The 57,671-nt window shown below is 74.7% G+C and carries 39 protein-coding genes (2 of these 39 running past the window's edge); 19 read left to right on the forward strand and 20 right to left on the reverse strand.

Annotation, left to right across the window (positions count from 1 at the left end):
- The 6 genes from CG736_RS11880 to CG736_RS11905 all read left to right on the forward strand — a co-directional run.
- Positions 1-3,333, forward strand: the 3' end of a protein-coding gene (locus CG736_RS11880) for a type I polyketide synthase (protein WP_100586146.1). It extends 5,406 nt beyond the left edge of the window; the window shows 3,333 of its 8,739 coding nt (coding positions 5,407-8,739); its start codon lies beyond the left edge, outside the window; its stop codon occupies positions 3,331-3,333.
- A 2-nt stretch (positions 3,334-3,335) separates the two neighbouring features.
- Positions 3,336-8,105 carry a type I polyketide synthase gene (locus CG736_RS11885; RefSeq protein ID WP_100586147.1) on the forward strand — a complete coding sequence of 1,590 codons (4,770 nt, stop codon included), beginning with the start codon at positions 3,336-3,338 and terminating at the stop codon, positions 8,103-8,105.
- A complete protein-coding gene (locus CG736_RS11890) occupies positions 8,102-11,440 on the forward strand; it encodes a non-ribosomal peptide synthetase (protein WP_100586148.1) in 3,339 nt (1,112 codons plus the stop codon). Before CG736_RS11885 ends, CG736_RS11890 begins: the two co-directional genes overlap by 4 nt.
- Positions 11,441-11,445: 5 nt before the next feature.
- Positions 11,446-16,980, forward strand: a complete 5,535-nt coding sequence (locus CG736_RS11895; protein ID WP_232733946.1) for a type I polyketide synthase — start codon at positions 11,446-11,448, stop codon at positions 16,978-16,980.
- Positions 16,977-24,791, forward strand: a complete 7,815-nt coding sequence (locus CG736_RS11900; protein ID WP_100586150.1) for a non-ribosomal peptide synthetase — start codon at positions 16,977-16,979, stop codon at positions 24,789-24,791. Before CG736_RS11895 ends, CG736_RS11900 begins: the two co-directional genes overlap by 4 nt.
- Before the next feature lie 81 nt (positions 24,792-24,872).
- On the forward strand, positions 24,873-25,643 hold the full coding sequence (locus CG736_RS11905; protein ID WP_100586151.1) for a thioesterase II family protein: 771 nt from the start codon (positions 24,873-24,875) through the stop codon (positions 25,641-25,643).
- A 78-nt stretch (positions 25,644-25,721) separates the two neighbouring features.
- Here CG736_RS11905 and CG736_RS11910 read toward each other — a convergent pair whose 3' ends face one another.
- Positions 25,722-26,327 carry a response regulator transcription factor gene (locus CG736_RS11910; protein ID WP_157815533.1) on the reverse strand — a complete coding sequence of 202 codons (606 nt, stop codon included), beginning with the start codon at positions 26,325-26,327 and terminating at the stop codon, positions 25,722-25,724.
- 604 nt (positions 26,328-26,931) lie between these two features.
- Here CG736_RS11910 and CG736_RS11915 point away from each other — a divergent pair.
- The 8 genes from CG736_RS11915 (at position 26,932) to CG736_RS11950 (ending at position 36,083) form a co-directional block, all read left to right on the forward strand.
- Complete coding sequence (locus CG736_RS11915) at positions 26,932-27,375, forward strand: Rieske (2Fe-2S) protein (protein WP_043910501.1); 444 nt, start codon at positions 26,932-26,934, stop codon at positions 27,373-27,375.
- An 847-nt stretch (positions 27,376-28,222) separates the two neighbouring features.
- On the forward strand, positions 28,223-29,422 hold the full coding sequence (locus CG736_RS11920) for an FAD/NAD(P)-binding oxidoreductase (protein ID WP_100586153.1): 1,200 nt from the start codon (positions 28,223-28,225) through the stop codon (positions 29,420-29,422).
- Between the two features lie 108 nt (positions 29,423-29,530).
- Positions 29,531-30,976 (forward strand): rhodanese-like domain-containing protein, encoded by a 1,446-nt coding sequence (locus tag CG736_RS11925; protein ID WP_100586154.1) that lies wholly within the window; start codon positions 29,531-29,533, stop codon positions 30,974-30,976.
- Entirely contained in the window at positions 30,973-31,740 is a 768-nt protein-coding gene (locus CG736_RS11930) for a sulfite exporter TauE/SafE family protein (RefSeq protein ID WP_100586155.1), read from the forward strand. The genes CG736_RS11925 and CG736_RS11930 overlap by 4 nt, the downstream gene beginning before the upstream one ends.
- Positions 31,741-31,912: 172 nt before the next feature.
- Positions 31,913-32,692 carry a GntR family transcriptional regulator gene (locus CG736_RS11935; RefSeq protein WP_198520456.1) on the forward strand — a complete coding sequence of 260 codons (780 nt, stop codon included), beginning with the start codon at positions 31,913-31,915 and terminating at the stop codon, positions 32,690-32,692.
- Between the two features lie 148 nt (positions 32,693-32,840).
- Positions 32,841-33,713: a universal stress protein gene (locus CG736_RS11940; protein WP_100586156.1), complete on the forward strand. Its 873-nt coding sequence runs from the start codon at positions 32,841-32,843 to the stop codon at positions 33,711-33,713.
- Positions 33,714-33,796: 83 nt separating this feature from the next.
- On the forward strand, positions 33,797-34,708 hold the full coding sequence (locus CG736_RS11945; protein WP_100586157.1) for a 2-hydroxyacid dehydrogenase: 912 nt from the start codon (positions 33,797-33,799) through the stop codon (positions 34,706-34,708).
- A 109-nt stretch (positions 34,709-34,817) separates the two neighbouring features.
- Positions 34,818-36,083, forward strand: coding sequence for a lytic transglycosylase domain-containing protein (locus CG736_RS11950; RefSeq protein ID WP_157815534.1), 1,266 nt, complete (start codon positions 34,818-34,820; stop codon positions 36,081-36,083).
- A gap of 53 nt (positions 36,084-36,136) precedes the next feature.
- On the opposite strand, the gene CG736_RS37025 is transcribed toward CG736_RS11950, so the two are convergent.
- Positions 36,137-36,331, reverse strand: a complete 195-nt coding sequence (locus tag CG736_RS37025) for a multicopper oxidase domain-containing protein (RefSeq protein WP_198520457.1) — start codon at positions 36,329-36,331, stop codon at positions 36,137-36,139.
- Here CG736_RS37025 and CG736_RS37030 point away from each other — a divergent pair.
- Positions 36,293-36,466: a hypothetical protein gene (locus CG736_RS37030; protein ID WP_198520482.1), complete on the forward strand. Its 174-nt coding sequence runs from the start codon at positions 36,293-36,295 to the stop codon at positions 36,464-36,466. The genes CG736_RS37025 and CG736_RS37030 overlap by 39 nt on opposite strands.
- A 332-nt stretch (positions 36,467-36,798) precedes the next feature.
- On the forward strand, positions 36,799-37,218 hold the full coding sequence (locus CG736_RS11960; RefSeq protein ID WP_232733947.1) for a hypothetical protein: 420 nt from the start codon (positions 36,799-36,801) through the stop codon (positions 37,216-37,218).
- A 236-nt stretch (positions 37,219-37,454) separates the two neighbouring features.
- Here the strand turns inward: CG736_RS11960 and CG736_RS11965 are convergent, their stop codons facing one another.
- From CG736_RS11965 to CG736_RS11980, 4 genes are all read right to left on the reverse strand, one after another.
- Positions 37,455-38,147 (reverse strand): ribonuclease H, encoded by a 693-nt coding sequence (locus CG736_RS11965; protein WP_100586159.1) that lies wholly within the window; start codon positions 38,145-38,147, stop codon positions 37,455-37,457.
- 326 nt (positions 38,148-38,473) lie between these two features.
- Positions 38,474-38,875 carry a roadblock/LC7 domain-containing protein gene (locus CG736_RS11970; RefSeq protein ID WP_100586160.1) on the reverse strand — a complete coding sequence of 134 codons (402 nt, stop codon included), beginning with the start codon at positions 38,873-38,875 and terminating at the stop codon, positions 38,474-38,476.
- Entirely contained in the window at positions 38,872-39,816 is a 945-nt protein-coding gene (locus CG736_RS11975) for a hypothetical protein (protein WP_198520458.1), read from the reverse strand. The genes CG736_RS11970 and CG736_RS11975 overlap by 4 nt, the downstream gene beginning before the upstream one ends.
- Positions 39,813-40,172 (reverse strand): hypothetical protein, encoded by a 360-nt coding sequence (locus CG736_RS11980; RefSeq protein ID WP_232733948.1) that lies wholly within the window; start codon positions 40,170-40,172, stop codon positions 39,813-39,815. The genes CG736_RS11975 and CG736_RS11980 overlap by 4 nt, the downstream gene beginning before the upstream one ends.
- Positions 40,173-40,314: 142 nt before the next feature.
- Between CG736_RS11980 and CG736_RS11985 the strand changes: the two genes are divergently transcribed.
- Positions 40,315-40,683: a hypothetical protein gene (locus tag CG736_RS11985; protein WP_100586162.1), complete on the forward strand. Its 369-nt coding sequence runs from the start codon at positions 40,315-40,317 to the stop codon at positions 40,681-40,683.
- A 235-nt stretch (positions 40,684-40,918) separates the two neighbouring features.
- Here CG736_RS11985 and CG736_RS11990 read toward each other — a convergent pair whose 3' ends face one another.
- From CG736_RS11990 to CG736_RS12000, 3 genes are all read right to left on the reverse strand, one after another.
- A complete protein-coding gene (locus CG736_RS11990) occupies positions 40,919-41,959 on the reverse strand; it encodes an NAD(P)-dependent alcohol dehydrogenase (RefSeq protein WP_100586163.1) in 1,041 nt (346 codons plus the stop codon).
- Between the two features lie 163 nt (positions 41,960-42,122).
- Entirely contained in the window at positions 42,123-42,368 is a 246-nt protein-coding gene (locus CG736_RS11995) for a hypothetical protein (RefSeq protein WP_100586164.1), read from the reverse strand.
- The gene (locus tag CG736_RS12000) at positions 42,365-43,522 is read right to left on the reverse strand and encodes an inorganic phosphate transporter (RefSeq protein ID WP_232733949.1); all 1,158 of its coding nucleotides are present in this window, start codon (positions 43,520-43,522) and stop codon (positions 42,365-42,367) included. The genes CG736_RS11995 and CG736_RS12000 overlap by 4 nt, the downstream gene beginning before the upstream one ends.
- 212 nt (positions 43,523-43,734) lie before the next feature.
- Here CG736_RS12000 and CG736_RS12005 point away from each other — a divergent pair, with 212 nt between their 5' ends.
- Positions 43,735-44,799 (forward strand): NAD(+)/NADH kinase, encoded by a 1,065-nt coding sequence (locus CG736_RS12005; RefSeq protein ID WP_100586165.1) that lies wholly within the window; start codon positions 43,735-43,737, stop codon positions 44,797-44,799.
- Between the two features lie 7 nt (positions 44,800-44,806).
- Here the strand turns inward: CG736_RS12005 and CG736_RS12010 are convergent, their stop codons facing one another.
- Positions 44,807-45,352, reverse strand: coding sequence for a PadR family transcriptional regulator (locus tag CG736_RS12010; RefSeq protein ID WP_100586166.1), 546 nt, complete (start codon positions 45,350-45,352; stop codon positions 44,807-44,809).
- A 110-nt stretch (positions 45,353-45,462) separates the two neighbouring features.
- On the opposite strand from CG736_RS12010, the gene CG736_RS12015 reads away from it, so the two are divergent.
- Positions 45,463-46,227 carry an alpha/beta fold hydrolase gene (locus CG736_RS12015; protein WP_100586167.1) on the forward strand — a complete coding sequence of 255 codons (765 nt, stop codon included), beginning with the start codon at positions 45,463-45,465 and terminating at the stop codon, positions 46,225-46,227.
- Positions 46,228-46,513: 286 nt separating this feature from the next.
- On the opposite strand, the gene CG736_RS12020 is transcribed toward CG736_RS12015, so the two are convergent.
- From CG736_RS12020 to CG736_RS12055, 10 genes are all read right to left on the reverse strand, one after another.
- Positions 46,514-47,176, reverse strand: coding sequence for a response regulator (locus tag CG736_RS12020; protein ID WP_100586400.1), 663 nt, complete (start codon positions 47,174-47,176; stop codon positions 46,514-46,516).
- A complete protein-coding gene (locus CG736_RS12025) occupies positions 47,173-48,255 on the reverse strand; it encodes a sensor histidine kinase (RefSeq protein WP_100586168.1) in 1,083 nt (360 codons plus the stop codon). Before CG736_RS12025 ends, CG736_RS12020 begins: the two co-directional genes overlap by 4 nt.
- Positions 48,256-48,358: 103 nt before the next feature.
- Positions 48,359-50,218, reverse strand: coding sequence for an ABC transporter ATP-binding protein (locus CG736_RS12030; RefSeq protein ID WP_100586169.1), 1,860 nt, complete (start codon positions 50,216-50,218; stop codon positions 48,359-48,361).
- Between the two features lie 110 nt (positions 50,219-50,328).
- Entirely contained in the window at positions 50,329-50,457 is a 129-nt protein-coding gene (locus tag CG736_RS38360) for a hypothetical protein (protein WP_255418997.1), read from the reverse strand.
- Positions 50,458-50,489: 32 nt separating this feature from the next.
- Positions 50,490-50,618: a class III lanthipeptide gene (locus CG736_RS37035; protein WP_198520459.1), complete on the reverse strand. Its 129-nt coding sequence runs from the start codon at positions 50,616-50,618 to the stop codon at positions 50,490-50,492.
- A 92-nt stretch (positions 50,619-50,710) separates the two neighbouring features.
- A complete protein-coding gene (gene lanKC, locus CG736_RS12035; protein WP_100586170.1) occupies positions 50,711-53,278 on the reverse strand; it encodes a class III lanthionine synthetase LanKC in 2,568 nt (855 codons plus the stop codon).
- A 138-nt stretch (positions 53,279-53,416) separates the two neighbouring features.
- A complete protein-coding gene (locus tag CG736_RS12040) occupies positions 53,417-54,601 on the reverse strand; it encodes a ferritin-like protein (protein WP_100586171.1) in 1,185 nt (394 codons plus the stop codon).
- A complete protein-coding gene (locus CG736_RS12045) occupies positions 54,598-56,556 on the reverse strand; it encodes a GMC family oxidoreductase (protein WP_100586172.1) in 1,959 nt (652 codons plus the stop codon). The genes CG736_RS12040 and CG736_RS12045 overlap by 4 nt, the downstream gene beginning before the upstream one ends.
- On the reverse strand, positions 56,553-57,173 hold the full coding sequence (locus CG736_RS12050; protein WP_232733950.1) for a hypothetical protein: 621 nt from the start codon (positions 57,171-57,173) through the stop codon (positions 56,553-56,555). The genes CG736_RS12045 and CG736_RS12050 overlap by 4 nt, the downstream gene beginning before the upstream one ends.
- A 288-nt stretch (positions 57,174-57,461) precedes the next feature.
- On the reverse strand, positions 57,462-57,671 hold the final stretch of the coding sequence (locus tag CG736_RS12055; RefSeq protein ID WP_100586174.1) for a carbohydrate ABC transporter permease. The gene runs 615 nt beyond the window's last position; the window shows 210 of its 825 coding nt (coding positions 616-825); the start codon falls outside the window, past its right edge; the stop codon is at positions 57,462-57,464.

The following is a 57,671-nucleotide window of genomic DNA, read 5'->3' on the forward strand; positions in this document are numbered from 1 at the left end:
GCCGAGCTGCGCGACGCGGTGGAGCTCACCGGCGAGAGCGCCGCCCACCTGGTCCACCCCGCCGTCCTGGACAGCTGCCTGCAGGCGCTGGCCGCCGCGCTGGACGGCGCCCTGGGTGACGGCACCGCCACCCATCTCCCGGTCGGCGTCGGCTCGTTCACCCTGCACACCGCCCGCGCCGTGCCGGCCTGGGCGCACGCGGTGCGCGGCACCGCCGAGCCGGACGGCTTCGCCGGCTGCCGGGTGGAGCTGCTGGCCGCCGACGGCACCGTCCTCGGCACCCTGGACGGCATCACCCTGCAGCGCCTCGGCGGCGCCGCGGACACCGAGCCGGGAGCGGAGGCCCTGCTCGACCTCGCCTGGCAGCCGGCCGACGCCCCCGCGCCCGCCGAGGGCGTCGAGCCGGGCGGCTGGTGGCTGCTGCTCGCCGACCGGAGCGGCACCGCCGACGCGCTCGCCGCCGAACTGCGCTCCCGCGGCGCCCAGGTGGTCACCGCCACCGCCGGCGAGCGGGCCGAACAGCTCGGCCCGGACGCCCACCGGCTGCCGCCGCTGGCCCCCGGCGCCCTGTCCGGGCTGCTCGCCGAGCTGCGCGACTCCCGCCCCGGCAGCTGCCTCGGCGTGCTGAGCGCCTGGGCGCTGGACGCGCCCGAGCCGGAGGCGGACGGCGGCGAGCACCTGCTGTGGACCGGGCAGGACGCGGCCACCGCCGCCGCCCTGCACACCGTGCAGGCGCTGGCCGGCGCCGGCTTCGCGGCCCCGCCCCGGCTGGCGCTGCTCACCCGCGGCGCCCAGCACGTCCCGGGCGACGGGCCGGCCGTCGCGCTCGCCCAGGCCCCGCTGTGGGGACTGGCCCGGGTGGCCGTCCTGGAGCACGCCGAGCTGCGGCCGCTCGTCGTGGACCTGGACCCGGCGACCGCCCCGGGCTCGGCCGTCGAGGCGGCGCTGCTGGCCGACCGGCTGCTCGCCGAGTCCGGCCCCGCCCAGCTGGCGGTGCGCGGCGGGGCCTGCCTGACGCCCCGTCTGGAGCCGCGCCGCGCGGTGGACGGCGGCGCCTGGCACCGCCGTCGCTACGACCGGGCCCGGGACACCAACCTGCGGGTGCTGGCCGAGCGGCCGGGCATCCTGGAGAGCCTGGTGCCGACCGTGTGGCGGCGCACCGCGCCGGGCCCCGGCCAGGTGGAGATCGAGGTGGCCGCCGCCGGCCTGAACTTCAACGACCTGCTGAAGGCGATGGGCGACTGCCCGGGCGTGCCGAGCGGCGTGGTGCCGCTGGGCGGCGAGTGCGCCGGCCGGGTGGCAGCGGTCGGCGAGGGCGTGGACGACCTGCGGGTCGGCGACCCGGTGATGGCGGTGGCCGGCTCCACCATGGCCGAGTTCACCACCACCGGCCGCCACCTGGTGGTGCCCCGCCCCGAGGGACTGACCGACGAGCAGGCGGCCGGGGTGCCGATCGCCTTCCTCACCGCCGTGTACGGCCTGGAGTACCTGGGCCGGCTGGCCCCGGGCGAGAAGGTGCTGATCCACTCCGCCGCGGGCGGCGTCGGGCTGGCCGCGATCCAGGTGGCCAAGCGCTGCGGCGCCGAGGTGTTCGCCACCGCCGGCACCGAGGAGAAGCGCGAACTGCTGCGCTCGCTCGGCGTGGCGCACGTGCTGGACTCCCGTTCGCTGGAGTTCGCCGACCGGATCGCGGCCGTCACCGGCGGGCGCGGCGTCGACGTGGTGCTCAACTCGCTGGCCGGCGAGGCGCTCGCCCGCAGCATGGAACTGCTCGCCCCGGGCGGACGGTTCGTGGAGATCGGCAAGCGCGACGTGTACGGCGACACCCCGCTCAGGATGCGTCTGCTCAGGGACAACCGGTCGTTCTTCGCCGTCGACCTGGAGTACTCGTTCGCCGAACAGCCCGCCCTGGTGCGGCACTTGTTCGCCGAGGTGGCCGAGGGCTTCGCCCGCGGCGAGTTCGGCGCGCTGCCGGTGACCGCCTTCGGCTACGGCGAGGCGGCCAGGGCCTTCTCCTTCATGGCCAAGGCCAGGCACACCGGCAAGATCGTGCTGCGGCCCGAGGCGCAGACGCAGGTCGCGGTCCGCGCGGACCTGCCGCCGGTCGGCCCCGGCGCCGGCTACCTGGTCACCGGCGGTCTCGGCGGCCTGGGTCTGGCCACCGCGCGCTACCTGGCCGACCAGGGCGCCCGCCACCTGGTGCTGGTCGGCCGCTCCGCCCCGTCCGCCGAGGCCGAGGCCGCGATCGCGGAGCTGCGGGAGCGCGGGGTGTCCGTCCTGGTGCGCCCGGTGGACGTCTCGCAGCGCGCCGAGGTGGACGCGCTGCTCGCCGAGATGGACGCCGAACTGCCGCCGCTGGGCGGTGTGGTGCACACCGCCGGTGTGCTGGACGACGGCCTGCTGCTCCAGCTGGACCAGCAGCGCTTCCAGGCGGTCGCCCGGCCGAAGGCGGCCGGCGCCTGGCACCTGCACGAGGCCACCCGGGAGCGGGAGCTGGACTTCTTCGTCCTCTACTCCTCGGCCGCCGCGCTGCTCGGCTCCGCCAGCCAGGCCAACTACGCCGCCGCCAACGCGTTCCTGGACGGACTGGCGCTGCACCGCCGCTCCCAGGGCCTGCCCGCGCTGAGCATCGCCTGGGGCCCGTGGTCCGAGGTGGGCCTGGCCGCCCGGCCCGACCGCGGGGGCGCGCTGTCCACCCGCGGTGTGCTCAGCCTGAGCCCGGCCGACGGCATCGCCGCGTTCGACCGGCTGATGCGCACCACCGACCCGCTGGCCTGTGTGCTGCCGCTGGACCGGGAGCGCCTCGCCGAGGCCGCGGCCGGCGGCCTGCTGCCCGCGCTGCTGCTCGACCTGGTCGCCGACCGGACGGGCGCGGCCGCCGGGGCCGGCTCCCGGCAGGCGTCCGGCGAACTGCGCGGCCGGCTGCTGGCCGTGGAGCCGGGCCGGCGCCGCCGGACCCTGCTGGTGCGGCACTGTGTCGACCAGGCCGCCAAGGTGCTGGGCCTGGAGCCGTCGCTGGTCGACCCGGCGGCGCCGCTGGTCGGCCTCGGATTCGACTCGCTGATGTCCCTGGAGCTGCGCAAGCGCCTGGAGGCATCCACCGGCACCAACCTGCCGGCCACTCTCACCTGGCGCTTCCCCTCGATCGAGGTGATGGTGCCGTTCCTCGCGGAGCAGATGGAGATCGCGTTGGAGGCCGCCGTCGAGCAACCGGTGCAGGCCGCCGCCGAGTCGGTCGCCGAGGCCGAGCTCGACGAGCTGTCCATCGAGGACCTCGAAGCCCTCCTCGCCGCCAAGTCCGCACAGTTCGAGCAGATTCACGAAGGGCGTTGACCATGACCGCGACGAACGACACCCTCAAGCGCGCCTATCTGACCATGGAGAAGATGCAGCGCCGCATCGACGAGCTCTCCGGCGCCCGCACCGAACCCATCGCCGTGGTCGGCCTGGGCCTGCGCCTCCCCGGCGGCGCCGTGGACGCGGACAGCTACTGGGAGATCCTCCGGGAGGGCATCGACGCGGTCAGCGAGATCCCCGCGGACCGCTGGGACGCCGACGCCTTCCACCACGAGGGCGAGCCGCGCCCGGGCCGGATGGCCACCCGCTGGGGCGGCTTCCTCGACCAGGTCGACCGCTTCGACCACGACTTCTTCGGCATCTCCCGCCGCGAGGCCCTGCTCATGGACCCGCAGCAGCGGATGAGCCTGGAGGTGACCTGGGAGGCGCTGGAGAACGCGGGCATCGCGCCCAGCGCGCTGGCGGGCACCCGGACCGGCGTCTTCATGGGCGTCTCCAGCTGGGACTTCGCCACCGAACACCTGCGCGGCCCGCTGGACTTCAGCGCCTACGCCAGCACCGGCTCGGCGCACAGCGTGCTCACCGGCCGGCTCTCCTACGTGCTCGACCTGCGCGGCCCGAGCGTCGCGGTGGACACCGCCTGCTCCTCCTCGCTGGTCGCCGTCCACCAGGCCTGCCAGAGCCTGCGCAACCGCGAGTGCGACACCGCCCTCAGCGGCGGCGTCAACGCGGTGCTGTCGCCGCTGCCCAGCGTCTCGTTCACCCAGTTCGGCCGGATGGTCTCGCCGGACGGCCGCTGCAAGGCCTTCGACGCCGACGCCAACGGCTACGTCCGCAGCGAGGGTTGCGGCGTGGTGGTGCTCAAGCGGCTGTCCGACGCCGAGCGCGACGGCGACACCGTGCTGGCCGTGATCCGCGGCGGCGCCGTCAACCAGGACGGGCGCAGCGCCGGCCTCACCGCCCCCAACGGCTCCGCCCAGCGCGACGTGGTGCGGGCGGCGCTGGCCGCCGCGGACGTCCGGCCGGAGCAGGTCTCGCTGATCGAGGCGCACGGCACCGGCACCCTGCTCGGCGATCCGATCGAGGTGGAGGCGCTGGCCGACGTCTACGGCCGCCCCGAGGGCAACCCGGTCTACCTGGGCTCGTGCAAGACCAACATCGGCCACCCGGAGGCGGCGGCCGGCATCGCGGGCCTGATCAAGGTGATCCTGGCGCTGCGCAACGACGAGATCCCCGGCACCGTCCACTTCAAGAAGCTCAACCCGAACGTCTCGTTCGACGGCACCACCTTCGAGGTGCCCACCGGCCGCACCGCCTGGCCCGCCACCGGCGGCCCCCGGACCGCGGGCATCAGCGCCTTCGGCTTCAGCGGCACCAACGCGCACCTGATCGTCGAGCAGGCCCCGGTCCGTCCGCAGACCCCGGAGGCCGGGCAGGACGGGGCGGACCGCCCGCTGTCCGTGCTGCCGCTGTCCGCCAAGAGCGACGCCGCGCTGCTGCGCCTGGCCGAGCGCTACCGGGAGCGGCTCACCGCGCCCGACGCCACGCCGCTGGCCGACCTGTGCCACTCGGCCGCCACCGGCCGCTCGCACTTCCGCCACCGGCTCGCCGTGGTCGGCGCCGACCGCGCCCAGGCCGCCGACCGGCTGGCCGAGCTGGTGCAGGAGGGGCTGCCGGCGACCGGTGCGACCGAGCCCTCCGAGGTGGTCTTCCTCTTCACCGGCCAGGGCCCGCAGCGCCCCGGGATGGCCCGGGCGCTCTACCAGCAGCAGCCGACCTTCCGCAGGGCCGTCGACCGCTGCGACGAGATCCTGCGCCCGCTGCTGGACCGCCCGCTGCTCTCCTACCTCTACCCCGAGGAGCAGGACCGCGAGCTGATCCAGCGCACCGGATACGCCCAACCCGCGCTGTTCGCCGTCGAGTTCGCCATGTCCGAGATGTGGCGCTCGTGGGGCGTGGAGCCGGGCGCGGTGCTCGGGCACAGCCTCGGCGAGTACGTCGCCGCCTGCGTGGCCGGCGTGATGAGCCTGGAGGACGGCCTGATGCTGGCCGTCGAGCGCTCCAAGCGGATGGAGTCGCTGTCCGGCACCGGCGCGATGGCCACCGTCTTCGCCTCCGAGATGGAGGTCGCCGAGGCGCTGATGGAGATCGCCGACGACCCCGACCGGATCGCCGTCGGCGCCGTCAACGGCCCCGCCAACACCACGATCTCCGGCGACGCCGGGCTGGTCGACCTGGTCTGCGCGCACTTCACCGCGCTCGGCGTGCAGGCCAAGCGGCTGCACATCACCACCGCCTCGCACTCCCCGCTGATGGAGCCGATCCTGGAGCCGCTGCGGCAGGCCGCGCTGCGGGTCGACTTCCAGCCGCCGCAGATCCCGCTGATCTCCAACGTCACCGGGGAGCTGTGGGACTGGGCGGAGGCCCCGGACGCCGAGTACTGGGTGCGGCACGCCCGCCGCGCGGTGCGCTTCGCCGCCGGCGTCGGCACCCTGCGCAAGCTCGGCTACCGCACCTTCATCGAGATGGGCCCGGCGCCGACCCTGCTCGGCCTGATCAGCGACAGCCTGCCGGCCGGCGACGACACCCTGCTGCTGCCCAGCCTGCGGCCCAAGCACGACGACTGGGAGGTGCTGCTGGCCGGCGTCGCCGAGCTGTACACCCGCGGCACCGACCTGGACTGGCAGGGCTTCGACCGCGACTACCGGCGCGCCCGGGTGGCGCTGCCCGGCTACCCGTTCGAGCCCACGCCGTGCTGGCGGGAGCGCCGCCCCGCGGACGCGGCGGACGCCGACGCCCTGGAAGGCGCCGAGGAGCCGGCCGCCGAGCAGGACGAGGCCGACGACGACAGCCTGCTGTACCGGCTGGCCTGGCGACCCGTCGCCGACGCCCCCGCCGACGCCCCGGCCGCCGGGGCCCGCGGCTGGGTGCTGCTGGCCGACGGCTCCGGCTTCGGCGAGCAGCTCGCCGAAGCCGCCGCCCGGCGCGGCGAGCCGTGCGTGCTGGTCCGCTCCGGCGCCGACTACCGGCACGTCGCCGGGTCCGGCAGCGCCGAGGTCCGCGCCGACCGGCCGGCCGACCTGGCCCGGCTGCTGGACGAGCTGACGGTGCCGCAGGGCGGCCGCGTCGAGGTGGTCCAGCTGGCCGGCCTCGACGCGCAGGACCCGGCCGACGGCCGGTGGACCGGCGTGCTGGACGCCGTCCGCACCGCGCAGGCGCTGGACGGCCGGGCCGCCCGCCTCTGGCTGGTCACCCGCGGCGGCGTCCGGGTCGGCGGCGAGCCGACCGGCCCCGCCCCGCTGGCCGCCGCCCTGTGGGGCCTGGGCCGCTCGCTCCAGGCCGAGCAGACCGCCGGCTGGGGCGGCCTGGTCGACCTCGACCCGCGGCAGCAGCCGGCCGACGGCGCCGAGCAGCTGCTGGACGCCGTCACCCGCCGCGACGCCGACGGCGAGGACCAGGTCGCGCTGCGCGACGGGGTGCGGCACGCGGCCCGCCTGGTCCGGGAGCCGGCCGAGTCCGGCCCGGCCCGCCCGGTCCGCTGGCGCCGGGACGCCTCCTACCTGATCACCGGCGGTCTGGGCGGCGTCGGCCTGGCCACCGCGCGCTCGCTGGCCCGGGCCGGCGCCCGGCACCTGGTGCTGGTCGGCCGCTCCGCCGTGCCGCCGCGCGCCGAGTGGTCCGAGCTGCCGGCCGGGCACCCGTTCGCCGACCGGGCGGCCGCGGTGCGCGAGCTGGAGGCGCTCGGCGCGGGCGTCCGGCTGGTCTCGCTGGACATCGCCGACGAGGCGGCCGTGCAGGCCTTCCTGACCCAGGAGGAGCGCGAGGGCCGCCCGCCGATCCGCGGCGTGCTGCACGCCGCCGGCATCGGCGCGATGGTGCCGCTGGCCGAGCTGGACGCCGCCGAGCTGGACCGCCAGCTGCGCCCCAAGGCGCTCGGCGCCTGGGTGCTGCACCAGGCCTTCGCCGAGCGGGAGTTGGACTTCTTCGTGCTCTGCTCCTCGACCAGCGCGGTGCTCAGCTCCCCGTACGTGGCCGCCTACGCCGCCGCGAACGCCTTCCTCGGCGCGCTCGCCGAGCTGCGCCGGGCCGCCGGCCGACCCGCCCTGACGATCGACTGGGGCATCTGGGAGAACACCGGCATGGCGGCCCGCAAGGCCGAGGAGACCCCGGGCGTGAGCCGCGGCATGGGCACCCTGCGCCCGGCCCAGGCACTGCGGGTGCTGCACCGGCTGCTCGGCCGCGACGCCGCCCAGCTGGCCGTCGTCCCGGTGGACTGGGACGAGTGGGGCCGCGGCTACCGGGCGCTCTCCGGCTCGCACCTGCTGACCGAGCTGGTCGGCGCCGGCGACGGCTCGACGGGCTCCCGGCCCGCCCGCCGCGGCGGCCCGGTGCTGCCCGGCCGCGAGGAGCTGGCCGCGCTGCCCGCGGCGGAGCGGTCCGGCGCGCTGGCCGCGCAACTGCTGACCGCGGTGGCCGCGGTGCTCGGCGCCAGCCCCGAGGCGCTGGAGCCGCAGGCCCCGCTGATCAGCCTCGGCCTCGACTCGCTGATGGCCGTGGAACTGCGCAACGCCATCGACCAGGCGCTCGGCGTCAACGTGCCGATCTCCGACTTCCTCAAGGGCGCCACCGTCCGCTCGCTGGCGGAGCGCCTGGTCGCCGAGGTGTCGGCCGACGACGAGCCGGCCCCCGCCGCCCCGGCGATCGGCCGCGCCGCCCGACTGGAGGACCTGGCCGACCAGTTGCTCGCCGAGATCGACAGCCTGCCCGAGCTCCCCGTCGAGGCGCCGGGCCGAGGAGAGTCCCGATGACCGACACCCTGGACACCAAACTCGCCGCGCTGGAACGCAAGTTGGCGGCGCTGCCGCCCGAGCAGCGGGCCAAGTACGAGCGGCTGCTGAAGGAGCAGGCCGAGGCGGGCACCGTCTTCCCGCTCTCCGTGACGCAGCAGGGCATCTGGTTCTTCGAGCAGCTGCGCCCGAGCAACCCGGCCTACACCATCCTGGGCGCGGTGCGGCTGCGCGGCGCCCTGGACACCGCGGTGCTGCGGAAGGCGGCGGCCGAGGTGGTGCGCCGGCACGAGTCGCTGCGCACCGTCTTCGAGCTGCGCGACGGCCGCCCGGTGCAGGTCGTCCGCCCCGAACTGCCGCTGGACTTCGCCGAGTCGCCCGCCGCCGACGGGCAGCCGCTGGAGGCCGCGATCGCCGCGGCCGTCGCCGGCCCGTTCGACCTGGCGGCCGGCCCGCTGCTGCGGCTGCGGCTGCTGCACCTGGGCCCGCAGGACCAGGTGCTGGCCGTGGCCATGCACCACCTGGTCTCGGACGGCTGGTCGATGGGCCTGCTGATCACCGAACTGGGCACCCTCTACGAGGCGTTCGGCGCCGACCGGCCGTCCCCGCTGCCGGGCCTGCCGATCCAGTACGGCGACTTCGCGGCCTGGCAGCAGAAGCAGGCCGAGACCGCCGACCAGGCCGTGCACCTGGCCTACTGGCGCGAGCACCTGGCGGGCGCCCCGGCGCAGTTGACGCTGCCCACCGACCGGCCGCGCCCGTCGGTGCAGGGCTTCAACGGCGCCTCCTGCCCGGTGGAGCTGGAGCAGCCGCTGATGGCCGAACTCGCCGCGCTCGGCCGGGCGAACGGCGCCACCGCCTACATGGTGCTGCTGGCGCTCTTCCACGTGCTGCTGCACCGCTGGAGCGGCCAGCAGGACGTGGTCGTGGGAGTGCCCACGGCCGGCCGGGAGCGGGCCGAACTGGAGCCGCTGATCGGCTTCTTCGTCAACACCCTGCCGGTGCGGGTCGGCCTGGACGGCGACCCGTCGTTCGCCACCGTGCTGGGCCGGGTGCGGGAGGCCTGCCTCGGGCTGTACGCGCACCAGGACGTGCCGTTCGAGCGGCTGGTGGAGGAGCTGCGCCCGGAGCGCGACCTCAGCCGCCCGCCGATCTTCCAGAGCTGCTTCTCCTACCAGGACGACCCGGTGGCGGCCCGCCCGATCGGCGGGCTGCGGCTGGAGCGCCTGGAACTGCCCGCCCAGGGCGCCCGGTTCGACCTGGAGTTCCAGTCGTTCACCCGGGACGGCGCGCTGAGCGGCTGGTTCGAGTACGACCGCGACCTGTTCGAGCCGGACACCATGGCCCGGATGGCCGGGCACTTCCGGCGGCTGGCCGAACTGGTGGTCGCCGCCCCCGACACCCCGGTGGCCGAGCTGGAGCTGCTGGACGCCGACGAGCGCCGGCAGGCGCTGGCGGCGGGCGAGGGCGCGGCCCGCGAGTGGCCGGGCGCCGGCTGGATCCACGAGGTCTTCCAGCAGCAGGCGCACCGCACCCCGGACGCCGAGGCGCTCCGCTTCGAGGGCGAGAGCCTGAGTTACGCCGAGCTCAACCGGCGCGCCAACCGGCTGGCGCACACCCTGATCCGGCTCGGCACCGGCCCCGACTCGCTGGTCGGGGTGGCCATGGAACGCTCGGTCGAGCTGGTGGTCGCGCTGCTGGCGGTGCTCAAGGCGGGCGGCGCCTACGTCGCGCTGGACCCGGGCCTGCCCGCCCAGCGGCTGGCCGGCATGCTGGAGGACGCCCCGGCGCCGGTGCTGCTCACCCAGCGCCACGTCCGCGACCGGCTGCCGGACACCGGCTCGGCGACCGTGCTGCTGGTCGAGGAGCACGCCGCCGGCGGCGCCGACACCGACCCGAACGTCGAGCTGTCCGGCGAGCACGCCGCCTACGTCATCTTCACCTCCGGCTCCACCGGCCGCCCCAAGGGCGTGGTCAACGTGCACGCCGGGATCCGCAACCGCCTGCTGTGGATGCAGGACGCCTACCGGCTGGACGGCACCGACCGGGTGCTGCAGAAGACGCCGTTCTCCTTCGACGTCTCGGTCTGGGAGTTCTTCTGGCCGCTGATGGCCGGCGCCACCCTGGTGGTGGCCCGCCCGGACGGGCACCGCGACCCGGCGTACCTGGTGCGGACCCTGCGCGAGGAGTCCGTCACCACGGCGCACTTCGTGCCGTCCATGCTGCAGGCGTTCGTCCAGGAGCCGGGCGTCGAGGAGTGCACCGCGCTGCGCCGGGTGGTGTGCAGCGGCGAGGCGCTGCCGCGCAGCCTGCAGGACCGGTTCTTCGCCCGCTCCGGGGCCGAACTGCACAACCTGTACGGGCCGACCGAGGCCGCCGTGGACGTCACCGCCTGGGCCTGCCGCCGGGACGACGACCCGCGGGCGGTGCCGATCGGCCGGCCGATCGCCAACACCCGGATGTACGTGCTGGACCGGGCGCTGCGGCCGGTCCCGCCGGGCGTCGCCGGGGAGCTGCACATCGCGGGCGCCAACCTGTCCCGCGGCTACCTCGGCGACCCGGAGCGCACCGCCGAGCGGTTCGTCGCCGACCCGTTCGACCCCGCGCCGGGCGCCCGGCTCTACCGGACCGGCGACCTGGCCCGGTTCCGCTCCGACGGCGCCATCGAGTACCTGGGCCGGCTCGACCACCAGGTCAAGCTGCGCGGGCTGCGGATCGAGCTCGGCGAGATCGAGTCCGCGCTGACCGGCCACCCGCGGGTCCGCGAGGCCGTGGTGACGGCCCGTCAGCAGCCGGCCGGGGACGTCCGGCTGGTCGCGCACCTGACCGCCGAGGGCGACGCCCCGGCGACCGGCGAGCTGATCCCCTTCCTCAAGGAGCGGCTGCCCGAGTACATGGTGCCGTCCGCCTTCATGGTGCTGGACGCCTTCCCGCTGACCAGCAGCGGCAAGACCGACCGCAGGGCGCTGCCCGAACCGCCCGCCGACCGCCCGGAGCTGGCGAGCAGCTACACCGCTCCCGGGGCCGGACTGGAGGAGAGTCTGGCCGAGCTGTGGCGCGAGCTGCTCGGCGCCCGGCGGGTCGGCCGGGACGACAACTTCTTCGAGCTCGGCGGCCACTCGCTGCTGATGGTCGAACTGCGCGCCCGACTGGCCGCCCGGCTGGGCCACGAGCTGTCCATGGTGGAGCTGTTCCAGCACCCCACCGTCGGCTCGCTGGCCGGCCACCTGGAGCGGTCCGGCCGACCGGACGACGCCCTGCTGAACGCGGCCCGGGACCGCGCCGCGAACCGCCGCAGGCGCGCCGCCGTGCGCCGCGGCCGCAGCACCCCCGCAACTGACGCAAGTGACAGGTGATGGACGTGTACGAGACCGACTTCACGCACGACGAGCAGGACGAGCACGTCGCCGTCATCGGCATGGCCGGACGGTTCCCCGGCGCCCCCGACGTCGAGTCGCTGTGGCAGCAGCTCGCCGCGGGCCGGGAGACCGTCTCCGCGCTCACCGACGAGGAGCTGCTGGCCTCCGGCGTCGACCCGGAGCTGCTGCGGCACCCCGACTACGTCAAGGCCAAGGGGGTGCTGGCCGACGCCGACCGCTTCGACGCCGGCTTCTTCGGCTTCAGCCCCCGCGAGGCGGAGCTGCTCGACCCGCAGCAGCGGGTCTTCCTGGAGTGCGCCTTCGAGGCGCTGGAGGCGGCCGGCTGCGACCCGCGCACCTTCGAGGGCCGGATCGGCGTCTTCGCCGGCGCCAGCCTCAACTCCTACCTGCTGCGCAACCTGCCGGGCGACCCGGAGGCGCTGGAGGAGAGCGGCATCTACCGCACCCTGCTCGCCTCCGACAAGGACTTCCTGGCCACCCGGGTCTCCTACAAGCTGGGCCTGCGCGGCCCCGGCATCACCGTGCAGACCGCCTGCTCGACCTCGCTGACGGCCGTTCACCTGGCCTGCCAGAGCCTGCTGTCGGGGGAGTGCGACATCGCGCTGGCCGGCGGCGTCTCGGTGAGCAGCCCGCCGGCCGGCGGCCACCTGTACGAGCAGGGCGGCATCCTCTCCGCCGACGGCCACTGCCGGCCGTTCGACGCGGCGGCCGGCGGCACGGTGGCGGGCAACGGCGCCGGTGTGGTGGTGCTGCGCCGGCTGGCCGACGCCCGTGACGCACGGGACGCCGTCCAGGCCGTGGTGCTGGGCAGCGCGATCAACAACGACGGTGCGCTGAAGGCCGGTTACACCGCGCCCAGCGTCGACGGGCAGGCCGAGGTGATCGCCGAGGCACTGGCCGTCGCCGGGGTCGCGCCGCGCACCATCGGCTACGTCGAGGCGCACGGCACCGGCACCGCGCTCGGCGACCCGATCGAGGTCGCCGCGCTGACCCAGGCGTACCAGCTGCACCCCGAGGCCACCGACGAGACCGGCTACTGCGCGCTCGGCGCGGTGAAGGGCAACGTCGGCCACCTGGACGCCGCCGCCGGCGTCACCGCGTTCATCAAGGCGGTGCTGGCGCTGCGTCACCGGGCGATCCCGCCGATCGTCAACTTCAGCGAGCCCAACCCGGGCCTGAAGCTGGAGACCAGCCCGTTCTACGTCCCCACCGAGCTGCGGGACTGGCCGGGCGCCGAGCACCCGCGCCGGGCCGGGGTGAGCGCCTTCGGCATCGGCGGCACCAACGTGCACGTGGTGCTCCAGGAGGCGGCCGAGCCGCGCGCCGCCGCTCCCGCGACGGCCGGGCGCGCCGAGCTGCTGACGCTCTCCGGCCGCACCCCCGAGGCGCTCGCCGCCAACGCCGAGCGGCTCGCCGAACGGCTGGACGCCGACCCGGAGCTGCCGCTTCGCGACGCGGCCCACACGCTGGCCCGCCGGCGCGGCTTCGAGCACCGGGCGGCCGTGGCCGCCCCGGCCGGCCCGGAAGGCCGTTCGGCGGCCGTCGCCGCGCTGCGCCGGCTCACCGGCACGGCCGCCGCCGAGGACGCCCCGGTCGCCTTCCTGTTCCCCGGCCAGGGCGCCCAGTACGTCGCGATGGCCCACGGCCTGTACCGCGAGGAGCCCGCCTTCGCGGCCGAACTCGACGCCTGCGCCGAGCTGTTCACCGCCGAGCTGGGCGCCGACCCGCGCACCCTGCTGTTCCCCGGCCCCGACGCCGACCCGCAGCAGGCCGCCGCCGCGCTGGCCCGCACCGAGATCACCCAGCCGGTGCTGTTCCTCGTCGAGTACGCGCTCGCCAAGTTCTGGATGGCCCAGGGCGTGCACCCGCGGGCGATGGCCGGCCACAGCATCGGCGAGTACGTCGCGGCCTGCCTGGCCGGCGTGTTCTCGCTGCCCGACGCGGTCCGGCTGGTCGCCGCCCGCGGCCGGCTGGTGCAGTCGATGCCGGCCGGCGAGATGCTCGCCGTCTTCCTGCCCGAAGCCGAACTCGCGCCGCTGCTGGACGAGTCGCCCGAGCTCGACCTGGCCGCCGTCAACTCCACCACGCTGTGCGTGGCGGCCGGTCCGGCCGAGGCGGTGGAGCGGCTGCGCAAGCGGCTGGTGGCCGACGGCACCGCCTGCCGCCGGCTGCACACCTCGCACGCCTTCCACTCGGCGAGCATGGATGCCGCCGTGCAGCCGTTCACCGACGTGGTGCGCGGCGTCGAACTGCGGGCGCCGCGGATCCCGTTCTGCTCCGGCCTCACCGGACAGTGGATCACCGACGAGCAGGCCACCAGCCCCGCCTACTGGGGTGAGCACCTGCGCGGCGCGGTCCGGTTCCGCGACGTGCTGGGCCTGCTGCTCGACGACCCGGAGCTGCTCCTGCTGGAGGTCGGCCCGGGCCGCTCGCTCACCAACTTCGCCCAGCAGCACGACTCCTGGAGCCCGGAGCGGACCGCGGTCGACTCGCTGCCGCACCCCAAGGACAGCACCGACGACCGCACCCACCTGCTGGCCGGCCTGGGCGCGCTGTGGAGCGCGGGCGCCCCGGTGGACCGCGCGGCAGTGTGCGGCGGCGGCGCGCTGACCGCGCTGCCCGGCTACGCCTTCCAGCGCCGGCGGTACTGGATCGAGGCGGGCCCGCGCACCGCGCCGAAGCCGCGGAGCGCGGCCCTGCCGCTCGACGACTGGTTCACCACCCCCGGCTGGCGCCGCCTGCCCGCCGGCCCCCGCGCCGGCGACGCCCGCGACGCGGTCTGGGCGGTGCTCGGCACCGAGCAGCCGCTCGGCGCCGAACTGGCCCGGCAGCTGGAGGCCCGGGGCGCCACGGTGCGGCGGATCGGCCGGGCCGACGGCCTGGACCGGGACGCCTGCGCCACCTTGATCCGCTCGCTGGACACCACCGGCGAGGCCGCCTCGATCCGGCTGGTCCACCTGGGCGCGCTCACCGACCCCGCCGCCGGGGACGGACTCGACGCCGACCGGCTGGCCGCCGCACAGCGGACCGGCTTCGACACCCTGGCCACCCTGGCCCAGGGCCTGCTGGACGCGGCCCCCGCCCGTCCGGTGCTGCTCGACGTGCTGGCGAGCGGCGTCTTCGAGGTCACCGGCGACGAGCCGCTGCACCCGGAGGGCGCCCTGCTGCTCGGCCCGTGCACCGTCATCCCGCAGGAGGTCGCCGGGGTCGAGTGCCGGCTGCTGGACGTCGGCGCGGGCGAACCCGCCGCGGTCGCGGCCGGCCTGCTGGACGCCGCCGCCCGCCGGGAGCCGCAGCTGGCGCTGCGCGGCCGGCACTGGTGGAGCCGCACCTTCGACGCCGTCGAGCTGCCCGCCCCCGAAGCCGGCCCCGGCGGTCTGCGCGACGGCGGCGGCTACCTGATCACCGGCGGGTTCGGCGGCGTCGGCCTGGCGATCGCCGAGCAGATCGCCCGGACCGTGCGGCGACCGGTGCTCGGCCTGCTCGGCCGGTCGCCGCTGGCCGCCGACGACCCGGCGCTGCACCGGCTGACCGAGCTGGGCGCCGAGGTGCTGCCGCTGCGCGCGGACGTCACCGACGCCGCGCGGACCGCCGAGGCGGTGGCCCTGCTGCGGGCCCGCGCCGGGGCGGTGCACGGCGTGGTGCACGCGGCCGGCCTGCCGTCCCGCGGCCTGCTGATGGGCAAGACCCCCGAGGACGCCGCCGCCGTCCTGGCCGCCAAGACCCTCGGCACCCTGGTGCTCGACCGGGTGTGCGCGGACGACGACCTGGACTTCCTGCTGCTCTGCTCCTCGCTGACCGGCCTGCTCGGCGGCCCCGGCCAGAGCGACTATGCGGCGGCCAACGCCTTCCTGGACGCCTACGCGCAGTGGCGGCGCCGCTCCGGCGCCCCGGTGACGGCGGTGGCCTGGGACACCTGGCGCGGCGTCGGCATGGCGGCCGGACTCGACGATTCGGCCGCCGCCCCCGGCACCCCGACCGCGCACCCGCTGCTGCGCCGGCTGCCCGGCGGAGACGGGAACAGCCGCGGCTACACCGGCTCGATCAGCACCGCCGACAGCTGGATCATCGCCGACCACCGGATCATGGGCCACGGCCTGGTGCCGGGCACCGCCTACCTGGAGCTGGTCCGGGCGGCCGTCGCCGACCTGACCGGGGCGGCCGGCGTGGAGCTGCGCGACGTGCTCTTCGCCCAGCCGGTGATCGTGCCGGACGGCCAGTCCCGCTCGCTGTGGACGGCGCTCGCCGCGGACGGCGAGGAGCTGCGGTTCACCGTGCGCAGCAACCACCCCGCCACCGGGCCGATCCACGCCATGGGCACCGCCGTCGCCCTCGACGAGGCGCCGCCGGTGCGCGACCTGGCCGCGCTGCGCGCCGAGTTCGCCGAGGTGGCGCCGGTCGACGACGAGGACGAGCTGAAGCGGCGCTTCAAGCTCGACCTGCTGGTGCAGGGCAACGGCATCGAGTTCACCCTCGGCCCGCGCTGGCACTGCCTGCGCGGCGCCCGGGTCACCCCCGAGCGGCTGCTGGTCTCGCTCCGGCTGCCCGAGGAGCACGCCGGCGACCTGGACGCCTACCTGCTGCACCCGGCGCTGCTGGACGTGGCCGGCGTGTCGGCCCGGATCCAGATGCCGGACAAGGGCTACTACCTGCCGTTCACCTACCGCTCGCTGAAGGCGCTGGCCCCGCTCACCGCCGAGATCACCTGCGACGTCGCGCTCAAGGGCTCGCCCGACGGCGGCGAGAGCCTGACCTGCGACATCGACATGCTGGCCGAGGACGGCCGGGTGCTGGTCCGGATCACCGACTTCACCCTGAAGCGGATCAACGACCTGGACGGCATGCGCGACCAGGTCGCCGAGGCCGTGGCCGCCGGCACCGCCCCCGCCCCGGCCGCGCCGCAACTCCCCGAGGCGCTGCGGCTGCTGGCCGAGGGCATCACCGAGCAGGAGGGGCAGGAGGCGCTCGCCCGGGTGCTGGCCAACCCCGAAGCCCCGGCCCAACTGGTGCTCTCCCACCGCGAGTTGTCGCAGATGCGGGCCGTGGCCCGGAGCATCACCCCGGCCCTGCTGGCCGGCGCGGACGACCAGGCCGCCCCGGCGCTCGGCCGCCACCCGCGCCCCGACCTGCCGACCCCCTACCAGGAGCCGGCGACCGACGAGGAACGCGCCGTCGCGGAGATCTGGCAGGAGGTGCTGGGCGTCGAACAGGTGGGCACCGCCGACGACTTCTTCGCCCTCGGCGGGCACTCGCTGGCCGCCGTGCAGATCGGCACCAAGATCCGCAGCCGGCTGGGCGTCCCGCTCGACCTGCGCGGCTTCTTCGAGGACCCCACCGTGGCGCACACCGTCGCCCTGCTGGCCGCCGGCGGGTCCGAGGAGGACCCCGAGGACGCCATCACGGCCCGCTCCGGCGACGAGTCGGCCGACCTGGACGAACTGTCCGACGAACAAGTGGAAGCGATGCTCGCCGAGATGCTCGCCGCCGAGACCGATGACCTGGAGAACCTGGCATGACCGACAACGTCGACCTGAGCCGGCTCACGGCGGAGCAGAAGCGCGCGCTGCTCGCCCGCAAGCTGCGCCGCAAGGCCGGCCCCAAGCGGGTCCCGGCGTCCTTCGCCCAGAAGCGCCTCTGGTTCATGGAGCAGCTCGCCCCGGGCAGCGCGGCGTACAACATCCCGGGCGCGCTGCGCGTCCACGGCGCCCTCGACACCGAGGCCTGGCGGCGCAGTTGCGCGGCGCTGGTGCAGCGGCACGAGGCGCTGCGCACCGTCTTCGAGGAGGTGGACGGCGAGCCGGTGCAGGTGGTCGCGGAGTCCGGCGAGCCGGAGTTCACCGTCGTCGCCTGCGAGCACCTGCACGGGCCGGACGGTGAGGAGGGCATCAAGGAGCTGGCCCGCGCCGAGTTCGCCCGCCCGTTCGACCTGCGGCACGGCCCGCTGCTGCGGATCACCCTGCTGCGCCTGGCCGCCGAGGAGCACGTGCTGCTCCTGACCATGCACCACATCGCCGGCGACCTCTGGTCCACCTCGGTGGCGTTCCGCGAACTGGTGGCGTTCTACCGCGAGTTCAGCACCGGCGAGGACGCCGGACTGCCGCCGCTGAAGATCCAGTACCCGGACTACGCGCTCTGGCAGCGCGACCGGCTGGCCGGGGACGCCCTCGGCCCGCAGCTGGAGTACTGGCGCACCACCCTGCACGGCGCGCCGCCGATGCTCGAACTGCCCACCGACCGCCCGCGCCCGGCGGTGCTGGGCAGCCGGGGCGGCTCCCGCCCGTTCCGGTTGTCGGCCGAAACCGCCGACGCCATGCGGGAGTTCAGCCGCGGCGAGGGCGCCACCCCGTTCATGACCATGCTCGCGGCCTACCTGGTGCTGCTGCACCGGTACAGCCGGGAGGACGACATCGTCGTCGGCGTGCCGGTCGCCAACCGCGGCCGGCGCGAGGTCGAGCCGCTGATCGGCCTGTTCGTCAACATGCTGGCGCTGCGCACCGACCTCTCCGGGGCGCCGACCTTCCGCGAACTGGTCGCCCGGGTGCGGGAGACGGCGCTCGGCGCCTTCGCCCACCAGGAGCTGCCGTTCGAACGGCTGGTGGAGGAGCTCCAGCCGGAGCGCGACCTCTCCCGCTCGCCCGTCTTCCAGGTCTCCTTCATCTACCAGAACATCGAGCTGCCCCGGTTCGACGGCGTCGGCCTGCGGATGGAGACGATGGAGGTGGAGAGCGCCACCTCCCGCTTCGACCTGGTGCTGGAGGTCTTCGAGCGGCCCGACGGGCTGGGCGGCAGCCTGGAGTACAACCGCGACCTGTTCGAGCCGCAGACCGTGGACGGCTTCGCCCGCCACCTGGAGCGGCTGGTCGGGACGCTGCTGGCGGAGCCGGACCGCCCGGTCGGCCGGCTGCCGATGCTGTCCGACGACGAGAGCCGGCAGCTGCGCGAGCGCTGGAACGACACCGCGCGCGACTGGCCGCTGCCGCTCGCCGCGCACCGGCGGTTCGAGGACCTGGCCGCCCGCACCCCGGACCGCGAGGCGCTCCGCCTGGAGTCCGACGGCGCCCCGCTGAGCTACCGCGAACTGAACGAGCGGGCCAACCGGCTGGCGCACCGCCTGATCGGCCTCGGGGTGGGCCGCGACGTGCTGGTCGGGATCTGCCTGGAGCGCTCGCCGGAGCTGCTGGTGGCGATGCTCGCGGTGCTCAAGGCGGGCGGCGCCTACGTGCCGCTGGACCCGGGCTTCCCCGCCGACCGGATCGCCTACACCCTGGAGGACTCCGGCCTGCGGGTGCTGCTCACCCAGCGGAGCGTCCACGACGAGCTGTTCGGCGGCCGCGGCCCGGAGACCGGCGTCGAGGTGCTCTGCCTGGACGAGCTCACCGCCGAGCTCACCACCGGGGCCGCGCACGACCCCGGCGTCGGGACCGACCCGGACGACCTGGCCTACGTCATCTACACCTCCGGCTCCACCGGCCGCCCCAAGGGCGTGCAGATCCCGCACCGGGCGCTCGGCAACTTCCTCCACTCGATGGGCGAGCGCCCGGGCCTGGCCGCCGACGACGTGCTGCTCGCGGTGACCACTGCCGCCTTCGACATCGCCATGCTGGAGCTGCTGCTGCCGCTGGTCACCGGCGCCCGGGTGGTGCTGGCCCGCCGCGGGAGCGCGGCCGACGGCGGCCGGCTGGCCGCCGAACTGGCCGACTGCGGCGCCACCGTGATGCAGGCGACCCCGGCGACCTGGCGGATGCTGCTGGACGCCGGATGGACCGCCGGGCCCGGCCTGACCGCCCTGGTCGGCGGCGAGGCGCTGCCCGCCGAGCTGGCCGCCCGGCTGCTGGCCACCGGCGCCACCGTGTGGAACATGTACGGCCCCACCGAGACCACCATCTGGTCCTCGGTCTCCCACGTCGACGGCGGCCCGATCTCGATCGGCGAGCCGATCGCCAACACCACGCTCCAGGTGCTGGACGCGGCCGGCGGCCCGGTCCCGGTGGGCGTGCCCGGCGAGCTGTGCATCGGCGGCGACGGCCTGGCCCGCGGCTACCTGGGCCGCCCGGAGCTGACCGCCGAGAAGTTCGCCGACAGCGCCGAGGGCGAGCGCCTGTACCGCACCGGCGACCTGGTGCGCCGCCGCCCCGACGGCCGGATCGACTTCCTCGGCCGGCTCGACCACCAGGTCAAGCTGCGCGGCTACCGGATCGAGCTCGGCGAGATCGAGTCGGTGCTGGCCGAGCAGCCGGTCGTCGCCCAGGCCGTGGCGCTGGTCCGCGAGGACACCCCCGGCGACCAGCGCCTGGTCGCCTACCTGGTGCTGGAGGACGCGGACCCGGCCCCGGACGGGCCGACCCTGGCCCGCGAGCTGCGTGCGGCGCTGGCCGGCACCCTGCCGGACTACATGCTGCCGTCCGCCTTCCTCGTCCTGGACGCCCTGCCGCTGACCCCGAACGGCAAGATCGACCGCCGGGCGCTGCCCGCCCCCGAGGGCGGCCGCGGCGAGCTGCGGGCCCCGTACGCCGCCCCGCGCAACCCGGACGAGGAGCTGCTGTGCCGGCTCTTCGCCCGGGTGCTGGACCGCGACGAGGAGGCCACCGAGGTCGGCATCGACGACAGCTTCTTCGAGCTCGGCGGCCACTCGCTGCTGGCCACCCGGCTGATGTCGCAGATCCGCTCCGCCTTCGAGGTCGAACTGCCGGTCCGCGCGCTCTTCCAGGCGCCCACCCCGGCCAAGCTGGCCGAGCAGCTGCGCGCCGCCGCGGGCCCGGTCCGCCCGGCGCTGCTGCCCGCCGACCGCCCCGAGGTGCTGCCGCTCTCCTTCGCCCAGCAGCGGCTCTGGTTCCTGCACCGCCTGGAGGGCCCGTCGCCCACCTACAACATCCCGGTGGTGCTGCGCCTGCGCGGCGAACTGCACCCGCAGGCGCTGCACGCGGCGCTGGGCGACCTGGTGGCCCGGCACGAGGCGCTGCGCACCGTCTTCCCCGACACCGACGGCGTGCCCCGCCAGCTGGTGCTGCCCGCCGCCGAGGCGGCGCCCGAGCTGCACATCACCGAGCTGACCGAGCAGGCGCTGCCCGGGGCGATGTCCCGGGCCGCACGGCACGCCTTCGAGCTCACCACCGAACGGCCGCTCCGCGCGGAGCTGCTGGTCCTCGGCGAGCGCGACCGGGTGCTGGTGCTGACGATCCATCACATCGCCGCCGACGGCTGGTCGCTGGCCCTGCTCGGCCGCGACCTCGCGAACGCCTACACGGCCCGCTGCGACGGCGCCGCCCCGCAGTGGAGCCCGCTGCCCGTCCAGTACGCCGACTTCGCGCTGTGGCAGCGCCGGCTGCTGGGCGACGCCGAGGACCCGGAGAGCCTGCTGGCCCAGCAGTGCGCCTACTGGAGCCGGGCCCTGGACGGTCTGCCGGAGCGGATCGCCCTGCCCACCGACCGCCCCCACCCGACCCGCACGTCCCGCCGCGGCAGCACGCTGGAGTTCTCCTGGGACGCCGACCTGCACGCCGAAGTCGCCCGGGTGGCACGGGAGAACGGGTCCAGCGCCTTCATGGTGGTGCACGCGGCGCTGGCCACGCTGCTGCACCGGATGGGCGCCGGCACCGACATCCCGCTCGGCATCGCGGTGGCCGGGCGCCTCGACGAGGCGGCCGCCGAGCTGATCGGCTTCTTCGTCAACACCCTGGTGCTCCGCACCGATCTGGGCGGCCGCCCGAGCTTCCGCGAGCTGCTGGCCCAGGTGCGCGAGCGCAGCCTGGACGCCCTGGCCCACCAGGACATCCCGTTCGAGTACCTGGTGGACCTGCTCAAGCCGTCCCGCTCGCTGGCCCACCACCCGCTCTACCAGACCGCGCTGGCCTGGCAGAACACCCCCGACGCGGACGCCACGATGCCGGGCGTGGCGGTGCAGCGCCTCACCGTGGACACCGACTCCACCCGGGTGGACCTCCACTTCGCGCTCACCGAGCGCCGCCCGGCCGCCGACGGTTCCCCCGCCGGCGTGGACGGTGTGGTGGAGTTCAACACCGACATCTTCGACCGGAGCACGGTCGAGGCGCTCGCCGAGCGGCTGGGCCTGGTGCTGCGGGCCGTCCTCGCCGACCCGGACGCCCCGGTGGACGACGTGGAGGTGCTCACCGACGCGGAGCGCCGCGCCCTGCCCGGCTGGAACGACACCGCCCGCCCGGTGCCGCAGGGCACCCTGGCGGAGCTGTTCGAGGCCCAGGCGGCCCGCACCCCCGACGCCGTCGCCGTCGTCTCCGCCGACCCGGAACAGCCCGGCGAGCTGACCTACCGGGAGCTGGACGCCGAGGCCGACCGACTGGCCCGGCTGCTGCTCGCCCGCGGCGCCGGCCCCGGCCGGATCGTGGCGGTGTCGCTGCGCCGCTCCACCCGGCTGGTGACCGCGCTGCTGGCGGTCGCCAAGACCGGCGCGGCCTACCTTCCCGTCGACCCGGGCTACCCGGTCGAGCGGATCGACTACATGCTGCGGGACGCCGCCCCGGCGCTGCTGGTGACCCTCGGCGCGGACGCCGACGACCTGCCCGACGGCCCGGTTCCGTGCCTGCTGCTGGACGCGCCGGCGACCGTGGCGCAGCTGGCCGCGGCGGACCCGGGCGCCCCGGGCGCCGAGCGGCCGACCGCGCAGCACCCGGCGTACGTGATCTACACCTCCGGTTCCACCGGGCGTCCCAAGGGCGTGCTGGTGCCGCACACCGGCATCGGCAGCCTGGTCGCCGGGCAGCGCGAGCGGTTCGCGGTCGCCCCGGACAGCCGGATGCTGCAGTTCGCCTCGCCGAGCTTCGACGCCGCGGTGGCGGAGATGCTGGTCACGCTGCTCTCCGGGGCCGCGCTGGTGGTGGCGCCCGCCGACCGGATGCTGCCCGGCGACCCGCTGGTGCGCACCTGCGCCGACCACCGGGTCAGCCATGTCACGCTGCCGCCGAGCGTGCTGGCCGTGCTCGACCCGGCGAGCCTGCCGACCGTCACCACGCTGGTCACGGCCGGCGAGGCCTGCCCGCCGGAGACGGTCGCCGCCTGGTCGGCCGGCCGCCGGATGATCAACGCCTACGGCCCGACCGAGACCACCGTCTGCGCCACCATGAGCGACCCGCTCACCGGCGGCGCGGCCAGGCCCCCGATCGGCCGTCCGATCGTCAACGCCCGCGCCCACGTGCTGGACGAGCGCCGCCGGCCGGTGCCGGTCGGCGTGCCGGGCGAGCTCCTGGTGGGCGGCAGCGGCGTGGCCCTCGGCTACCTGGGCCGCCCGGAGCTGACCGCCGAGCGCTTCGTCGACGGCCCCGACGGGGAGCGGCTGTACCGCACCGGCGACCTGGTGCGCCGGCTGCCCGACGGGCAGCTGGACTTCCTCGGCCGGATCGACGACCAGGTGAAGCTGCGCGGCTTCCGGATCGAGCCCGGCGAGATCGCCTCGGCGCTGCTGGCCCACCCGGAGATCGCACAGGCCGTGGTGGTGGTCCGCGAGGACCGGCCCGGCGTGCAGCAGCTGGTCGGGTACGTGGTGCCCGTCGCCGGCACCGCCCCGGACCCGGCGGCCCTGCGCGGCCACCTGGCCGGACAGCTGCCCGGCCACCTGGTCCCGGCCGCCTGCGTGCTGCTGACCGAGCTGCCGCTGACCCCCAACGGCAAGGTGGACCGGGCGGCCCTGCCCGCCCCCGAGGCCGGCGCGGCGGCCTGGGCCGAGCGGATCGCCCCCCGCACCGCTCTGGAGCGCACGGTCGCCGCCGCCTGGTCGGCGGTGCTGGGCGTGTCCGAGGTGGGGGTGCACGACGACTTCTTCGACCTCGGCGGGCACTCCCTGCTGGCCACCCAGCTGGCCGCCCGGCTCGGCGCCGAGCACGGGGTTCCGGTGCCGATCCGGATGCTCTTCGACCGGCCCACGGTGGCCGGCCAGGCGGGCTGGCTCGACGACCACCGGGACGACGCGGAGCGGGAGCGGATCCCGCTCGCCGACCGCACCGCGGGCATCCCGCTCTCCTTCTCCCAGGAGGACCTGGTCAGCTACCACCCGGTGCCGGTCGAGCACCACTTCCACAACGTGCTCACCGCCCTGGTGCTGCGCGGCGCGCTGGACGCGGCGGCGCTGCGCGACAGCCTGGACGCCATCGCCCAGCGCCACGAGGCGCTGCGCACCCGGATCGGCAGCGTCGACGGCGTGCCGTGCCAGCTGGTGGACGAGGTCGGCAGCTGGCCGCTGGACGTCGTCGACCTGACCGACCTGGACGACGAGACCCGCGAGAAGGAGCTGCGGCGGCTGCTCACCGAGCAGGAGCTCGGCTCGTTCCGGGTGGCCGACGAGCCGCTGGTGCGCGGCGCGTTGATCGCGCTGCGCCCCGACGAGCACGTGCTGGCCCTGGTGATGCACCACCTGGTCACCGACAACTGGTCGTACGGCGTGCTGTTCCAGGAGCTGCGCGCGCAGTACGCGGCCCGGCTGGACGGCGCCGAGCCGCCCGCGCTGCCCGAACTGCCGGTCCAGTACCCGGACTTCGCCGACTGGCAGCAGCGCCGCCGGGCGGCCGGGGCGCTGCGCGAGCGGTCCGGGCACTGGGAGCGGCGGCTGGCCGCGCTGCCCCCGTCACCGGTCTTCCGGGCCCCGGAGCACCAGCGGTTGGAACCGGCCACCGGCGCCACCCGCGGGTTCGCGGTGCCGGCCGCGGAGGGCACGGCGCTGGCCGAACTGGCCCGCGAGGAGGGCGCGACCCTCTTCATGGTGGTGATGGCGGCCTTCCAGCTGCTGCTGTCCGGCTACGCCGGTCGGGAGGACATCACCGTCTCCTTCCCCGTGGCCGGCCGGGAGCAGCCGGAGACCGAGAACATGATCGGATTCTTCGTCAGCCACCTGCTGGTCCGAACAGATCTGGCCAAATCGCTGACTTTCCGCCAACTTGTCGGCCGGGTCCGGGAGGAGACCCTCGACGCCTACGCCAACCAGGGGGTGCCGCTCTGGCACCAGGAGGGCATCCGGGAGCGTGGCCGCGACCCCTTCGCGATCTCGTTCAACCTGCTCAACGCCACTGTCCCGGCACTGGAGTTGACCGGTTTGACCGCCGCTCCACTGGACCTCCGGATCGGTGACGACTATGTGTTCCCGGAGGTCATCATCGACATGGAGGCGTCGGCCGTCGACCTGGCGCTGATCCTCCGCCGCTTCGACGACGGGTCGCTGCGCGGCATGTGGCTGTACGGCCTGGACGTGGTCGACCCGCGGACGATGGCGGCCATGATGCGCCAATGGCATGTTCTGCTCAGTGAATTGACGGTCGATCCGGACCGGCGGCTGGCCGAGCTGGTCGAGGTAATTCGCCAGGACTGATCCACGATCGATGATTCGTTTACTATTCTTTTACCATTCGTCCCGGCGGGTCCGCCCGCCGGGACGGACCGGAGGTGATTGATGTACCCCGCCCCCGCCCCTGCCCGATCCGCGGCCCTCGCCGACGCCCCGCGGCGGCTGCCGCCCGGCCGGGTCCGGCTGCTCTGCCTGCCGTACGCGGGCGGAGCCGCCTCGCTCTACCGGGGATGGGGCGCGCTGGCCGACGATCGGGTCGAGGTCTGCCCGGTGGAGCTGCCGGGCCACGGGCGCCGGCTGGCGGAGAGTCCGGTCTCCCGGCTGCGGCCGCTGGTCGCCCTGCTGGCGACCGAGCTGGAGCCGGTGCTGGACCAGCCGTTCGCGTTCTTCGGCCACAGCATGGGCGCGCTGCTGGCGTTCGAGCTCTGCCGGGAGCTGCGGCGGCGCGGTGCGGCCGAGCCCGAGCACCTGTTCGTCTCCGGGGCCTCGGCGCCGGACGCGCCGCGCACCCGTCCGGTGCTCCACGCGGCCACCGACGAGGAGGTCAAGCAGGAGCTGCGCTTCCTCGGCGGCACCCCGCCGGAGCTGCTGGACAACCGGGAGCTGATGGAGCTGATGCTGCCCACCCTGCGGGCCGACTTCTCGGTGCTGGAGACCTACCACTACCGTCCGGAGCCCCCGCTGGCGGTGCCGATGACCGTCTTCGGGGGTACCGCGGATCCGTCCGTGCGACCCCAGGCGCTGCACGGCTGGCGGGCCCAGACCAGTGCCAGGGCCCGGCTGGAGATGCTGCCCGGGGACCACTTCTTCCTGCACGCCTCGGTGGTCGAGATCCTCGGCGCCGTCGCCGGGGCCCTCGACGCCGGCGAGGTCTAGTGGGGCACCGGGTCGGCGGGCCGCCCACTGCGGGCCCCGCCGACCCGGCGGGCTGCCCGGTGCGGACCCGTCGATCCGTCAGGCAGTCTGCCGCAGTCCCTGTTCGACCGCTCTGATCAGTCCGGACTCGTAGGCGAGCGCCACCGCGTGGGCCCGGCTGCGGACGCTGAGCTTGGTCAGCAGGTGGTGGACGTGTGAGCGGATGGTGGCCGAGGAGACCGAGAGCTTGTTGGCGATCTCCTGGTTGGCGTAGCCCTGCGCCAGCAGGAGCAGCACCTCGGCCTCCCGGTTGGTCAGCGCGTCCGGCGCCAGCGGCAGGTCGCGTTCCTCGGAAGCCCTCGTCGCCGTCGGGATCCGGGTCATCTTCAGCGGACCGCAGGTCGGCATGATCAGCGTGTCGTTCGCGGCGGCCACCCGGATGATGTCCGGCAGCGCCTGGGGCCGCCCGCGTGGGTCGAAGACCGCGGCAGCCCCGCAGGTGATCACCTGGTGGGCGACGTCGGGCTGGCAGGCGCCGACGTAGACCAGCCGACTGACCGCGGAGAGCCGCTCGACCACCGCGCCCCGGAACGGCGTCTCCGCGGAGGCGCTGAGCACCGTGATGTCCGGCGCCAGTTCCAGGGCGAGGGTGTGCGCTATTTCCTCGTCCTGCGTTTCGGCGACGAGCGACAGGTCGTCGGCCATTTGGAGAAGTGCAGTAATTCCGACACGAATCAGTGAGTCTTCGGCAAGGAGGAGAATTCTTATTTCTCCGCCGAATTCTCTTGTACGCCGACTTGAACGCTCCATGTGAACCCCCGTACGGATATGCCACGTAGCCTTTGCCCGCAATGGAATCATCCCGTCACGGGGGTCTGCAAGTATCTGCAAGTCTCTGCATGACCAGGTTGGTTGCGGTCCGGCGGGGCGCGTCGGCGGCCGGTGAGCGGCGGTCGGACCGGAGTGTGATCGGGGCGCCGGCCCGGGTGTTTCGGCCGGGTCCGGCCGGTCGACCGATCACCGAAACCGGGGGTGGCGAGAAGCCGGACCGCCTCCTGCCTGCGCGCGTGGCGGCGTATTTCGTCCTGGCAGTGCGCCGGTTCTTCGGCGCGGCCCCGAGCCGGTCCTGCGCTCGAAGTGCCCGCGGGACTCCTGGTGGGCGCGCCCCGCGTGCGGGCCCGCGGGCCGGCCGGCCCCGCCGGGTGCGTCCGGCGTTGCAGGCCACCGCCGTCGGGCTCGTCCGACGAGGCGTCGCCGGCGTCGCCGGGGGCTCCAGTGCCGCTCAAGTCGCCTTTCCCAACATGGTCATGTGACTGACAACGCCTCGGAATCGAAGTCTCCCTCCCGCCGCACTGTGCTGCAGGGCGCCACCGCGACGGGCGTCACCGCGATCGTCGGTGTCACCGCCACGTCCTGCGCGCCCACCACGCACTACACCCCCGGCGCCGTGCCCACGGCGCCGGTCTCGCTCGGCAAGCCCAGTGACGTGCCGGTCGGCGGCGGCAAGATCTACGCCGACCAGAAGGTCGTCGTCACCCAGCCCACGCAGGGTGAGTACCGCGCCTTCACCGCCGTCTGCACGCACCACGGCTGCCTGGTGACCAAGGTGAAGAGCGGGACGATCCAATGCCCGTGCCACGGTGCCAAGTTCGACATCAAGGACGGTTCGGTGACGCACGGACCGGCCAAGGATCCGCTGCCCGAACTCAAGATCACCATCAACGGCGAGTCGATGACGGCCGAGCCCAAGTAGCCGAACTCCTCGCATCCCGACCGACGTCGGCCCGGACCTCACCCCCGTGGTCCGGGCCGACGTCCTGCTTTCCCCGGGCCGCTGCCGGCCGAGCCGCCGTGCCGCCGCGAAGCAGCGCCGGCGTGGGCGAAAAACCCCGGGCGGAACCGCCCGTCCGAAAACCGGTCGGTCGTGCCTGCGGCGGGCGGGGCAACCCTGCTGCCGGGCAAGGGCGTTGATACCGGCGAGTATCACGCCGTCCGCCTGCCGGGAACCCTGGAAAGCCCCGCGCAATCCCCCCTCGCGGGGCCGGAAACGGCGCCCCCGCGCACCGGACTGTTTTCGCTGCAGATCGACTGCGAACGGTCGCTGCCGAAACGCGACTCGGCCGCCCCGCGCGATCCGCTCCCGCGTGCGCGACAAGCGCGCCCCGGCCGACGCCCGTGCGGACTCCCTCGTCGGTCGAGTGGCATCGCCGATCGCGCCGCGAGGTGATTTCCCGACCGCCGGTGTCCACCCCACGGCAAGTCTCTCTTCACGTCCGGTTGTCGATGCCGAACGCGCGGCGGCGCCGATCGGACGCCGTGCGGTGAGCGCCGCGGTCCCGCGTCGCGCCGCGCCGATGATCCGCGACGGCGGGCGCCGTCGGGACGGCTCCACGTCTGTGACCAGCGCCTCTGCGCCGCTGCGCCCGGTGCTGCCGATCGCCGGTGGTCGTAGGGGGCTTGCGCGTGCGGGTGTCGGAGGGTTCGATGGTCCCAACACTTAAATGTACGGACAAGTCGGGTCGAATCGACGCAGGTGGCTTGCGTGCTTGGGCGGTGCGGTCCTAACTTAATGTCCGTACATTCGGATGAGGGGGGTCTTCATGGCCACGCAGCATCACCGGATCGTGATCATCGGCGGCGGAACCGCCGGGATCACGGTCGCGGCCCGGCTCCGCCGGGCGGGCGAACGGGACGTCGCGGTGCTCGATCCGAGCGAGCGGCACTACTACCAGCCGCTGTGGACGCTGGTCGGCGGTGGGCGGGCGCCGCTGGCGCAGAGTGTCCGCTCGCAGGCGTCCGTCATGCCGAAGGGCGTCCGATGGATCCGCCGCGCGGCGCTCGCCGTCGACCCCGAGGCGCAGGAGGTGGCGCTGGACGGCGGCGGCACCGTCTCGTACGACCAGCTGGTGGTCTGCCCCGGCATCCAGCTGGACTGGGACCGCATACCGGGCCTGGAGGCCGGGCTCGGCAAGAACGGCCTGTCCAGCAACTACTCGTTCCAGCACGCCCCCGCGACCTGGCGCTTCATCCGCGAAACCCGTTCCGGCAGCGCGGTGTTCAGCATGCCGACGGGCGCCATCAAGTGCGGCGGCGCGCCGCAGAAGATCGCCTACCTGGCCGCCGACTACTGGCGCGAGCAGGGCGTCCTCGACAAGATCGACGTCCACCTGGTGATCCCCGGCGCCGCCATCTTCGGCGTGCCGGAGTTCGCCCGGGTGCTGGACGGCGTGGTGCGCCGCTACGGCATCAAGGTCCACTACGGCAGCGAGGTCACCGAAGTGCGGCCCGACGCCCGCGAGTTGGTCGTCACCGCGGTGGACGGCAGCGGCACCACGACGCTGCCGTACGACATGGCCCACCTGGTGCCGCCGCAGAGCGCCCCGGACTGGATCAAGCGCAGTCCGCTCGCCGGCGCCGACGACCCGGCCGGCTACGTCGAGATCGACAAGCACACCATGCGGCACGTCCGGTACCCGAACGTCTGGGCCCTCGGCGACGCCGGATCGTCCCCGAACTCCAAGACCGGCGCCGCGGTGCGCAAGCAGGCGCCCGTGGTGGTGGAGAACCTGCTCGCCGTGCTCGACGGCCGGGAACCCACGGCCGGTTACCAGGGCTACTCGTCCTGCCCGCTGACCACCGCCCGCAACCGGATGCTGCTCGCCGAGTTCGACTACAGCGGGCGGCCCACCCCGTCGATCCCGGTGATCGACACCGTCCGCGAGCGCGCCGACATGTGGTACCTCAAGCGCCACGGACTGCCGTTCCTCTACTGGAACCTGATGCTCCGCGGCCTCGCCTGAGCCGTCCGACCTCGACCCGGACGCCGAACCCCCCGAGTCCACCAGTGCCGCGGCGCCGTCCCCGTGCGCCGCGGCCCAGCTCTCCCTGCCCACCCTCAGGAGCTCGACATGCCCGAGAACGCCGGACCCCTGGTCCTCGTGCAGTTCTACCTCGACTGCCTCTCCCACGCCTCCTACCTGGTCGGCGACCGCACCACCGGCCGGGCCGTCGTGGTCGACCCCCAGCGCGACGTCAACGACTACCTCGAAACCGCCGAGCGCCACGGTCTGACGATCGAGCGGGTCATCGAGACCCACATCCACGCGGACTTCCTCTCCGGCCACCTGGAGCTGGCCGAGCGCACCGGCGCCCGGATCTCCTACGGCTCCGTCGCCGCGCTCGACTTCGACACCGACCCGCTGGCCGACGGCGAGCGCCTCGACCTCGGCGAGGTCGAGCTGGAGATCCTGCACACGCCGGGCCACACCCCGGAGTCGATCTGCGTGGTGGTGCGCGAGCACGCGGGCGACGCCGTCCCGTACGGCGTGCTCACCGGCGACACGCTGTTCATCGGCGACGTCGGCCGCCCCGACCTGCTCAGCTCGCGCGGCCGCTCGGCCGAGGAGATGGGCCGGCTGCTGTACCGCTCCACCCGCGCGCTGCTCGCCCTCCCCGACGGGACGCGGGTCTACCCGGCGCACGGGGCCGGCTCGGCCTGCGGCAAGAACCTGTCGACCGAGCTGAGCTGCACGATCGGCAACCAGCGCGTCGGCAACTACGCGCTGGCCGACCTGACCGAGGACGAGTTCGTCGCCGTGGTGACAGCCGGTCAGCCCGCCGTGCCCGCCTACTTCGCGTTCACCTCGGTGCGCAACCGGCAGGCCCGTCCCGTCCTGGACGAGGACACCCTCGTCCCGTCGCTCACCCCCGAGGCGGTGCTGCAGGCGCGGGCGGGCGGCGCAATCGTGCTGGACACCCGGGACCCGGAGGCGTTCGCCGCCGCGCACCTGCACGGCGCGGTCAACATCCCGCTCGGCGGCCGGTTCGCCGAACTCGCCGGCCAGGTGCTCGACGCGCAGGACGCCATCGTCCTGTGCGGCGACCGGGACACCGCCGTCGAGGCCCGCACCCGCCTGGCCCGGATCGGCTTCGACCGGGTGCTGGGAGCCCTGGCCACCCCGGTGGACACCGTCGGCGCCGCGCACCTGACCCGCGCGATACGGGTGGAGGCCGACGCCCTCGCCGAGCAACTCGCCGGCGGTACCGCCGAGTTCGAGGTGCTGGACGTGCGCGGCCCGGGCGAGGTGCAGGACAGCGGCACCGTTCCCGGCGCCCGCCTGATCCCGCTGCCCGAACTGCTGGCCCGCCTGGGCGAACTGCCGACCGGTCGGCCGCTGACCGTGATCTGCGCGAGCGGCAACCGCTCCTCGGTGGCCGCGTCCGTGCTGCGCGCCCGCGGCTTCGACACCGTCGACCTGCGCGGCGGCTTCGCCGCCTGGCACGGCGAGGTCGCCCACCCCGCCGGCCGGACCGCCTCCGCCGCGGGCCAGGACGCGGACGGCGTCACGGCGTGAGCGTGCTGATCACCGCTCTGCTCTGCGGAGCCGTGGTCGGCGTGGCGCTCGGCGCGCTGGGCGGCGGCGGGGGAGTGCTGGCCGTCCCGGCCCTGGTGTACCTGCTGGGCGTCGCGCCCGCCGAGGCCGGGACCACCAGCCTGGTCATCGTCATCGCCACCTCGGTCACCGCGCTCGCCCGCCACAGCGGCGCCGGCTCCGTCGACTGGCGGACCGGCTTCCTGTTCGCCGCGGCCGGGGTGCTCCCCGCCGTCGGGGCGTCCGCGTTCGCCCACCGCATCCCGCAGCCGGTGCTGACCGCCGCGTTCGCCGTCCTGGCCGCGCTGGCCGCCGCGGCGATGCTGCGCAGCGCCCGCACCGCGCGGTGCGCGCCGACCGCGGAGCCCGCCGGCCGGGGCGGGCGCGCGGGGACGTTCGCGGCCGGGGCCGGACTCGGGGCGGTGACCGGGCTGCTGGGAGTCGGCGGCGGCTTCCTCGCGGTGCCCGCCCTGGTGTCCGTGCTCCGGCTGCCGATGCGCAAGGCGGTGGGCACCAGCCTGGTGGTCATCCTGGTCAACTCGGCCGTCTCCCTCGCCACCCGCCTGACGGTCTCCGGCCCGAACCTCGACCCGGCGGTCTTCGGACCGTTCGTCGGAGCCGCCGTCCTCGGCGCCTGGGACGGCAAGCGGCTGGCGGCCAAACTGTCCGGCACCGCCCTGCAGCGGACCTTCGCGGTCGTGCTGCTCGCGGTGGCCGCCGCCATGCTGATCGGCGTCCTCGTCTGACCGCCCCCGCCCGACCGCTGCCCGGACGGCCCGCCCGGGCAGCGGTCGCCGCGCCGCCCGATCGACGCCCGCCGACCCGGCGGGCGTCGATTTGGCGCTGCCACGGTAAAGGTACGAACATTTACTCCGTGCCCCGTACCACCCACCCCACCCTCGACCCCAGGACGGCGCCGTGACCACCGCCCCCGGCCCCCGGCCCCTCGTCCGCACCCCGGGGAACCCGCTCTGGGCGCAACTGCGCGCCGACCTGCTGCGTCGACTCGACGAGGGCGAGTTCCGCGACGTCTTCCCCGGCGAACACGACCTGGTCGCCGAGTACCAGGTCAGCCGGCACACCGTCCGCGAGGCCCTGCGGCAGCTCCGCGAGGAGGGCCTCGTCAGCGCCCAGCGCGGCAAGGCCTCCCGGTTCACCGCCAACCGCCCGCTGGAGCAGGACGTCGGCGAGGCGTACAGCCTGTTCCGCTCCGTGGAGGAGGTCGGCGCCGTGCAGCGCAGCGTGGTGCGCGCGCTCGACCGGCGCGCCGACGGCGTGGTCGCCGCCCGACTGGGGCTGGAGGAGTCCACGCCGCTGATCTACCTGGAGCGCATCCGCCTGGCCGACGAGGAACCCCTCGCCGTCGACCGGACCTGGCTCCCCGCGGACGTGGCCCACCCGCTCCTCGCCGTCGACTTCACCCGCACCGCGCTCTACGACGAACTCGAACGCCACTGCGGCAGCCGGATCTGCGGCGGCTGGGAACGCATCCGCGCCGTCGTCCCCGGCCGGGGCGAGCGCATCCTGCTCGACTGCCCCCCGACCACCGCCCTGTTCGCGATCGACCGCCTCGGCCACGACACCGGCGGCCGCATGATCGAGTGGCGCCAGACCCTCGTCCGCGCGGACCGCTTCGCCGTCTCCGCCGCGTTCTCCCGCACCGACTACCGCCTGGGCGCGCCGATCCACGGCCTCTGACCCGGGGGCCGACCTCCCGGGGCGACCCGCCAGTCGGACGTGCTCCGGCGCGCGCCGCCTCCCCGGTGCTGCCTACCGTGCGAGGGGAAAAGGGCGGCGTCCGGCACTCGGGTCGGCGGGCCGGGCCCGAAGGCTCGTTGGAGGAGTGATGGCAGCCACCGGTCCAGGCCGTTCGGTCGTCTTCGGCGTCGACGCGCTCGGGGAGAACGACGAGGCGCTGAAGTGGGCGGCGGACGAGGCGCACCGCCGCGGCCTCCCGCTGCGCATGATCCATGTCGTCCAGCCGTCCCCCCGGAGCATGCGCACCCTCGGGGTGGCGTTCCAGCAGGACCAGGTGCGGGTCGGCCGGCGCCAACTCCACCTCGCCGGTCGGTCCGCCCGCAGCCGGCATCCGAAGCTGGAGGTGTCCGCCGAGATCCAGGAGGGGATGCCGGGCCCGCTGCTGGTGAGGGCCTCCCGGGAGGCCGCGTTCGTGGTGCTCGGCTCGCGGTCGCTCAGCCGGATCGAGGAACTGCTCAGCGGCTACTCGGTCACCGTGCCGGTGAGCGCGCAGGCCGCCTGCCCGGTGGTCGTGGTCCCCCGCAAGGACGGCGAGCTCGACGACCCGCCCCGCCTCGTGGTGGGAGTGGACGGCAGCCCCTGCTCCGCCGTCGCCTTCGCGGCCGCCCTGGAGCTGGCGCAGGACCACGGCGCGACGGTGCGGGCCCTGTGGGTGTGGCAGCGGCCGCGGCTGGCGCGCCTCGACGAGGAAGCCACCCTCGACGAGCTGCGCCGGACGCTGGCCGAGACGACGGCCGGACCGCGGGCCGACCACCCGGACGTGGCCGTCACCTGCGAGGTCGTCAGCGGCCACCCCGTCCGGGAACTCGCCGACGCGTCCCGGCGCGCCCTGGCCGTCGTCATCGGCAGGCGCGGCAGCGGCGGGTTCACCGGCATGCGGCTCGGCTCCGTCCCCCGCGGGCTGCTGCACGACGCGAGCTGCCCGGTCGTCACGGTGCCCGACCCGGGCGACCGGACCTGACGGCGGGTGCGGAAGTCGCTCCTCGCGGGCCCGATGTCCGACCTGCCCGGTGGAACGTCGGCCGAGGTGGCTAGGGTCGGAGCATGAGCGCTCGCTACCTTCTTCCGTACGCCCCCGACGTGATCGGCGGCCTGCCCGCCGGCCTCGACGCCCTCGTGTGGGACGGGGACGGGCCGGCGCCGTCGGACGACGCGCTCCGCGAGGTGGAGTTCTTCTGCCTGCCGTACCTGCGGCACGCCGTCGCGCTGCCGGTGATCCCGCACCTGCCGTCGCTGAAGGTGGTTCAGACGCTCACGGCCGGGATGGACGACGTCCTGCCGCACGTGCCGGACGGCGTCCTCGCGTGCAGCGCGCGCGGGCTGCACGACGCCAGCACCGCCGAACTGGCGGTGACGCTGATCCTCGCCTCGCTGCGGGGCGTTCCGCACTTCACCCGCCTCCAGGACCAGGGGCGCTGGAGCCAGGAGTTCCACCAGTCGCTCGCCGACCGGACCGTGCTGATCCTCGGGTACGGCTCGATCGGCCGGGCGCTCGCCGCGCGGCTGGAGCCCTTCGAGTGCGAGATCGTCCGGGTCGCCCGCAGTGCCCGCTCCGAGGAACGGGTGCACGGCGTGGCGGAGTTGCCGGAACTGCTGCCGTCCGCGGACGTCGTCGTGCTGCTGACGCCGCTGACCCCCGAGAGCCGTCACCTGGTGGACGCCGGGTTCCTGTCCCGGATGAAGGACGGCGCGCTGCTCGTCAACGTCGCCCGCGGGCCCGTCGTCGACACCGCGGCGCTCCTCGCCGAGCTCACCGCGCAGCGGCTGCGGGCCGCGCTCGACGTCACGGACCCGGAGCCGCTGCCCGCCGACCACCCGCTCTGGCACGCCCCCGGCGTGCTGATCACCCCGCACGTCGGCGGCCCCAGCAGCGCGTTCCTGCCGCGGGCCAGGCGCACCCTGCGCGAGCAGATCCTGCGGTTCGAGAACGGCGAGCCGCTCGCCGCCGGGCGCTGACCGGTACGGCCCGAGCGTCGGGTCGATCAACGGGCCGCCGGTCCCCGGAACCTGATCGACCGTCGAATCGTCCGACTTGCTGACCGCGAGATCGTCGAAAGGTACCCGGATGGGACGGCGAATACGTAAGCGCGCGCTGCTGCGCGGGCTGGGGGTGCTGGCTGCCCTGGCGGCGGTGACGGCTCCCACCGCACCCACGGCGCCGGCGAAGCCCTCGGCGGCGCAGGCGCCGACCGTCGGCTCGCTCGACGCCTTCACCGGCGACGGCCCGGTGGTGGCCGAGCTGCCGGCCGGTCAGGTGCCGCTGGACGGCGGCGGCGACCGGACGCTCCCGCAGCCGCCGCTGCCGGTGGTCGGGCTGTCGGGCTCCGACGCGGGGACCCTCGCGCTCCAGGGACTCGGCAACGCGAGACTGCCGTCCACCGTCTTCGACGCCTACCGCAAGGCGGAGGCGTCCCTGGCCGCCTCGTCCCCGGGCTGCCACCTGCCGTGGCAGCTGCTCGCCGCGATCGGCGAGGTGGAGTCCGGGCAGGCCGACGGCGGCCGAGTGGACGCCACCGGGACGACCTACCGCCCGATCCTCGGCCCGGTCCTGGACGGGAACGGCTTCGCGGCGATCGCCGACACCGACGGCGGCCGGTACGACGGGAGTGCCGTCTGGGACCGGGCGGTCGGCCCGATGCAGTTCATCCCGTCCACCTGGGCGACCTGGGGCGCGGACGGCAACGGCGACGGCAAGGCGGACCCGAACAACATCTGGGACGCGGCCCTCGCCGCCGGCCGGTACCTCTGCGCGGGCGGCCGGGACCTGGCCGTGCCGGCGCAGCTCGACCGGGCGGTCCTCGGCTACAACAACTCCACCGAGTACCTGCGGACGGTCCGGGCGTGGATGGTGCACTTCCAGACCGGCACCACGACGACGGCCGACCGCCCCGACCGGGTCACGCCGGCGCCGACCGTCGCTCCGCGGCCGTCCGCACCGGCTTCGACGGCCGCACCGACGCCGAGCCCGACGCCGACGCCGAGCCCGAGTCCCGACCGGACGCCGACGGCCGCGCCCTCGCCGTCGCCCACGGCAAGCGCGTCGCCGTCCCCGTCGCCGTCGCCGAGCGGGACGCCCTCGGGATGCCCGTCCCCGTCCCCGTCCCCATCTGCGTCGGCGAGCCCGAGCGCGCGTCCGAGTGCGTCGGCGTCCGGATCGGCGAGCGCGTCTCCGTCCGCGCCGCGGCCCTCCGGGAGCCCGTCGGCTTCGGCCTCGCCGGGCTGCGACGCTCCCGCGCCGACGGTGTCCGCGGTGCCGTCGTCGTCGTCGATGCGGGCGGCGACCGGCGGCGTCCCGTCGTCGTCGCCCGCACCCGCCACGTCCGGGCGGTAGCGGCCCGGCCCGGGACCGGCGTACCGGCGCCGGTCCCGGTGGCTGATGTTCCGTCAGGCGCGGTAGGCGCTGTGGCGGTGGACCATCCACCGGCCGGGGTTGTCGGCGTCGAAGTCGCAGACGACCCGCTGCTTCGGCTTGACGGCCACGGTGTCCTTGCGCGGGCCGGAGTCGCCCACCTGGAAGGTGTGGCCGCGCAGGTGCATCGGGTGCAGCATCTCGCCGGCGTTGATGGACTCCAGCCGCACGCGCCGGTCCTGCTCGATCAGGAACGTACCGGCGGTCGGGTCGTTCAGGTCGAAGCGCTCGCCGGCCCGGCCGTGCTGTGCACCATGCCCGGTATCGCCCGCGTGGTCGGGGACGAGTCGGCCGAGACGCTGTGATGCACGAGCAGGGCGGGCGCCGTGGCCGGCACGACGAGCAGGGCGTGGAGCCGGCGTGCCCGCGACCGGTGCGCCGGTTCGAACGTCAGCGCCGCTGCCATGTGCTCCTGCCCGATTCAGTGGCCGATCCCGGCCGCCGTGCGCCAACGGTAGCCGTCCTCACAGGCAGGTCCCGAGGACCGGGCACGTCCGCCGCCCGGTCCTCGTCGAGCGGCTCGTCCTCGCGACAAGTCCCAAGGCGCTGGCGCGAGTTGCTTCTCCGGACCGGCGGCCGCCGGAGGTGGTTCTGCCCTACGCTGGCGCACGGGAAGTCGTTCGGGGAGGGGAATTCGGTGGACGAGCTCGAACAGTTGGCCCAGGCGGCCGCGCCGGTGGTCACCAGGGTCATGGTCACCGAGGGGTGGGCGTTGGCCCGGAGCGGGCTGATCGCCCTGTGGCGGCGCTTCCACCCCGGGCAGGGCGAGTCGATCGGCGAGGAACTCGACGACTCCCGGGACGAGTTGACGGCCGCCCGGGAAGCCGGCGACGAGAACGCCGTCGCGGGCCTGCAGAACGAGTGGGAGCGCCGACTGGCCCGCCTCCTCCGACGGGACGCGAACGCCGCGCCGGAACTGCGACAGCTGTTGGACGAGCTCCGTGCAGCCCTCCCCGCCGACGACGCGCCCACGCCGGGCGTCACGCTGAACGCCAAGGCCTCGGGCCACGCCAAGATCTACCAGGCCGGCCGCGACATTACCATCACCGATCGATGACCGACCGCGACGATCCGGTCGCCGAGACCGGGATCGACCCGAACCCGTTCCGACCGCCCGTCACAGCCGGCCCGTCGACACCGAGCCGGTCGGGCGGGGAACCCGCCTGCGCGTGAAGACGCCGACGGGCCGCCTCGCCTTCAGCACCGTCGGCAGGCTCGCCAGCGACGCGTACACCGGCCCGGCGGCCACGGGTGGCCCCGAGCAGGGTTCTCCGTGGCCGCCGCAGCGAAGTGTCAGTGGGCGGCGGCGCAGTCCGGGTGGCCCCAGCCGGAGCCGACCTTGGTGATGGTGGCGCCCTTGGGGTAGGCGGTGCCGCACGGGCAGGTCCCGGGGAACCGGGCGGCGAGGGTGCGGCCGGTGGACTTGGTGGCGGACTTGGCGGTCTTGGCGGCGGTGGGGCGGCGGCGAGGCTTGGCCGCGGTGGCGGTGCTGCTCTGCGGGTCGGGTTCGGGCAGGTCGGAGGCGGTGCCGGAGGCGCCCTGCTGGGTGCGGGCGGCATCGCTGGCGGCCTTGTCGGCGACGGCGTTCAGCGGGTCGCCGTCGACCTGGTGGGCGGCGACGTAGACGAAGGTGACGTCGCGGCCGGTCAGCAGCACGTCGATGCGCTGGATCAGCTCCTGGTTGGCGACGGGCTTGCCCGCGGCGGTCTTCCAGCCGTTGCGCTTCCACCCGGCCAGCCACTTGGTGACGGCGTCGCGGGTGTAGGTGCTGTCCAGCCGCACCTCCAGCGGCACGGCGGGGTCGATGGAGGCCAGCAGCTGCTGAAGGGCCGTCAACTCGCCCACGTTGTTGGTGCTGTGCCCGAGCGCCCCGGACTCCCAGCGTTGCGGCACGGCGGCGCTGTCGGCGACCACGTACGCCCAGCCCGCCGGCCCGGGGTTGCCCTTGGCTGCTCCGTCACATGCGGCAATCACTCGTTCGACCATGTGTCGATCATGCCAGCCGGCGCGCCGTCGCCCGGTCGCGTGTCCGCGGCGGACGGTCCGGGCCGTCCGGGTGACCTTCGGACGTGCCTGCCCCCGGTCCGGGTCGGCGGTGGTCGACCGTGGGGCCGAGCGATGGAAGGTGCGACGGAGGGTGGAGGCGTGGGGCGGAGCGTCGTCGTCACGGACGCCGATCACGGGATCGGCGCGGCGGCGGCCCTGCGGCTTCGCCGTCCTCGCCCCCGCCGCCGAGGTCGCCGTGGAACGGCGGCAGGCGGCCCGGCAGTGGGCGAGGATGCGGCGTCGGGGTCGGTGGAGCCGCGGTCGGGTCAGGCCGTGGTCAGGTCCGCCGGGGCCATGCCGAGGAGTTCGGCGAGGCGGCGGATCGTCGCCGGGGACTCGCGGTGCAGGGCGGCGATGTCCAGGCCCTCGTCGCCGAGGATCATCAGCAGCGCCCGGTCGCCGATCGCCAGCACCACGGTGTAGCCGCCGTTGCACCGGGTGACGACGTCGCGCAGGCCGCCCAGGCCGACCTCGTTGGCCGTGCGTTGGCCGAGGCCGAGCATCGCGGCGGAGAGCGCCGCGGCGGACTCGGCGTGGACGGTGGCGGTGTCGGCGGCCACCAGGAGGCCGTCGGCGGTCGCGACGACGCTCTCGGCGATGCCCATGACCCGTTCCCGGAGGGACTTCAGCTCGGCTTCGAGCGCGGTCGGCGTGATCTGGCTGCTCATCGTGCGTTCTTCTCGCTCTTCTCGTGTGCTGCGGTCGGCTCGGCGGGCGCGGACAGCGCGCCCCGTGCGGGTGCCCCGGTGCGGGCGGCCGTCGCGCCGAGGGGCTGTTCGCCCCGGACCCGGCGGGGCAGGGGCCCGTCGCTGATCGGCGGCGGCCCGCTGGGAGGGGTGCGCGGGGCGACGCTCGGTACGCCGGGAGCGGCGGTCGCGGGCTCCCGGTGGAGCAGGTGTCCGGCATCCATCCGGACGAGGTCGAGCATCACCGCGAACACCCCGCGCCCGAGGGCGAAGGCGAGGTCGCGGGCGGTGCGCCGGCCGGTGGCGGCGACGAGGATGTCCCGGTGGCGTGCCGACGCGCGGGCCACGGCCGTCCCGGCCTGCGCCGACGGGCGGATCCGGACGGCGGCCAGTTCGCGCGGCGGGCTCCCGAGGCGGGTCAGCAGGGAGATCCGGCGGGCGGTCTCCTCGGACAGCTGACCGGGTTCGACGCCGGGGCGCAGCGCGATCCTGGCGGGCAGGTCCGCCTCGGCGGCCTGCCAACTGCCGGGCCGGCCCAGCGCCAGCGCGAACGCGCCGTCGAAGACCGCGGCCGCGCAGACGGTTTCGAGCTCGGCCGCGCCGATCGCTCCCTGGGCCACCAGCACCGCGCCGAGGTCGGCCGGCCGGCCGCCCGGCGAGGCCGAGCCCGCGGCGGCCTCGGCGGCGGCCCACTGGGCCTCGCCGATCCGGCCGGACTTGAGCAGCAGGGTCTCGACGGCGGGCGCCCCCGGGGTCTCGACCGCCGTGACCAGCCCCTGCTCCAGCCGGATCGTGCCGCCGGGTGTGCCGGAGACCAGTACCGAACCGGTGAAGCGGGCCTGGCGCAGCGCCAACAGCAGGTCCGGCACGCTGTGCGCGGCGGGCGGAGCGGACGGGGTGTCGAGGTCCGGCTCACCCGTCATGCCAGCAGTTCCCTTGCCTGATCGGCGGTCTGGCGGACGGCCAGCGCCAGGTTGGTCCGCGTCCGGTCCAGGACGGTGGCCAGCAGCAGCGGGTCGCCCTGCCGGGCGATCAGCTGAACGACCTGATGGTGGCGGGTGGTGCTGACCACCAGGCTCTCCACCTCGCCCTCCGCCCCGGCCGCGCGCAGCCCGTCGTCGACCAGGCCCACCAGTTCGGCGAGTTCGGCCGCAGTGCCGAGCAGTCGGTGCTCGCCGACGGAGGCGTGGCCGAGGCCCGACACGGCGTCGGCGACCACGGCGCCGATCACCCCGGGGGAGTCGAGTACCGCGGAGAGCGACGTTTCGAGCGCGCGCACCAATACCCCCCTCGTTCCCCAACTCCTGTGCAGCGTACTTTATTCGCCAATTCCGTGCGGTGACCAGAGCGGGTTCCTGTTGCTACTTTGTCCCCAGCATCCGGGAGTCCTGCCCGGAAGCCACGCAAAGAACGGACAGCTCATGAACATTGACAGCGCGCTCGCGGATGCGATGAGCATCGAGGGCGCCCTCGGGGCGGCCCTGGTCGACTACGAGAGCGGAATGTCGCTCGGGTTTCTCGGCGGGAGCCAGCAGCTCGACCTGGAGGTCGCGGCCGCCGCCAACACCGAGGTCGTCCGGGCGAAGATGCGGGCCCTGGCCGTGCTGTCGATCGACGACGCCATCGAGGACGTGCTGATCACCCTCAGCAGCCAGTACCACCTGATCCGCCCGCTGGCGGACAGCCAGAGCTCGCTCTTCCTCTACGTCGCGCTCGACCGGTCGCGTGCCAACCTGGCCCTGGCCCGGCACAGCCTCAAGCGGATCGAGTCCGCCCTGGCGATTCGGTAGCCCGAACAATGGGGGCCGGACACGATGATTCGATGACCGAAAGGTCGTGATGCGGAATTCCGGTGGCGAACACCTCGGCCGCACGGCGAACAACCGGGTCGCGTGACGTTTCGATGACTGTACGTCATATTCGCCTCCGGGCCTTTCGGTCGAATGGGCCGGGGGCGGACCGTCATCCGTCCGAGTGGTTCGATGCCGGGATCCCGCCATGGGCGCGGGCCTTATGGCCGGGATGTCAGAGGGTCTCGGCGTCGACGACGAACCGGTAGCGGACGTCGCCCGCGAGCACCCGGGCGTACGCCTCGTTGAGCTGGTCGGCGCGGATCGTCTCGATCTCGGCCGCCACGTCGTGCTCGGCGCAGAAGTCCAGCATCTCCTGGGTCTCGGCGATGCCGCCGATGCCGGAGCTGCTCATGCTGCGCCGGTTGCCGCTCAGCGCGCGGAGGTCGACGGGCAGCGGCTCCTCGGGGAGGCCGAGGTTGACCATCGTGCCGTCGGTGCGCAGCAGGGAGAAGAAGGCCGGGTAGTCGAGCGGCGCGGAGACGGTGTTGAGGATCAGGTCGAAGCCGCCCCGGAGCTCCTCGAAGGTGGCCGGGTCGGCGGTGGCCAGGTAGTGGTCGGCGCCGAGCCGCAGGCCGTCGTCCTTCTTGCGCAGGGACTGCGACAGCACGGTGACCTCGGCGCCGAGCGCGTGCGCGAGCTTCACGGCCAGGTGGCCGAGGCCGCCGAGGCCGACGACGGCGACCTTACTGCCCGGGCCGGCGTTCCAGTGGCGCAGCGGCGAGTACGTGGTGATGCCGGCGCACAGCAGCGGGGCGGCGGTGTCGAGCGCGAGGGCGTCGGGGAGGCGGACGACGTAGTTCTCGTCGACGACGATCGTCTGCGCGTAGCCGCCGTAGGTGAGCCCGCCGTCCCTGCCGACGGCGTTGTACGTCCACACCGGGCCGTCGGCGCAGTACTGCTCCAGTCCGGCCCGGCAGTTCTCGCACACCCGGCAGGAGTCGACCATGCAGCCGACGCCGACCCGGTCGCCGACCTCGAAGGTGCTCACCCCGGGGCCGACTTCGGCGACGATCCCGGTGATCTCGTGTCCGGGGACCATGGGGAAGGAGGCGGCGCCCCAGCCCTCGCGGACCTGGTGGATGTCGGTGTGGCAGATGCCGACGAAGGCGATGTCGATCAGCACGTCGTGCTCGCCGGCCGGGCGGCGCTCGACGAGCGTGCGTTCCAACGGGGCGTTGGCGGCGGGTGCGGCGTAGGCGGTGACGGTGGTCATGGGGGTTCGTTCCCTTCGTTCCGGACCGGCCCGGCGGGCCCGCGGTGAGGCGGGCGGCCCGGGCGGTCACGGAGAGCAGGGGCGGATCTCGGTACACCTGTACGACACCGCTACCGCGGGCCGTCCGCAACGCGGCGCAGCGTCCCGGGCCCCGGCAGGTCCGTCACCGGTGGTTGACGATGACGGAGACGCCCCAGCCGATCGCGGCGAGCACCACGGCGAAGATCAGCCCGGCCAGGGTGCGGCCGAGCGGTCCGGCGGTGGGGCGGTCGGTGGCCGGCCGGCCGGGGAGGGGCGCCGGGTTGAGCAGGCGCAGGCCGAGGGCGAACAGGGCGGGCAGGCCGGCGCCGGTGAGCAGGCCGACCACGACGATCCGCCAGATCGCGTCCAGGTTGATCCAGGAGTTCACCGGCTGACCTCGTCGGTCCTGGTGGGCTCGGGTGCCACCGTGCCCGTCCACGCGGCGTTGACGTTCTCCGCGGTGACGGCCGGGTGGCGGGACGCGACGAAGAGGGCCACCGACGCCAGGACCAGCGCCACGAAGATCACCACCACGCCGGCCGTCCCGCCGATGCCGTTCGCGATCCAGTAGGCCACCGCGCCGACCAGGGCGGCGGCGGGCAGGGTCAGCAGCCAGGCCGCCACCATCGTGCGGGCGAGCTGCCAGCGCACCCGGGCTCCGCTGCGGCCGACCCCGGAGCCGAGGATCGATCCGGTGGCCACGTGCGTGGTGGAGAGCGAGTAGCCGAAGTCGGTGGAGCAGAGGATCACGGCGGCCGAGGCCGATTCGGCGGCCATCCCCTGCGGGGGTTCGATCTCCACCAGGCCCTTGCCCAGGGCCCGGATCACCCGCCAGCCGCCGATGTACGTGCCGAGCGCGATCGCCAGCGCGCAGGAGAGGATCACCCAGTCCGGGGCCTTCGACCCGGGGGGCAGGGTGCCGTTCGCGATCAGGGCCAGCGTGATGACGCCCATGGTCTTCTGCGCGTCGTTGGTGCCGTGGGCGAGCGAGACCATCGACGCCGAACCGACCTGCCCGTACCGGAACCCTTGCCCGCGCGGGCCCTCGGGGACGCCGCGGGTGAGGCGGTAGACCAGGACGGTGCCGGTCGCGGCGACCGCGCCGGCGATGAACGGCGACAGTGCCGCGGGCACGATCACCTTGGAGACCAGGCCCTGCCACTTGACGGCCGAGAAGCCGGCCGCCGCCACCGTCGCGCCGATCACCCCGCCGATCAGCGCGTGCGAGGAGCTGGACGGGATGCCGAGGTACCAGGTGGCCAGGTTCCACAGGATGCTGCCGGTCAGGCCGGCGCAGACCACCGTCAGGGTCACCTCCCCGGTGGCGACCAGCCCGTTGGCGATGGTCGCGGCCACCGCGGTCGACAGGAACGCCCCGACCAGGTTCAGCACCGCCGAGACGGCGACCGCGACCCGGGGCGGGAGCGCCCCGGTGACGATCGAGGTCGCCATCGCGTTGCCGGTGTCGTGAAAGCCGTTGGTGAAGTCGAAGCCCAGCGCCGTCGCCACCATCAACGCCAGGACCGCGTCGTTGCCGGTCACGGAACCGAACCTACCGCGCGGGCACGCTCCGGCCCCGGTCCTGGGACGGCCCGGCGCGCCGGTGCGGCCGACCCGCGGACCGGGCCGGCGCGTACGGCATGTCGGCGGCCCGATCGCGCGCCGGGATCCCAGGATTGACGGGGTGACAGTTCGCGACCCCCGGCATCCTGGCCGCCCGGGTCGGTGGTAGGGGCAACGGGACGAGGTCCAGCATGGCCGTGCAGCGCGTCGGACTGGTGGTCCACCGGGGCCGGGCCGCCGCCCGGGAGGCGGCGGGAGTCGTGCTCGGGTGGTGCGCGGCGCACGGCGTCCCCTGCACCGAGATCGACGTGTGGTCGCGGGACCACCGGCGTCACTCCGGACGCGAGGAGGCCCGTGCCGCCGGCGAGCCGGACCTGGTGGTCACCTTGGGCGGGGACGGGACCTTCCTGCGCGGCGCCCGGATCGCCGTGAAGACCGGCGCCGCCGTGCTCGGCGTCGACCTCGGCCGGGTCGGCTTCCTCACCGAGGTGCCGGCCTGCGACCTCGCCACCGCCCTCGACACCGTCCACGCGGGCCACGCCCCGGTCGAGGAACGCATGACGCTGACCATGCGGGCCTCCCGGCCGCCGGAGGTGCCCGCCGACCTCGGGCCGTTCCTCGACCACGGACGCGGCCCCACCCTGCCGCCCCCGCCGACCCGACCGGAGCCCGTGGCCGGCGACGGCTGGGGCGTGCCGCTGGACGTCAACGCCCTGAACGACGTGGTGGTGGAGAAGCTCGCCCGCGACCACCAGGTCGGCGCGGGCGTCTACGTCTCCGGCCGGCTGCTGGCCGCCTACTCCGCCGACGCCCTCGTGGTCGCCACGCCCACCGGCTCCACCGCGTACAGCTTCTCCGCCGGCGGGCCCGTGCTCTCCCCGCACATGGACGCCGTCGTCTTCACCCCGATCGCCGCCCACATGACCTTCAACCGCACGGTCGTGGCCGCCCCCGACGAGCCGGTCGCGCTGCGCATCCTGCCGCACTCCGGCCGCGCCGCGGTCAGCATCGACGGCCAGCTCCGGGGCGTCCTCGACCCCGGCGACTGGATCGGCGTCTACCGGGCCCCGCAGCGCGTGCGACTGGTCCGCCTGCGGCCCACCGACTTCTACGGCCGGCTCCGGGACCGCTTCCGGCTCACCGACGCGCCCGCCGCCGCGACCGACGGCGAGTCCGCCCCGTTCTTCCGCCCCGACTCCTGCGTCCCCCCGGACCTGGCGGGCCTCCGGCTGGCCCCGCCCGCCGCGGCCCGCTGAGGTCGCCTCAGTCGCGGGGCGGTGCCGGGGAGTCGTCGAGGCCGGCGAGGGTGTCGTGCAGCCAGGCGAGTTCGGCCTCGGTGGTCGCCCGGGCGATCAGCAGGATGCCGCTGCGGAACGGGTCGGTGATCTCCTCCGCGCGCAGCGGCCGGGCCCCGTCGTAGAAGAAGCTGGCGGGTTCGCCGAGGAAGGCGAGCCGTCGGCGGAGCACGGCGGCCTGTTCGGCGGGGTCGTGGAGGTGCCGGAGGAAGGCCAGCAGGGTGAACCAGCGGTTCTCGTCGCTGATGTCCAACTGCTCGGGCGTGCGCAGTCGTTCGAGGAGTGCGGCGCGCCCGGCGGGGGTGAGGTGCAGGGTGTGGCGGGGGGCTGCGACCGAGCCGGGTTCGGTCTCGCGGACGAGCAGGCCGTCGGCCTCCAGACGCTTGATCGCCGGGTAGAGGGTGCCGTCGCTGATCGGGCGGACGTGGCCGGTGAGGGCGGCCAGGTGGCGGCGCAGTTCGTAGCCGTGCAGCGGCCGGTCGTGGAGGAACCCGAGGATCGCGAGCTTGAGCATGGGCCCATGCTGTCAGATCCGCGGATCGCGGCCGCGTTATATCGATAGCGTGATACCTCGATGTCGAGGTATGGTCGCGCCGTTCCGCCATCGAGCAAGGAGAGACGACCGTGCGCCATGCCCCCGTGACCCCGAACGGCGACCGGATCCGCTGGGTGGAGCTCCCCGGCGCCGAACCCGCCCGGCTCTACCTGCACGGGCTCGGCGCCAGCTCGCCGGTGTACTGGGCCGCCGCAGCCGCGCACCCGCTGCTGACCGGCCGGCGGTCGCTGCTGCTCGACCTGCTCGGCTTCGGCATCAGCGACCGCCCGACGGACTTCGCCTACACCCTGGAGGCCCACGCGGACGCCGTGGCGACCGCGTTGGACGCCGCCGGGGTGACGGGCGCCGAGGTCGTCGCGCACAGCCTGGGCGGCGCGGTGGCGGTGCTGCTCGCCGCCCGGCACCCGCGGCTCGTCTCGCGACTGGTCCTGGTGGACGCCGCGCTGGACCCGGCCCCGCCGGTACCCCGCCCCGGCAGCAGCGCCATCGAGACCTGGACGGAGGAGGAGTTCCTCGCCGACGGCTGGCGGCGCACGGAGCAGCGGGTCGGCCCGGCCTGGTGGGCCACGATGCGCCTGGCCGGGCGCGAGGCCCTGTACCGGACGGCGGTGCACCGCGCGCAGGGGACGACGCCCGCGCTGCGCGACCAGCTCCGGGGCCTGCCCGTCCCGCGGACCTTCCTCCACCCGGCCGCCGACGGCGCGCCCGCCGACGCCGAGCGGCTGACGGCCTCGGGCGTGGTCGTCCGGACGGTCCCGGACTGCGGCCACAACATCATGCTCGACAACCCCGAGGCCTTCGCCCGCGCCACCGCCGACGCCCTGAACGGCTGACGCCCTGAACGGCTGACGCCCGTCCTCCGCGCCCGCCACCAGCAGCCCGACCTCGGTGGCGAGCTTCGGCAGCCCGGCCGGCAGCGCCTCCGAGAGGTGCCGGTACCCGGTGGCGGACCAGCCCGGCGGCGAGGCCGGGACGGCGTCGCGGTGGGAGGCGGTGGGAGCCGGGGTCGGTCGCTCGATGGCGGTGCGTCATGAGGCGGACGGTAGGCGGCCGCCGGGGCCGGGGGCCCGGCCCGAAGGTCCAGGCGCACCCCTGACCAAGGTCGGGGTTGACGCCAGGTCAGCCGTCGGGTCCGGCGAGTTGGAGGCGGTCCTCGCGGACGCGGGCGGCCAGGTCGAGTTTGGTGAAGGTGGGGCGGCCGACCCGCTGGTACTTCTCCTTGACCTGGTCGAGGTACCACTTGGCGGTCTGCGGGCTGATGCCGGCCCGGCGGGCGGTCGCCTTGAGGGTGAGGCCGGAGGCGTAGTCGAGCAGGACCTGGAGTTCCCGGGGCGCGAGCCGGGGGCGTTCCGGGCGGTCGTCGTGGGCCAGCGCGAACGCCATCTCGGGGGAGTGCACGGCCCGGCCCGCGGCGACCTCGCCGATCACGTCCACCAGGCGGTCGAGGGCGTGGTCCTTGGTCAGGTAGCCGGCCGCGCCGGCGGCGATGGTGTCCACCACGTCGGCGGGCGCGGCGTGGGTGCTGATCACCAGGACACGGGGTCCGGCGGCGCACAGCCGGGTGACGTTCGACTCGGGCGCCGAGCCGTCCCGCAGCAGCAGGTCGAGCAGGACGACGTCCGCCTCGCGGCCCGGTCCGGCGAGCAGGTCGCCGACCGTCGGGGCGCTGGCGAGCAGCCGTAAGCTCGGGACCTTCTCCAGCCAGGAGCACAGGCCGTCCAGCAGCATCCGGTCGTCGTCCACCGCCGCGACCCGGATCGCGTCGCAGGGTCTGTCCGTCATGCGGGCCACCTCAGTTCCACCAGGGTGCCCTCGCCGGGGGCACTGTCCACGGCGGCCGCGCCGCCGATCTCCTTCATCCGGCTGTGGATCGACTGCCGCAGACCGGTGCCGGCGGCCCGGGTCAGCCGGGTGTCGAAGCCGCAGCCGTCGTCCGCCACGGTGACGGCGATGCCGTCGCCCCGCCCGGTGGCGGTCAGGTGGGCGGTCGACGTGCCGGCGTGGTGACGGACGTTGTTCAGCGCCTCCGTGACGGCCGCGCCCAGCGAGCTGGCCACCGGGGCGGGCAGCGCGGGCAGGGCGTGGTACCGGGCGCTGACGGTGAGGCCGATGCCCTCGGCGGCGGTCACCGCCTGTTCCAGCACCTCGCCGGCGGCGACCTCGCCGCCCTGCCCCTCCTCCTCGTCCAGGCGCTGGATCAGCCGCCGCAGGTAGGAGGCCTCGCGGGCGCAGCGCTCGCGGAACGGCGGCGCGGTGGGGTCGATCCGCTGGTGGGCGATGGCGGTCAGGGTGGCCAGCACGGTGTCGTGCAGGGCCCGGTGCTGGGCGACGCGTTCGGCGCGGCGGGCCCGGGCGGCCTCGGCGCGCACCGCCCGTTCCCGGGCCTCGTCCAGTTGGACGCCCTGGCGGTGCAGGTAGCGCCCGAGGACGTAGGCCAGCAGTGCGGAGGACACCAGTGAGACCAGGTGGCCGCCCAGCGCACGGGCCGCACCGGCTTGCAGGCAGCAGGCCGTGTGCACGGCCACCACCAGGGCGATCGCGCCGGCCGCCGCCCGCTCGGGCAGTCCGGCCGCCGCAGCGGCGGTCGCCGAGCTGCCCAGCAGCATCACCCAGGAGCCGGCCTGGGCGATCGGTGCGGTGCCGGTCGCCTGTGCGAGGACGGGGACCAGGCAGCCGGCCAGCAGGACGTCGCACCAGAGCCGGTAGCGGCCGAACTCGCCCTGCCGCCAGCCGGGGAGGAACAGGACCGCGCTGCTGGCCAGCGACGCCCCGAAGAGCAGCAGCGCGGTTCCGCCGCCACCGGCCGCGGCCACACCGTTGAGCAGATGGCTGGCCCGGTACAGGCCGGTGGCCAAGAGCATGAACTGCCGGGCCCGCTGCAGCCCGGATCCCAGCCCCGATCCCAATGAGACCCCCTGGCCACGAGTTGACGGGGGCTAAGTTGATCTCGAAACATGACCGCCGTCAAGATCCTGTGACGACAGGGGAGTTGATCGGTCCGGAAGGTGACGCTTCGGTGAGCAGCTGCTGCGCGGCCAGCTGGGCGTACAGCGGGTCGGAGCGCAGCAGCTCCTCGTGGGTGCCCACCGCCCGGACGGTTCCGGACTGCACTACGGCGATCCGGGCGGCGTCGCGCACCGTGGACAGCCGGTGGGCGACGGCGAGGACGGGCATCCGGGCGGCGAGGTCCTGCACCACGGAGCGCAGCGCCGCCTCGTTGACGGCGTCGAGTTGCGAGGTCGCCTCGTCGAGGAGCAGCAGGCGGGGGCGGCGCAGCAGGGCCCGGGCGATGGCGATCCGCTGGCGTTCGCCGCCGGAGAGCGAGACGCCGCGGTACTGCACGGGGGCGTCCAGGTCGCCCCCGAGGCGGGTCAACAGGCCGTCGAGCCGGGTGAGTTCGAGGACTTCGTGGAGCTCGGCGTCGGTGGCCCGGTCGGTGGCGTAGGCGAGGTTCTCGCGCAGCGATCCGGCCATGACGGGGGCGTCCTGCTCGACGTAGCCGATGACCGAGCGCAGCCGGTGCAGGTCCCAGTCCCGCACCTCGGCGCCGTCCAGCAGGATCGAGCCGGCGTCCGGGTCCCAGAAGCGTTCGACGAGGTTCAGCACGGTGCTCTTGCCGGCGCCGGACGGTCCGACCAGGGCGGTCAGGCCCACCGCGGGCACGGCGAGCGAGAAGTCGCGCAGCACCGGGTCGGGGCTGCCGGGGTAGCGGAACGAGACCCGGTCGAAGAGCACGGCCGGCTCGCCCGGCCCGGCCCCGGCGGCCCCGACGGTTTCAACGGCCCCGACGGCTTCAGTGGACGCGGCGGGCGAGCGCGGGGGCTCCGGCGGCAGCCGGGTGATCTCGCCGATCCGCTGGAGCGCCGCCCGCCCGGTCTGCGCGAACGCGACCACCCCGACCAGCGACATCACCGGCTCGGTGAGGAAGAAGACGTAGAGCAGGAACGCCACCAGGGTGGCGACCGGGATCGCGCCGTAGGAGACCCGCAGCGCGCCGACGCCGAGCACCACCAGGAAGACCAGGTGCACGGCCAGCAGGGCCGCGGCGTTGGCGGTGGAGTCCCAGCGGGCCCGGACCACGCCGTGCCGGTACGCCCGCTCGGCCGCGTCGGCGACCCGCCGGGCCTCCGACTCCTCGGTGCCGCACGCCTTGACGGTGGTGAAGGCGGTCAGCGACCGGTCCAGCACGGCGCCCATCTCGCCGACCGAGTCCTGCGCGCCGATCGACGCCCGGCGGATCCGCGGCATGACCAGTCCGAGCGCGCCCAGCAGCAGCGCGATGGCCAGCACGCTGGCGCCCAGCAGCACCGGGTCCAGGACGGCCATCATGACCAGCGCGCCCAGCGTCATGACCAGGCCGGTGACGGCCTGCACCAGGGTCTGCTGGACCACTTGGCGCAGCAGGGTGGTGTCGCCGGTGACCCGGGCCATCAGGTCGCCGGGGGTGGCGCGGCGGAAGGCGGTCATCGGCAGGCGCAGGACGTGCGCGGTCAGCTGCCGACGGGCCGTCAGCACGGCGCCCTCGGCGGCCGAGCTCAACTGGTAGCCGCCGTAGGCCGAGGCGGCCGCGCCGACCACGACCAGGGCCATCAGCGCCAGCAGCGGCCGGGCGGCGCCGCGCAGCGGGTCCGTGCCGCCCAACAGGTGCTGCACGACCAGCGGTTGCACCAGTCCGACGGCGCCGGAGAGCAGCAGCAGCAGACCTGCCGTCAGCAGCCGCCGGCGCTCGGGGGCCACGTAGCGGCGCAGTTCCGTCAGGGCCTCGCGGAGCGTCGGTTCGGGGGCCCGCGGTGCGTCGGCCGGAGCCGGCCCGGTGTCGACCATCCGGATGTGCCTTTCCCCTCGTGCGTAAAGTGGAGCCGGGCGGCATCCGGCAGTTGAGGTCTGTCGGATGCCGCCCGGGGCTGCCGGTCACCGATCAGGAGATCGGGTGATCAGGCGATCTGGCAGCTGGAGGAGCACTCACTGAACCGGCTGATGAAGCTGCCGAGGGTGGTGACGGCCAGGCCCTCGGCGGACCCGGCGCTCTCCGGCAGGCCCTGGAGGGCGAGAACAGCGTTCATGTCGAGTCCGTCCTTCCGGTGGAGGGCGTGGGTCACGCCGGGCGGCAGCTGCTGGAGCAGGAGCTGTACAGGCTGATCAGGCTGCCGAGGCCGGAGAAGCCGGGGGTCTCGATGGCCTCGGTGGTCTCTTCCAGGGCCTGCAGGGCGATGACGGCGTTCATGTCGGGTCCTTCCTTCCGTGCGGTGGTGAACCGTCGACCCGCGGGACTGCGGGGGACGGTGACCGGTCACCGGCGGTGCCGGGGGCCGGAGTTCAGTGGGGGGCCGGGGCGGGGAGCAGGAGTGCTCCCGGCCCGTCGAGCACCCTGGTGAGGGCGAGCAGGACGCCCGCGCTGCCGGACGCGAGGTCGGCGGTGTACCGCTCCTGGCCGCCGGCCAGCACCCGCAGCCCGGAGGGGTGGCGGACGGCGTACTTCGCCAGGCCGGTGGCGATCCGCACCGCGACCTGCTGCTCGGCGGCGTCGCCGGTGCGGTGGGCGTGCTCGGCGAGGGCGTACGCCCAGCCCGCGACGCCCAGGTAGAGGCCGGGTTCGGCCGCGCAGGTGAGGCGGCACATGGTGAGCACCCGGGGCAGGGCGGCGGTGCAGCGTTCGTCGCCGGTCACGGCGGCCAGCCGGGTCAGGGCGAGCGCGACGCCGGCCGAACCGACGGACAGGTAGGGCAGGTTGCGGATCCCGGAGTCGTCCCGGAAGAGCAGCCCGTCCGCGCCGCCGTCCACCGCCCGGTCGAGTTCGGCGTGCATCAGGTCGACGGCGCCGTCCAGGTAGCGCCGCTCGCCGGTGTACTCGCCGAGCGCGGTCAGGAACAGGGCGGTTCCGGCGAGCCCGGTGGCCAGGCCCGCGATGCCGGCGTCGGACCGGACGACGTCCCGGTGCTGTCCGACGAAGGTGTCGCCGAGCTTGGTGGCGGTGACCAGCCGCTGGTCGCCGCCGTACCGGGCGTGCAGGTCGAGGTGGACCAGGCCGATGCCGGCGGCGCCGTTGCCGAGGTGGGCGGAGTTCAGCGCGAGCGGATGCTGCAGCGAGGTGTGCAGGAGCTGCTCGGCCTCCTCGGCCAGGCCGAGTTCGGCCATCACCCAGGCCAGGCCGGCGGTGCCGGCCTGCAGGCCCGGCGGCATGGCGCCGGCGTTCGCCCGTACGTCGCGGCGGAACCGGTCCAGCACCTCGTCGGGGATCGGCACCTGCGCCTGGTGCAGGGCGTGCAGCACGCCGGCCGTGCCGTGCTCCAGGCAGTGGGTGTTCGCCGCGTAGCCGCGCGGCGAGGGCGGGAACAGCCAGTCCTGGCCGTCCGGCCGGGCCATCGCGAGCAGGCCCGCGGCGATGCCGTCGCGCAGCGCGGCCAGCGCCCGCTGCGGGTCCTCGTCCAACTCAGCAGCGGTGGGCAGTTCATGACTGCCCGTCACGTCCGGCGTGGCCGTGCCGTGGTACCTGGTGGCGGTGCGCCAGAGCGCCTCCGGGACGGGCACCTGCTGTTCGAGGTCGCGGAGGTACAGCTCCGCCCGGCCGCGCGGGTCGCGCTCCAGCGGCTGGCTGAGCGGGAACAGCGCGCACAGGGCCAGGCCGGACAGGCCGTACTCGTCGTTGTCGACGCCCGCCTCGCGCAGCGGCCGCGGCGGGGTGTACCCCGGCGTGCCGAGCGGGGACGGCGGCTCGGTGAACAGCGTCGAGGTCTCGAAGTCGATCAGGCGGACCGTCAGGTCCTCCAGGACGACCACGTTGCCGTGGCTGAGGTCGCCGAACCGCATGCCGATCGCGTGCAGCCGGTCGATCTTCTCCCGCAGGCCCGCCATCAGCTGTTCCACCTTGGCGAGGTAGGCCGAGTGGCGTTCGGCCTCCACTCCGAGCCGGCCCATCACGGTGTTCCCGGCGACCCACTGCAGGAAGCCGGTGCCCTCGACGAACTCGGCGACCAGGAAGTCGTGCTCCCACTCGGTGAAGTAGTCGACCGGCTCGGGGCAGAGCCCGGGGGCCCGCTCGTGGATCAGCTGCAGCATGGCGTACTCCTTGCGCAGCCGGTCCCGGGAGTCGGTGTCGTCGCCGATCAGGCCGTTGTGGGCCCGGGCCTCCTTGATGAACACCGTCCGGCCGGTTTCGGCGTCGACGGCCCGGTAGGTGCCGCCGCCGTTGCTGTGCCGGATCACCTTGTTGATCTCGAACCGGCCGCCCAGCAGGATCGGCCCGGTGTGCGGTTCGGCCGGCAGGGCGAACGGGTCCTCGATGCCGGCCGGCAGCACGAACTGCGCGGACCGCACGTCCGGGACGTCGTTGCCGTGCCCGTCCCTGATCAGGTGCAGCCTGGTGCCGTCGAGCTGGGTGAGGGTGCGGGTCAGGTAGGCGCCGTAGCGGTAGTAGACCACCCCGGTGTCGCCGTACCGCCGGTCGGAGAGCACGTACGGACCGACCTCGTCCTTCAGCTCGACCGACAGCCGGTCCAGCAGCCGCCGCGCGCTGTCGGCGTCCGGCGGGTAGATCGCGCAGAACTTGCCGGCCTGCGAGCGCGCCGCGTGCTTGTGGTGCATGGTCTCGAAGAACAGCCGGTTCGCCAGGTGCTTGAACGCCAGCCCTTCCTCGAAGCAGATCCGGGCGACGGTGTCGAGGGTGAACTGCAACCGCGGCAGGACGGTGGAGACGTGCACCTTCCAGCCCTGCTCGGCGATCACCGGCTCGGCGGGCTGCCAGTGCATCCACACCCCGTCGGCGGTGCCGCGCCACCCGTCCGGCACCTCACCGGGCCGGTAGCGTTCGCCCACCTCGGGGGCCCGCTCCAGCGGAACGTAGAACTCCCGGTCCGCCAGCGTCAGCCAGAAGTCGAGCACCGCCACCTCCGATGATTTCTGCTCCCGGAGTCCGCTTCCCGGGGGCAGGGATGACGTTATGCGGGTGACGTGGATCACCTGTACCCCCCTCTTTGGGGGGCTTGGCCCGCAGCGCTCGACCTGGCCGGTCGACGGTGGGAAGGGTCAGACGAAGGCCTCCGCGGAGTCGGAGGCGAGGCCCGCCAGGTCGACCGGTTCGCCGGTCCGGAGGGACACCGCCGCGAGGTTGCGGGCGACCTCCGCGTCGGCCGCGTCGAACTGGGGGCCGGTGATCTCGAAGGTGGCGCTGGCGAAGCGGCCCCTGGCGGCGAGTGCCGGGTCGGGGTGCGGGTTGCGGTACAACTGCGCTGCCCTGTCGCGGAGTTCGAGCATGGTGGGGACGGCCGGCGCCAGGTGGCGGGGGTGGCCGTTGAACGCCGAGTCGAGGTAGCGCAGCAGGACGGCGTAGCGGGAGTTGAAGGCGACGGCCTGCTGGTAGACGGCGCTGGTCCGCTGGTACACCCGGTAGTCGGCGACCTTGGAGTCGCCGTGGATCGGGTAGGCGCCGTCCCAGTCGACGTCGATCAGCGGGCCGCTCGGCCGGTCCCCGGGGCGGTCGTGCGGGCCGTAGCTGCGGCCGGTACAGATCTCGTTGAAGCGGAACCAGTGGGCGAGTTCGCGTTCCTCGCCGAAGATCTCGTTGCTGTTCCAGATGGTGTCGTGGACGCCCTCGCCCTGCTCGGTGACGGTCTCGATCGCCAGCAGCGCGCCGGCCAGGTCCTCGACCGGGAAGACCTCGCCGCCGGAGTTGTAGAAGTCCTCCGGGCCGACCTGCCGCTCCGGCCCGCCGGTGAACACCCGGTCGTGGCCGAGCGTGCGGACCAGGTGCTCCAGACCCTCGCGGACGGTGTCGTAGAACTGCCCGACGGAGGTCCAGCCGGCGCCCGGGGCGGTCGGCGGCGTCATGCTCCTGGGCTGCTCGATCCGCAGGAAGGTCTTCAACGCCGCGGGGGAGAAGTGCTGCAGCCCGATCGACGGGACGCTCTCGCCGCTGAACGGCAGCCTCGCCGGGTACTCGGCGACGACCCGGGAGTCGAGCACCGGGGCGCCGCCGACCGCGTTGAGCAGGTTGGCGACCAGCGTCATGTGGAGCATCTCCTCCATCACGACGGCGCGGATCCCGTAGAAGGCCGCGGTGTTGGTGCCGGCGCGGATGGTGTACATGCCGGTCAGGTAGACCGGAATGGTGAGGTGTTCGACCTCCAGGGCCGCCTGCAGGCAGGTGCGCAGCTTCTCCAGCGTGTCGGGGACGGCGAAGCCCGCCTTCTCCAGCGCGAGAGCGGTTCTCATGCGGGTGCCTCCGCTTCGTCCGCCGGGCGGACGTCGGCCGGCCGCCGGTCGAGGACCAGGTCCTGGTGGATCTGCTCGGCGCTGCGCAGGGCGAGGGCCAGCATGGTGAGAGTGGGGTTGCTGGTGCCGATGGACGGCATGCTGCCGCAGCCGACGGCGTACAGGTTGGGGTGCTCCCAGGTGCGCTGGAACGCGTCGACCACGGAGTCCCTCGGGGAGCTGCCCATGACGTGCGTCCCGGCGCCGTGCCCGGCGCCGCTGTAGGCCAGGTCCAGGGTCGTCCCGTCGACGGTGTGGGTGAAGTGGCCGAGCGGCGGAACGCCGTCGCGTGGCGCGTGGTTCGTCCAGTCGGTGGCGTCGAGCTGCTGGAAGATCCGTGCGGCGACCAGCCGGGCCGCGTACACGCCGCTCCGGGTGTGCGGGTCGAGGTCGTAGGTGAGGACCGGGCGCAGGTTGCCCGTCGCGTCGCGGTGGCGGCGGTCGAGGGTGACCCGGTTGCCGGGGTTCGCCGACTGCTCGACGGCGATCTGCAGTTGGAGCTGACGGCCGATGGTGGAGCCGAGCAGCCGGCGCAGCTCCGGGCCGAAGACGCCGTCGGGGCGGATCTCGCCCTGCTGGTCGCCGCCGACGCCGAGGGCGGTGGCGACGTTGCTCATCGGCGCGCCGGTGGCCCAGCCCCAGCCCCAGTTGCCGATCTCGATCCGGAACGGGGCCCGCCGCCGGCGTCCCTCCCCGAACCGGAAGACCTCCCAACCCGAGGTGTGGCCCGGCCCGCGGAACGGGCCGACGGGCCCTCTCCGCTCGTCCGCCAGCGCCCAGTTGAGGACGGTCGGATGGTCCATCAGGTTGCGGCCGACCTGGTCGCTGCCGTTGGCGAGGCCGGAGAACAGCAGCAGGCGGGCGTTCTCGATCGCGTGCGCGGCGAGCACGACGACGCCCGCCTCGACCACGTGCGACCGGCCGACCGGCGAGGCCGGGTCGGTGTAGGTGCGGAACTCCACGCCGCTCACCCGGCCGCCCATGGTCGGGCCCGCCAGGCGGACCCGGGTCACCACGCAGCGGGTGGCCGTGGTGACCGTCCTCGGGAAGCGGGCCTGCTGGCGCAGCGGGTGGGACTTGGCCTGCACCGGGCAGATCGGCACGCAGCTGGCGTTGCCGACGCAGCGCTCGCCGTAGTTGGGCAGGCCGACGGCGCTCGACGGCCGGTAGGGCCCCGGCCGGTAGTCCGGGTTCGGCGTCGAGTTGCGGGCCTGCGGCAGGCTGTGGACCTTCAACTGGTACTGCTCGTCGGCGACTTCGTCCCGGATCGGGGTGCCGTCGAGGCGCGTGCAGTACCGGTCGATCCAGCTGGCCGGGATCTGGTGCATCGGGAAGACGTAGTCGGGGTCCGTGACGACGCCGAGCTCGCGCTGGCCCTGCGCGTTCCCCGCCACGCCGATCTCGAACTCGGCCCGGGCGTACCAGGGTTGCAGGTCCGCGGCGGTGATCGGCCAGTCACGGCCGTAGCCGAAGCGCTCGTTGGTGGCGAAGTCCTCGGGGTGCATCCGCGGCACCGCCCCGAGCCAGTGCATCGCGGCGCCGCCCAACTCCCGCAGGTAGTCGGTGCCGTACGGCAGCCGGCCGTTCTGCACGAAGTAGCCGTTGGCGGTGTACTCCCGCTCGCCCGGCTCCGGGTCGCGCACCGGGGCCAGGTCGAGGACGTCCGGGAAGGGTGCGGCGACGCTGCGCCGGTAGCCGGAGTTGGGCACCTTGGCGACGGCGGAGTAGAAGGTGGAGAGCGAGTCGAGGTAGCCGGGCCAGGTCTCGGCGCCGCCGTTGCCGGCCTCCAGGACCAGCACCTGCCAGCCGCGCTCGCCGAGGTCCTTGGCGAGCAGGCTGCCGGCCCAGCCGCCGCCGACGATGACGACGTCGTAGCGCCGGCGGACCGCCTCGTCCGCGCCGACGGTCCCGGTCATGCGCGCTCCCGCGGGGTGTCGGGTCGCTCGGCGGCGGTGGGCACGGCGGACGGCGGAATGTGGCCCGCGGCGCGCAGGCCCGGCAGCAGGTGCCCCGGTACCGCGTCCAGCGCGACCTCGGCGGTCAGCCCGGCACGGAACGGCAGTTCGCCGAGACCGAGATCCTGACGGAGCGACAAAGCGTCCGGCTGCGGCGGGGGTTGGACCGACCAGGTGCCGAACCCGGGTGGCTTGGCGCCGCCCGGATGTCCGTGGAAGGTCCGCCAGACCAGGCCCTCGACGTACGCCTCCGGCGCGACGACGAACTCCTCGTTGGCCGGTTGGCGGCGCAGTGCCGCGTGGGCGGCCGGCGCCAGGCGCGGCCAGGCGCCGGTGTGCCACAGGTAGGTGACGGCCCGGGCCACTTCCAGGTGGACGGGGGAGAGGCCCTGCGGACCGCCCCCGGCCGCGACGGCGGCGGCCCAGGCGGCCCAGAACTCGGCGAACCGGTCCGGGCCGACCTGCTGCCGGGCGGTCTCCAGGTAGCGCTCGGCCATGCCGGTGGCGTACAGGTCGAACTCGGAGAACCCGGTCAGCGGTACGCACAGCTCGACGAAGTCCTGAACGTCCGTCGTCACGGCGGGACGTGTGGGATCGGACATCACGCTCCTCTCTCGCGGGGAGGTCGCCCGGCGCGGGGCGGGATGCCGTGCACTCGAACCGTTCTCGGGCGAACTGCCCCGATTCTTCGCCCACCTCGGCGCCGCGTCGTGGTTCCCGCCAAGGGGGGACCGGGGATTCACCCGTCCGGCGGTGGAGCGGAGCGCGCCCGGGGAGCTGTTCCGGTCGCCCGCTCCGTGCCGAGCGCCGCAGGCCGGGGCGGCCTGCGGCGCTCGGTGGTGAACGGGGCGCGCGGTCTTCGCCGTTCAGCCCTTGACCGCCCCGGCGGCGAGGCCGGAGGCGATCCTGCGCTGGACGACGAGGAAGAACACCACCACGGGCAGCGCGGTCAGCGTGGCGCCCGCCATGAGACCGCCGTAGTCGGTGCCGAAGCCGGTCTGGAAGGAGACCAGCCAGATGCTGACGGTCTGTTTCGTCGGGGTGGACAGCAGCACGTAGACGAGGACGTACTCGTT

It is taken from the genome of Kitasatospora sp. CB02891, assembly GCF_002803145.1.
Lineage (GTDB): Bacteria > Actinomycetota > Actinomycetes > Streptomycetales > Streptomycetaceae > Kitasatospora > Kitasatospora griseola.

Coding starts and splice junctions, on each gene's coding strand:
- CG736_RS11885 (WP_100586147.1), top strand. CDS start 3,336: ATGACCGCGACGAACGACACCCTCAAGCGCGCCTATCTGACCATGGAG.
- CG736_RS11890 (WP_100586148.1), top strand. CDS start 8,102: ATGACCGACACCCTGGACACCAAACTCGCCGCGCTGGAACGCAAGTTG.
- CG736_RS11900 (WP_100586150.1), top strand. CDS start 16,977: ATGACCGACAACGTCGACCTGAGCCGGCTCACGGCGGAGCAGAAGCGC.
- CG736_RS11905 (WP_100586151.1), top strand. CDS start 24,873: ATGTACCCCGCCCCCGCCCCTGCCCGATCCGCGGCCCTCGCCGACGCC.
- CG736_RS11910 (WP_157815533.1), bottom strand. CDS start 26,327: ATGGCCGACGACCTGTCGCTCGTCGCCGAAACGCAGGACGAGGAAATA.
- CG736_RS11920 (WP_100586153.1), top strand. CDS start 28,223: ATGGCCACGCAGCATCACCGGATCGTGATCATCGGCGGCGGAACCGCC.
- CG736_RS11925 (WP_100586154.1), top strand. CDS start 29,531: ATGCCCGAGAACGCCGGACCCCTGGTCCTCGTGCAGTTCTACCTCGAC.
- CG736_RS11940 (WP_100586156.1), top strand. CDS start 32,841: ATGGCAGCCACCGGTCCAGGCCGTTCGGTCGTCTTCGGCGTCGACGCG.
- CG736_RS11945 (WP_100586157.1), top strand. CDS start 33,797: ATGAGCGCTCGCTACCTTCTTCCGTACGCCCCCGACGTGATCGGCGGC.
- CG736_RS11950 (WP_157815534.1), top strand. CDS start 34,818: ATGGGACGGCGAATACGTAAGCGCGCGCTGCTGCGCGGGCTGGGGGTG.
- CG736_RS11965 (WP_100586159.1), bottom strand. CDS start 38,147: ATGGTCGAACGAGTGATTGCCGCATGTGACGGAGCAGCCAAGGGCAAC.
- CG736_RS11970 (WP_100586160.1), bottom strand. CDS start 38,875: ATGAGCAGCCAGATCACGCCGACCGCGCTCGAAGCCGAGCTGAAGTCC.
- CG736_RS11975 (WP_198520458.1), bottom strand. CDS start 39,816: ATGACGGGTGAGCCGGACCTCGACACCCCGTCCGCTCCGCCCGCCGCG.
- CG736_RS11985 (WP_100586162.1), top strand. CDS start 40,315: ATGAACATTGACAGCGCGCTCGCGGATGCGATGAGCATCGAGGGCGCC.
- CG736_RS11990 (WP_100586163.1), bottom strand. CDS start 41,959: ATGACCACCGTCACCGCCTACGCCGCACCCGCCGCCAACGCCCCGTTG.
- CG736_RS12005 (WP_100586165.1), top strand. CDS start 43,735: ATGGCCGTGCAGCGCGTCGGACTGGTGGTCCACCGGGGCCGGGCCGCC.
- CG736_RS12010 (WP_100586166.1), bottom strand. CDS start 45,352: ATGCTCAAGCTCGCGATCCTCGGGTTCCTCCACGACCGGCCGCTGCAC.
- CG736_RS12020 (WP_100586400.1), bottom strand. CDS start 47,176: ATGACGGACAGACCCTGCGACGCGATCCGGGTCGCGGCGGTGGACGAC.
- CG736_RS12025 (WP_100586168.1), bottom strand. CDS start 48,255: ATGCTCTTGGCCACCGGCCTGTACCGGGCCAGCCATCTGCTCAACGGT.
- CG736_RS12030 (WP_100586169.1), bottom strand. CDS start 50,218: ATGGTCGACACCGGGCCGGCTCCGGCCGACGCACCGCGGGCCCCCGAA.
- CG736_RS38360 (WP_255418997.1), bottom strand. CDS start 50,457: ATGAACGCTGTTCTCGCCCTCCAGGGCCTGCCGGAGAGCGCCGGGTCC.
- CG736_RS37035 (WP_198520459.1), bottom strand. CDS start 50,618: ATGAACGCCGTCATCGCCCTGCAGGCCCTGGAAGAGACCACCGAGGCC.
- CG736_RS12040 (WP_100586171.1), bottom strand. CDS start 54,601: ATGAGAACCGCTCTCGCGCTGGAGAAGGCGGGCTTCGCCGTCCCCGAC.
- CG736_RS12045 (WP_100586172.1), bottom strand. CDS start 56,556: ATGACCGGGACCGTCGGCGCGGACGAGGCGGTCCGCCGGCGCTACGAC.